Here is a 43,293-nt window from a genome sequence, read left to right on the forward strand (position 1 = left end):
GGTAAAGGTGATCCGGGTAATGCTTTGCGAGTTGTTCCGTATTGCCAGCCACCTGGTGTGGTACGGCACTTTTGCGCAAGACGTGGGGCAGCTCTCGCCAGTGTTTTATATGTTCTCCGACAGGGAAAAAGTATTTGAAATAGTAGAGGCCATCTGCGGTGGACGCATGCACCCAAACTGGTTTCGCATTGGCGGTGTGGCGCAGGACCTACCCATTGGTTGGGAAAAACTCATCCAGAACTTCCTCGATTATTTCCCGAAACGGCTCAAAGAATATGATGGCCTGGTGCTGAAGAACTCACTTTTCAAAGCCCGCACCCAAGGCATCGGCATTTTCACGAAAGAAGAAGCCATAGAATGGGGCGTGACAGGTGCTAACCTGCGGGCCTGCGGTTTTGAGTGGGATTTCCGGAAAAAGCAGCCTTACTCCGGCTACGAAATGTTCGACTTTGATATTCCCACTGCCGCCAACGGCGACTGCTACGACCGGGCACTGGTACGGGTGGCGGAGATGCGCCAGAGCATGCGCATTATTGAGCAGTGCCTGAAAAACATGCCCGAAGGTTCCTACAAAGCAGACCACCCGCTCACCACGCCACCCATCAAAAAAAACACCTTGCAAGATATAGAAACGCTCATTACCCATTTTCTGGGCGTGAGTTGGGGGCCAGTAATACCCTCCGGCGAGGCCATGAGCTGCATCGAAGCAACCAAGGGAGCTAACGGCTACTACCTTACCAGCGATGGCAACACCTCCCCGTACCGGGTCAGGATCCGCACTCCCTCGTTCCCGCACATGCAGATGCTGCCTTACATTACCAGAGGCTACACCGTAGCCGACCTGCTCTCCATACTTGGCGCTATGGATTATGTGCTGGCCGATATTGACAGGTGATTTTTTGATATGGAGATCTTTTGATTTGAAAATTTGGAGATGTGGAGATTTAATGATTTTAAATTATCATGGCGCGAGCGTCCCCGCTCGTAACGACTATTCCGTGGCCTCTGGCCGCTTTTTAAAAGCTAAAGTTCGGCCAGAGGCCTCAAAATAAAAGGCACGAGCGAGGACGCTCGCGCCATAAATAGTCTATCTAACATCTATAATCTAGCATCTAACATCTAAAAAAATGCTGACCACGGAGGAAAAACATCAAATAGAGCACGAAATAAGTCTGGTGCCGACCAGAAAGGCTGCCTGTATTGAAGCCCTGAAGATTGTGCAGCAGAACCGGGGCTGGATATCTGACAGCAGCCTGGCAGAGGTGGCGGAGTTTGTAGACATGTCGCCGGCTGAACTCGATAGCGTGGCCACCTTCTATAACCTGATCTTCAGGAGGCCAGTGGGGAGGCACGTGATCCTGCTCTGCGACAGCATCAGTTGCTATGTGATGGGTTACGAAACTATCCGCGACCACCTCTACAGCACCCTCGGCATAAAATACGGCGAGACGACCGAAGATGGCCGCTTCACCTTACTACCCAACGCCTGCCTCGGCACCTGCGACTGCGCACCAGCCCTCATGATTGACAACGATTTGTACCGGAACCTGACGGTGGAACAATTGGAAGAAATTTTGAACAAATACACCTAAACCCTAAAGAGGCCCGCTATGGAAAAACCTCTTACCCAACACATTGTACCCAGCCGAAAACCGCTCAGCCTAAAAGAGTATGAGGCCGTGGGTGGCTACGCCTCCGTCAGGAAAATACTGCAAGAACTGACGCCAACGGAAGTGCAAAACCTGGTGAAGGACTCCAACCTGCGTGGCCGCGGCGGAGCCGGGTTTAACACAGGCCTGAAGTGGAGTTTCGTGCCTATGGGACCGGACGCGCCCGCTACCAAATACCTCGTGGCAAATGCAGACGAGATGGAGCCTGGCACCTTCAAGGACCGTGTACTGCTGGAAGGCAACCCGCACCAGCTCATTGAAGGCATGATCGTGGCGGCCTATGCTATTCAGGCAAACATCTCTTACGTGTTTTTAAGGTGGGCTTATAAACTCGCCGCCAAAGAAATAACCCGGGCCATAGCAGAAGCTTACGAAGCCGGTTATCTGGGGAAAAATATTCAGGGCTCCGGCTACAATCTGGAAATGCACCTGCACACAGGAGTAGGCAGGTACATGTGCGGTGAGGAAACAGCTCTGCTGAATGCTTTGGAAGGAAAGCGGGCCAACCCACGAGCCAAACCTCCTTTTCCGCAGGTAAGTGGTCTGTATGGCAAACCGACCATTGTGAACAATGTGGAGACACTCTGCTGCCTGCCGCACATCATCAACAATGGAGCTGAGTGGTTTAAAGGCCTGAGCAGAAGTGCCGATGCCGGCACCAAACTCTTCGGCGTGAGCGGCCGCGTAAAAACGCCCGGTTGCTGGGAGTTACCCATGGGCACCACCATCCGCGAAATTCTGGAAGACTATGCCGGAGGCATGCAAGAGGGTTACCTTTTCCGGGGGCTTTTGCCAGGCGGGGCTTCTACAGATTTTCTGGTAGAGGAGCACCTGGACCTCCCCATGGACTATGGCTCCATACAAGCCGCAGGCAGCAGGATGGGAACAGGCACTATGATTATACTCGATGACCAGACCTGCCCCGTCGGGTTCGTCCACAACCTGCAGCACTTCTTTGCGCAGGAGTCCTGCGGCTTCTGCACACCATGCCGCGATGGGCTGCCCTGGGTAGAGCGGCTTCTGCTAGCTATCGATAAAGGCGAAGGTCGACCAGAAGATATGTTGGCGCTTGAATTCCATACAAAATACCTTGGACCCGGTAACACCTTCTGTGCACTGGCACCAGGAGCCATGGAACCTCTGCAGAGCGCTCTGAAATATTTCAGAGAGGATTTTGAGCAGCATATTGTAGAACACCACTGTCCCTGGAGCACCGTATGGCAACCATCTATATAGATAACGTTCCTTATGAAGTAACCGCAGGCAAAAACCTGCTCGAAGCCTGCCTCACCCTGGGCTTCGATTTACCCTATTTCTGCTGGCACCCGGCCATGGGCTCCATTGGCGCCTGCCGCCAGTGCGCCGTAAAAGTGTACCGCGACGAGAACGACAAAACGGGCAAGCTGTTTATGTCGTGCATGGAGCAGGTGCGCGATAATCTGCATATTTCCATTGCCGACATGGAGGCCAAAGAGTTCAGAGCGCACGTAATCGGCTGGCTCATGACCAACCATCCCCACGACTGTGCTGTGTGCGACGAAGGCGGCTCCTGCCACCTGCAGGACATGACCGTGATGACCGGCCACAATTACCGCCAGTACCGCTTCGACAAAAAGACCTACGTAAACCAGTACCTGGGGCCGTTCCTGAACCACGAAATGAACCGCTGCATACAGTGCTACCGCTGCGTACGCTACTATAAAGATTATGCCGGAGGAAAAGACCTTGATGTGTTCGCTGCCCACAACCACCTCTACTTTGGCCGCCACGAAGACGGTGTGCTCGAAAGCGAGTTCAGTGGTAACCTGGCGGAGGTTTGTCCAACGGGTGTTTTCACGGACAAAACCTTAAAGCAGCACTACACCCGCAAATGGGATTTAACTACCGCCCCCTCTGTATGCCACCACTGCAGCCTGGGTTGTAACATAGTGGCCGGAGAGCGTTACGGCTCGTTGCGCAACATTACCAACCGCTACAACGGCGAAGTAAATGGCTATTTCCTCTGCGACAGAGGCCGATTTGGCTATGAATATGTTAACAGTCTAAGCCGGATCCGGAAATCGCTTATACGCACGCAGCTTCCTGAGGCCACCGATAAATACAAAGCTTTACAGGCTGCAGCCAGCGCTATAAAAGCCGGAAGAGTAATTGGGATAGGCTCACCCAGAGCTTCAGTAGAGTCTAATTTTGTACTCAGAACTTTGGTTGGCGAAAACAATTTCCATCATGGGGTGTCGGATGTGGAGCATGACCTGGCGGAGCTGGCCCTGCGAATTTTAAGAACCGGCGCTGCCCGCACCCCCTCCCTGAAAGAAGTTGAAAAAGCCGATGCCGTGTTTATTCTGGGTGAAGACCTGACCAACACGGCTCCTATGCTGGCGCTGGCCGTGCGGCAATCGGTGAGGCAGCAGCCGCTGCTGGAGCAGGTATCGAAAGCGAATATACCTGTGTGGCAGGATGCGGCTGTACGGGCGCTGGTGCAAACCGAAAAAGGGCCGCTCTTTATTGCCGCTTCCACCAACACCAAATTAGACGAGCTGGCCACTGCCACCTTCTTCGATTCGCCAGATGCCATTGCGCGTTTAGGTTTTGCCGTGGCCCATTTTATTCATGAGGAATCTCCAAACGTAAATGGCCTTACCGAACAGGAGGAGGCACTGGCCCAGCAAATCGCCATGACCCTGCTGGCCGCAGAAAATCCGCTTATTATCTCAGGAACCTTTTCTGGCAGCGACCGTGTGCTAAGGGCCAGCGCCAATATCGCTAACGCATTGTGTGCGAAAGAAAAGGCTGCCGGCCTTGTGCTTACCCTACCCGAATGCAATAGCATGGGCCTTGCCATGCTAGGTGGCCATAAACTGGAATCTGCCTTCGAGGCCGTATTAAATGGCTACGCCGATACCATTGTGATTCTGGAGAACGATTTGTATCGGAGAGCTGGAACAGAAAGGGTGAAGCAGCTTTTTGCAGCGGCAAAACAGGTTGTGGTGCTCGACCACCTGCACCATGCCACCACCGAACAGGCTCATATTCTGCTGGCTGCAGGTGCCTTTGCCGAAGCAGACGGTACCTTGGTTAACAACGAAGGCCGGGCACAGCGCTTTTACCAGGTGTACCCTACCACCGAAGATATTCAGGAAAGCTGGCGTTGGCTTTTTGAAATAGGCACTATTGTCGCCCACGACCAGATAATACAGTGGGAAAGTTTTGAAGATCTGCAGAAAGCCATGGCGAAAGAGATTCCTCCGTTGCAGGGGGTACTTGCCACAGCACCACCTGCCGACTTCAGAATGGCCGGCCAGAAAATTCCTCGGGCGCCGCACCGCTTCAGTGGCCGCACCGCCATGTTGGCTAACATTAACGTAAGCGAACCCAAGCCACCCGAAGACCCCGATAACCCCATGACCTATACCATGGAGGGCTACCGAGGGCAACCACCTTCTTCTATGATTCCCTTTTTCTGGGCGCCCGGTTGGAACTCGGCACAGGCCACAAACAAATACCAGCAGGAAGTGGGCGGTCCCCTGCGTGGCGGCGACCCGGGTGTTCGGCTCATAGAACCAGATCCGATACCTGAAGAAATCTTCTCGATGGCTGTTCCGCAAAATTTTCAGCCACTGCCCGACCACCTGTTCATACTCCCGCTCTACCACATTTTCGGATCGGAAGAGCTGAGCGCAAAATCGCCTGCTGTAGCAGAACGCATACCCAAACCGTATGTGGCGATTAATAGCGACGATGCTTTGCGGCTGAAGCTGGAAGAGGGGCAATCGCTGTCTTTCAGCATAGAAGGGATAGCGTATGAGCTGCCTGTAAAATTAAACTCAACCATACCTTCCGGTACCGCAGGTTTGCCCATTGGCTTACCTGCCATTGCTTACACAGAACTACCTGCCTGGGCCATTTTAAACAAACAAATCCAATGGAAGCAGCAGCACCAAACTACTTTCTGATAATTGGTGGTATCCTGTTCGCGTTGCTGAACCTGGCAGCCGGCCTCATCTGGATAGAGCGTCGGATGCTGGCACTCTGGCAGGACCGCTATGGTCCCAACCGGGCAGGCCCATTCGGAATTTTAATTGTGCTGGCTGATTCGCTGAAGCTATTCTTTAAGCAGGACTGGATTCCGCCTTTCGCTGATAAACCTGTGTTTGTACTGGCTCCTGCCATTGTGTTTATAACCGTTCTGATGAGTTTCGTTGTTATACCGTTCTCACCGGAAGTTGTGGTAGTAGACCTGAACATCGGGCTGCTGTTCTTCCTGGCAATGTCGTCGATGGGGGCTTACAGTATAATTCTGGGTGGCTGGGCCTCCAATAACAAATACTCGCTGCTAGGCGCCATGCGTGGCGCTGCCCAGATGATCTCGTACGAAGTATTTATGGGCCTGGCATTGATGGGTGTGGTGCTGCAGGCTGGTTCTTTTAACCTCGGCGACATTGTGGAAGCCCAGCGTGGCCTGTGGTTTTTCATTCCGCAGATCATTGGTTTCTTCATCTTTTTTATAGCCGGTATAGCCGAAACGCACCGCCTGCCCTTCGATATACCAGAGGCAGAAAGTGAGTTGGTGGCAGGTTTCCACTCGGAGTATTCGGGCATGAAATTCGGGATGTTTTTTATCGGGGAGTATATCGGCATTACCCTCATCTCCTGCATGGTAGTCACGCTTTATTTTGGCGGCTGGCTGGGTCCGGATTTTCTGCCACCGATCGTGTGGTTCATCCTGAAGGTGTTCTTTTTCCTGATGATCTTCATCCTGCTCCGCGCCTCCATGCCCCGCCCCCGCTACGACCAGCTAATGGAATACGGCTGGAAAATCCTGCTCCCCCTCACGCTGCTCAACCTGATGGTTACTGCCGGTATCGTGCTGTGGATGGGATGGTGAGTTTGGAATTTTGATTGAGTGATTGAGAGAATGAATGAATGGCTAATTGGGAATAAAGAGCAGGTCAGAAAGACCTCGCTGCTCCTCCGAGCGTCTGAGTAAAGCTTCAATAAAGCCTTGGCTAAAGCTAAATACAATTAGGATATCTATTTATACCCTTGGATGTAAAACAAACAAAAAGCCTTCGGAAGGCCATTTTCTTTAGAATAATTAGGGAAGCCTAGACTCTAGCATCGATATATTACGCAGCGCCTGTTTCAAGAAACCATGTAAAAACAAAACGCTAGCAGGTCTGAAATACGCTGCAAGGTTTAATCTAGCCCTTGACACTAAATAGAGCAAAACACCTTTGGAAGGCAGTTTTCATTTGAATAATTGAAAAGTCTATCATCTAAAATCTAGCATCTAACATCTTAAAAAGGAGCAACTATGTTTAGTTTACTGCGCAGTATGTGGATTACGTTTCTGCATGGGTTTCATAAACGAGATACCATACAGTACCCGGAGGAGAAGGTAAAGCTAACGACCAGGTGGCGCGGCAGAATTGTGCTGACCCGGGACCCGGACATGGGCGAGCGCTGTGTGGGCTGCTACCTGTGTGCCGCCGCCTGCCCCGTAGACTGCATCTCGCTCCAGGCTACCGAAGACGAGAACGGCCGCCGCTATCCGGAGTTTTTCCGCATCAATTTTTCGCGCTGCATCTTCTGTGGCTTCTGCGAAGAGGCCTGCCCCACCACCGCCATCCAACTCATCCCCGACTTTGAAATGGGCGAATATAACCGCCAGAACCTGGTGTATGAGAAAAAGGACCTGTTGATTGACGGGCAGGGCAAGTACCCCGGCTACAACTACTACAAAGTGGCTGGCGTGGCTACCGGCGTGAAAGGAAAAGGCGAAGGTGACCAGGAAAGACCTCCTGTAGATACTAAAAGCTTAATTCCCTAATCCTATGGAAACAACATTTTATATAGCCGGAGCGGTTGCCGTAATCGCCACCATTTTAGTAATTATGAGCTATAACCTGATTCATGCACTGCTGTACCTGGTGGTGTCTTTCCTGGCGGTGGCCGTAGTGTTTTTCACCTTGGGAGCTACGTTTATGGCGGCACTCGAAGTCATTATTTATGCCGGAGCCATTGTGGTGCTTATCATTTTTGTGATCATGATGCTCAACCTCACTTACGAGGATGTGCAGCAAGAGCGGTCCTGGATGAAGCCTTCGGTTTGGATAGGTCCTTCCATCTTATCTTTTGTGTTGCTGGCGGAGTTGGTATATATGGTTGTAGCAACAGAGGCTCCACAAACAACTGGTGCGGCCATAGATGCTAAAGCAGTTGGCCTGGCGCTGTATGGCCCTTATATGCTGGGGGTGCAGCTGTGCGGTATCCTGCTGATGGCAGGCATTGTGGGTGCCTACCACCTGGGCAGGCAGAAGAAGAAAGTGGTACACCGTTTTCTGGAAAGGAGCGCAGCCTCATGAGCAACATCCCCATGGAAGCAGGCTTATTGTTGGCTGGCATTCTCTTTATGCTCGGCATGGTCAGCGTTATGATCAGGCGCAACATCATTTTTATGCTCATTTCGGTAGAGATCATGCTCAATGCGGCAGGCCTGGCTTTTATAGTAGCCGGCAGCCACTGGGCGCAGCCCGACGGACAAATCATGTTCATCTTCATCCTTACTATGGCAGCCGCTGAGGTATCGGTTGGCCTGGCCCTCATCCTGCAGATTTACCACCAACTGAAAACCCTCGACAGCGACGCAGCTAACTTTATGAAAGGATAAACACAATGGCAGCATTCCTCTGGTTAATTCCCGCATTGCCCTTTGCCGGTGCCCTCCTGCTGGTGCTCCTCGGCTCCCGCCTGCCCCGTGCCCTGGTTACCGCCATAGGTGTGGGCAGTGTGGGTATTTCGGCAGCCATCACTTTGCTGCTAGGCTTCGAATATCTATCTGAAAGGCCTGCATTTTACCACCAGGAGCTTTGGAACTGGTTTAACGTGGCAGGTTTTAGTCCTTCAGTTGCTTTTCATTTAGATGCGCTCTCGATGGTGTTTATCTTCGTCATTACGTTCGTCGGATTTCTGATTCATGTATACTCCACCGAGTACATGGCCGATGACCCCGACTACACCCGCTTTTTTGCCTGCATGAACTTGTTTGTAGGCTCCATGCTGGTACTGGTGCTGGCAGATAACATGCTGCTGCTCTACCTGGGCTGGGAAGGTGTGGGTCTCTGCTCTTATCTGCTTATCGGGTTCTGGTACAAAGAGCCAGCCAACGGATATGCTGCCCGCAAGGCATTTTTAATTACCCGCGTTGGCGACACAGCCATGGCTATCGGGTTGTTCATGCTCTTCCAGACTTTCGGCACGCTGCATATTCAAACTATTTCTACCGAAGCAGTGCAGGTATGGGAGGTGGGCACGCAGCTGGCGGTTATTATTGCTTTTCTACTTTTAGGCGGAGCGGTAGGTAAATCGGGGCAGTTGCCACTGCAAACCTGGCTGCCCGATGCCATGGCCGGCCCTACGCCTGTTAGCGCCCTGATACATGCCGCCACCATGGTAACAGCCGGTGTGTACCTGATTGCCCGTATGCATGTGCTCTTCGAACTGGCTCCCGCTGCGCAGATGGCAGTAGCTGTTATTGGAGCCGTTACTTTGCTGCTGGCAGGTTGCGCTGCCCTCACCCAATACGACCTGAAACGGGTACTTGCCTACTCCACCATCAGCCAGATCGGGTACATGTTTCTGGCGCTGGGTGTGGGAGCCTGGTCGGCAGCCGTTTTCCATTTTATGATACATGGGTTCTTTAAAGCCTTGCTGTTTTTATGCGCAGGTGCCATTATTCTGGCGCTGCACCACGAGCAGGACATGCGCCGCATGGGTGGGCTGCAAAAGAAACTACCGGTGGTGTTCTGGACCTTCCTGATCGGGGCTGCCTCTCTGGCCGCTGTTCCGCTGGTATCTGCCGGTTTCTATAGCAAAGATCAGATCCTGTGGCTGCAACTGGCTGGCGAAAATGGTAGTATCTGGCTCTACTTGGCGGCCTTGCTCGGTGCGTTTATCACCTCCGTCTACACTTTCCGGATGGTGTTCCTCACGTTTTATGGCGACAGCAAAACCCATGTGGGGCACCAGCCAACACTGGCCATCCGGTTGCCGCTTATTGTGTTGGCCGTGCTCTCGCTGGCAGGCGGCTTTATTGAATTGCCGCACAACTTCGGGCACGTGGTGCTGTTCTCCGATTTTCTGTCGCCGATTTTGCCTGCGGTGAGTGTGGTGCCCGATTTTAGCAGGTATGAGTGGATGCTGCAATTGCTGGCGGCCACGGTATCGCTTAGCGGTATCTTTATCGCTTACCTCATCTACCTGAAGAAACCGGATCTGAGGGCCAGCATTCATCGCTCCGATACGGCCATGGCGCTGCACCGCTTCTGGCACTCCGGCTGGGGTTTCGATAAGCTGTACGACATGCTGTTGGTGCGGCCTTACGTGTTCCTGGCAAAAATAAATAAACAAGATGTAATCGATAGTTTCTACACCTTTATTGTCCGCCTATCGGAGTTTTTTCACCTGCTATTTGCACGGTCGCAGAATGGCCTGCTGCGCCATTATGTAATGGGTATTGTAGTAGGCGCCATCATGATCTTAACTATAACCATACTCTTATGATACTGCTCTGGCTTATCGTACTGCTGCTGGCTGGCGGAGTGTTGGCCTGGGTGGCGCAACGCTTTCACCCAGCCTCTCCCCGCTGGATTTCGCTGTTTACGCTGCTGGCCGCCCTGCTGCTCACGCTCATGCTATGGTCTAACACAGGCGCCTCCCTTACTGACTCCGCCTGGCTCCTGCGGCTGGAACAACCCTGGGTTCCGCAGTGGGGTGTGGGCTTTAGCCTCGCGCTGGACGGGCTGAGCCTGCTTATGTTGGTGCTTACGTTTTTCCTGGGGCTGCTGGCGGTGCTTATTTCCTGGCGGGAAATTCAACACAAAGTAGGCTTTTTTCATTTTAACCTGCTGTGGGTGCTGGCGGGCATTACAGGCGTTTTCCTGGCCATGGATCTGTTCCTGTTTTACTTTTTCTGGGAGGTAATGCTCATTCCGATGTACTTCCTGATCGGGATCTGGGGGCACGAGAACAGGAGATATGCCGCTTATAAGTTTTTCCTATTTACACAGGCAAGTGGGCTGCTCATGCTGCTGGCCATCCTGGGGCTTTACTTTATGCATGGCAACCAGACAGGCACCTTCACTTTTAATTATTTTGAACTTCTGAATACTGCCCTCACACCCCAGGCTGCGCGCTGGCTTATGTTTGGCTTTCTGGCTGCTTTTCTGGTAAAGCTACCGGTGGTACCTTTTCACTCCTGGCTCCCCGATGCCCACTCTCAGGCTCCAACAGCAGGCAGTGTCATTTTGGCCGGACTCTTATTGAAAACCGGGGCCTATGGCCTGCTGCGTTTCGTGCTGCCGCTTTTCCCAACTGCCACCGTTGAGTTTGCTCCCTACGCTATGCTGCTGGGCGTGATCGGCATAATTTACGGAGCCATTCTCGCTTTCTCCCAAACCGACCTGAAAAGGCTGGTTGCCTACACCAGCGTCAGCCACATGGGTTTTGTAATATTAGGTGTCTTTGCCTTTAACGAGTGGGCGCTGCAGGGCGTGGTGATGCAGATGATTACCCACGGCCTCAGCACAGGCGCCCTGTTCATTCTGGCTGGGTTTCTCTACGAGCGCCTGCACACCCGCGACATCAGGCAGATGGGCGGCTTCTGGGCAACGGCTCCTAAAATGGCGGTGGTGGCGCTTGTGTTTGTGATGGCCTCGCTTGGTTTGCCAGGCTTGGGAAATTTTATAGCTGAATTTCTGACGCTGGTGGGGGCCTGGCAGGCAAACAACTGGCTCACGGTTTTTGCTACCATAGGGCTGGTACTGGCTACAGCCTACTCGTTGCGCATCATGCAGAAAATTTTCCTGGAGAAGAACCTGGAGCAGACCGTGCTGCCGGACATGAACGCCCGCGAAATGCTGATTGCCGCTCCTATGCTGGTGCTGATCCTGTGGCTGGGCCTGTACCCTCAGCCGGTGCTCGACCTGGCTAAACCGGCTATAGAGGCGCAGCTACAAGCCTATAATACGCCTTTGGTACCGGAGCCAGAAGAGCCTTCTATCCAAACAGCGTTTTACCTGCCCGCTACCGATTCTGTTTATTTTCAAAACCTGAACGAAGCTTTTTATGAACGCAAATGACTTTCTCCACCTGATGCCCTTACTTATTCTGACGTTTGGTGCCATTATGAACATGCTGGTTATTTCTGTCTGGCGTAATCATAAAATCATTTATGTGATCACGGCCATGTCTTTTCTGGCTGCGTTTGGGTCTTTGTTTGAGCTGCAGGTGCAGGGAGCATATTCCATTGATCCACTACTGGTGATAGATGGCTTTGCCGTGTTTTATATGGGGCTGGTGCTCCTTACGGCGCTGCTTATAAGCATGCTTTCTTATGCCTATTTTGAGCAGCGTGAAGAGCGGAAGGAAGAGTATTATCTCTTGCTGATTTTGTCTACGCTCGGTGCTTGTGTGTTGGTTATCAGCACCCACTTCGCCTCTTTGTTCCTGGGCCTCGAAATACTGAGTGTAGCACTGTATGCTTTGATCGCGTACCTCCGCAAACGCGAACGTTCCGACGAAGGTGGCATTAAATACCTGATTCTGGCCGCTTTTTCATCAGCTTTTCTCCTGTTTGGAATGGCCCTGGTATATGCCAGCACCGGCACCATGGAATTTGCGGCCGTAGCCATTGCCATAGCCGGTCTTACAGAATTGCCGCTCCTGCTCCTCACTGGCTTCGGGATGATGATCGTAGGCGTTGGGTTTAAGCTGGGTGTGGTACCCTTTCATATGTGGACTCCTGATGTGTACGAAGGTGCCCCTGCCCCTGTCACGGCGTTTATTGCTACTGTTTCAAAAGGTGGGATGATAGGTTTGCTGATCCGTTTTTTTATAGAAGTGGATGGTTTCCGGTACCCTGTGCTGGTGCTCATATTCACTATTATTGCCATTGCCTCTATGTTTACAGGAAACCTGCTGGCGCTACAGCAGCAAAACGTAAAACGCCTGTTGGCTTATTCTTCTATCGCGCATATGGGCTACCTGCTCGTAGCTTTTCTGGCCGGGAACGAGATGGGCGTGCAAGCCGTATCGTTTTACCTGGTGGCTTATTTTATTACCACTGTCGGAGCTTTTGGCATAATAGCCATGCTCTCCGATAAAGTGCGCGATGCCGAGCAACTCAGCGACTTTAAAGGTTTGCTATGGCGCAGACCCTGGACGGCTACCATTTTTATAGCTATGCTGCTGTCTTTGGCTGGTATTCCGCTTACAGGTGGCTTTGTAGGCAAGTTCTACATCCTGGCAGCTGGTGTGCGTACAGAACTTTGGTTATTAGCAGTGTCGCTGGTCATTAACAGTGTGATTGGCCTTTATTATTACATTAAAATCATAGCTGTTATGTTTCAGCCCGCTGAAGAGGCCACCATAATTCCCTACAAATTGCAACCCTCCATTTATGTGGCTAGTATGGGCACGCTCACTCTGCTCACCTTGCTGCTCATCGGCATAGGCGTATACCCCACTGCCCTTCTTCAGTTAATCAGCACTGTCTTAGAAACGTTTCAGGTAGTAGCTTACAGGTAAATTTTAGCCATAGTAAGCTTGGTGCAACTAACTTAACCGAGGCATCTACCCTTGGACACATCCAGCCTAAAAACCGTTGGAAGGCTATTTTCATTTGAATAATTTGGAGAGGCAATAGTGCTTTGCCAAATTATTCTAATGAAAACGGCCTCCAGAAGGTTTTTCATCAGAATTTCGCCAAGGGTCTACCAGGTATGGTTTTTTAGAATGCACTTGGTGTAACACAACCGGAAGACTGCTTTCACTTTACTGCACCACCAGCTTTCTTGTCCAGGTTTTATTGTCTGTTACGACCCTTACACCATAAAGACCTTTCGCCACAGTTTTGAGGTCGAGTTGCAAGTGCTGTGCCTCCTGGAACTCCTGCACCAGAACAGCTCTGCCGGTACTCAGCTCATAGAATGTAACGCGCACCCTTGGGTGAACCTCTTCCAGCGCCAGTTTTACCATGCCACCCGGTGCCACAGGATTAGGATATACCGTAAAAGCTTCTTTATCCTGTATATTGACCTGAGTGGTAGCAGCCAGCATTTCTACAAGTGGTGCGTGTTCGTAGGGCGACAGTCTGTTGCCGCCAATAGGACGTTCTAAACTACCACCAGGCAGTTGCCACCCCACGGCCAGGTTATCGCTGCCGCCACCCTCTTTGTGCAGCGCTTCCATATAATAGCGCCTGCCAGCCTGTAACCGAATGGGCTCTGATTGCTGTGCGTTGTAGCGTGTCCATTGCCTTGCATAGGTCCAGCTTTCTACATGGGCAATTTTCTGCTTTTGGGCTGGGTCATCGGAGGTACTGAGCCAGAGTTCTGCCACATCATCGGCAGCTATCCAGAAGGTATAGTCGCCTGTTTCAGGGGCACGTACATAACCCCGAACTCGCTGGCCGTAATTATTTCCGACGTTAGAAGGGGTTTCAAAGGCCATTAGCTCTCCGACTCGCGTCGGGGTGCTTTCAAGGGGAATTGTAGAGATACTTGGCCCATGCACCTCTGCCCAGAACTCATGCAAAATGGTACCGGTGCCATCGTAAGGCATTAGTCTGTTACCGCCAATGGGGCGCTCTAAACTACCGCCAGGCAGTTGCCAGCCCACGGCCAGGTGGTCGCTGCCGCCACCCTCTTTGTGCAGCGCCTCTATGTAATAGCGTTTGCCTGCTTCCAGTGGTATGACCACAGACTGCTGCGCTTCGTATTTGGTCCACTGCCTCACATTTGTCCAGCGATCTACCTGCGCAATTTTTACTTTCTGAGCAGGATCTTCAGAGGTACTGAGCCAGAGTTCTGCTACATCGTCTGCCGCAATCCAGAAGGTATAGTTACCAGTTTCAGGAGCCCGCACAAACCCTCTGATTCTTTGGCCGTAATTATCGCCGATGTTCGACCTGGCTTCAAACCTTGTTAACTTACTTGTGCTATCGGGTTTGCGATGAAGCGGGATACTGCTCGTGCCTGTTCCGTGTACATTTGTCCAGAGTTCTTGCGAAATAGTGCCGGTGCCATCGTAGGGTGCCAGTCGGTCGCCACCGATGGGCCTTTCCATAGTACCGGAAGGCAGTTGCCAGCCGACTGCCAGGTGATCGCCTCCGCCCTGCTCCTTGTGCAGTGCCTCGATATAGTAGCGCTTACCAGCTTCCAGCATTACCTTTGCTGACTGCTGCGTCTCGTATTTTGTCCATTCGCGTGAGTAAGTCCAGCGATCTACCTGGGCAATTTTTGCTTTCTGTTCCGGATTTTCGGAAGTGCTTAGCCATAGTTCCGCCACATCATCGGCGGCAATCCAAAAAGTATATTCTCCTGATTCCGGGGCTTGTACAAAGCCGCGTACCCGCTGCCCGTAGTTGTCGCCGATATTTGCCGGAGTCTCGAACATAGGTAATTCATCTGCTGTAGTAGGTTTTGTGTGAATGGGAATTGCACTGATAGACGGACCATGCACGTCAGTCCAGAGTTCACGCGTAATGCCACCCGCTCCCACACCCGGTTGCACCTGCACTGTAACCGTAGAAACACCTACAATACCCTTTCTTGGATCTATGGCCTGGGCTGTTATATTATAAGTTCCTGCAGCTAAACTTGTCAGGGTAAAAGTAAAAGGAGCTTCTCTGTCGTCTCCTGCAATTTCGCCGTTTACCAAAAACACGACCATCACCAGGTTAGGGTAAGTCGGATCGTGCGTTGTGGTTACTTCTATAGTAGCAGGAGAAGTAAAGGTGGCGCCGTTGGTTGGTGAGGTAATGGTAATAACCGGCCTTTCGCGCACTTGTACGGTACCCTGCAGTACATATTCACCTACCGAGGCATAATCAGAGTGCTCTCCTGCATCGCTTCTTCTTCCTTCCACCTGCAGGAAATAAGTTCCGGCTGGCAAATTAGTGTTGAGGTAGGCACTCATACCTCTTTCATCTCCAACAGCTATTACCTTGTCTTCAGCATTCTTAACGGTGAGCCGAATTGCCAGATTAGGATGTTCGGAGGTTGGCCTGACCGTTATTGAAGCAATGCCGCCAGGTGTTTCAAACCTAAAAACATCGACATCGGTGCGTGTTGCAATTAGCCCCTTGTTGCCTTCTGATTCTAAATCTCCTTCTGAGGTGAGTAGCAGGCGGCTTGCCGTGCTGTTGCTGTTGCCATGGTCATCGGTGCGGAGTCCGACTCCCGGAAAAGCAGCTATGATGCCCAGGTCATCTTCAAAGTTATTTGCATGAGTATATTCGCCTTTGCTCCATTGCACCACCGGCATAAAAAAACCTGCTCCCATAATGGGTGCCCACCTGTCGTGCCCGTAGTAGTACTCTTCGGGCGGATTGGTTCGGCCATCGTGCAGCAGGTTGAGGGTGTGCCCGACCTCATGAGAACCTGTTTCTCCGGCATATTTACCAAGTAGGGCATTCCAGACCCAGCAGGGCGTTTCGCCATAGGAGGAGCTACCCCAGTTAAAGGAACCAATATAGGCTACCCCACCCCAACCCGGAAAAAAGTAATTTGTCGGTGTAAAAATAACGCGCATACGCCGGTTTGGGGCTGTTTTATTGAACACGGCTTCATCTGTCGTCACGTTCAGCTCGAAGGGTTTAAAATCTTCTGCCATTATTTTCCAGGCCTCTACCATTTCCGTTACTGCCAGGTCAGATGGTGCCGCTTCTATGGTTTCTCCTCTGGTAAAACTATCGTTCCAGATGGTGTTTTTTACTGTATGGCCGTCAAAATCTAGAAATATGACAGAACGGGCTCCGGGCAGGCTCTCGAGCACAGGAATATTGCCTGCTCCTTTAGTAGCCTCTGCTTTAACAGGACCCGCACTTTCAGGTACTTTCGGAAAGCCCATGCAAAGGACCGAATCAATTTTTTCTTCCTGCAGGTACACCAACTGCTGGTCTGTGGCCACATACCTGAAATACTTTTTCTGGTCTACCAGCAGAATAGAGCCCGACACCTCGTTTGCCCCTATTTTAAGGTGGAACTGGCTATTCTGAATTGCCTCTATCTCGCCATAAAAGGTTTCTGAAACAGCATCTTCTCTGCTCGATTGCACGTTTATGACAAGTGGCTCCTGCCCCGGCAGGCGATGCCTGATCTGGTTATTGCTGCCCGACCTGGACCTGGCAGTAGCCTGTGCTGCTTTAGATTTGTACGCCGCCTTCACCTCGGAAATGGTGCCTATCAACAAGCCTGCATCTGATTGCGAAAAACCCGGAGAGGCACTTCCGAAAATTAACATTAGCAGGAAGAAAAAAAGGTAAGCCTGTTTCATATAAAAGGGATTTTAGATTTAGTATTAAGCTGAATTGTAGCTGTTTTACACCAGCACACTCGTCACAAATGCAAAAGGCAAAACATCCTACTCAGGATGATGCTACTCCTGGTTGATTTAAAAATTTAGAAAATGACATCATGGAAAGAATTATAAAATGACATCATGGAAAGAATTAATACAGGCGATTTGAGAAGCACATCCCTTTTGAATTTAATTAAAAAGTTATATTCCAAAATACATTACTTCTAATACCCTTTATTTAATATGTCGATTCTAAGAATAAGTTTCAAATATGTTATAGATATGGGTAAACGTACATTAATAGTTAGGCAAAGTGGTGGTAGCTGGTTTTATAATGGAGGCAGCAGGTAGTAGATAACCTATGCTAAGAATGGAGCAGGCAGACCCTTGGCGCTAAAAGTCATTTTTCTTGTTGGAAGGCCATTTTAATCTGAATAATTTAACTTGCAGCCGCAAAGACCTGGTACGGCTCAGCCCGCCACTACTATTGTTTATTACACCTGGTGTTAAAAGGTTCACCTGGCAAGTACTGCTGCCAAGGCCTTTGCAAAAGACTTTAACAGCAGGTAAAGCAACTATTTTAAAGCAAGGCCGTTGCTCAAAGATAACGGCCCGGGCTGTTTTTTAAGATTAACTTAACGCTTACACTATATGAAAAAATATCTACTGGCCGGCTTTTTAGCCGGTAATATGTTCCTGCTCCACTCATGCGCCACCAACCCTGTTACAGGCAAACGTGACGTTATGTTTATGTCAGAAAATCAGGAAATTGCTATGGGCCAGGAAACCGACCCACAGGTTGTGGCGCAGTTCGGCCTGTACGAAGACCCTGCCATGCAGCGGTTTATAAACGAGAAGGGGCAACAGATGGCAGCCGTTTCGCACCGCAGCCACCTAAAGTACGAGTTTAAAGTTGTTGACTCACCGGTAATAAATGCCTTTGCCGTGCCCGGAGGGTATGTATATTTTACCAGAGGCATTATGGCGCACTTCAACAACGAAGCACAATTTGCAGGTGTACTTGGCCACGAAATCGGGCATATTACGGCCCGCCACTCTGCCAAGCAGCAAAGTAAAAGCATACTGGCCCAGGCCGGTCTGATCGTAGGCATGGTGGTTTCGCCTCAGTTTGCACAGTTTGGTGAAACCGCCTCGCAGGGCCTGGGTCTTCTGTTCCTGAAATTCGGCAGAGACGATGAGCGGGAATCAGATAAATTAGGGGTGCAGTACTCTACTCAAATTGGATACGATGCCAAAGAGATGGCCGATTTTTTCACCACGCTGCAACGCCAGCAGGAAGGAAGCGGCCAGGCAATACCCGATTTCCTGTCGACGCACCCGAACCCCGGCGACCGCTACAACACCGTAAACCAACTGGCTGCTGAAGAAAAGCAGAAGCAGAACCAGACAAACCTGCAGGTAAACCGAAACAGCTACCTGAAACTGATAGATGGCCTGGTGTATGGCGAAGACCCGAAACAGGGCTTTGTAGAAAACCAGGTATTTTACCACCCCGTGCTGAAGTTTCAGTTCCCCATACCTGCTGCCTGGGGCTATATGAACTCGCCACAGCAAGTCCAGATGGCACCAAAAGATGGGAAAGCCATGATGATGCTCACGCTGGCCCCTGGCAAAACCCTGGAGGAAGCAGGTCAGCAGGTACTGAAAAACTACCAGCTCGAACTCGTGGAGTCGAAGCAGGTAACAGTTAACAGCTTGCCTGCACTGGCTATGGTGGCAGACCAGAAACAGGAACAGGGAGTGATCAGGACCCTAACCTACCTGATTCAGTTTGGCGGCAACATTTACCACATCATGGGGATTTCGGCTGCTAACGATTTCAACAACTATGCGCCGCAGTTTACCAGCACCATGCAGAACTTTAAAGAACTGACAGACCAGGCCAAGCTGAACAAAAAACCAGATCGTGTCCGCATTAAAACAGTGGCACAGGCATCAACGCTCTCGCAGGCACTGCGCTCCTTCAACATGCCCGACAGTAAATTTAATGAACTGGCCATTTTAAACGGTATGCAACTTACTGATAAGTTAGAGAAAGGAACACTCATAAAAGTGGTGGAGCAGTAACCCTACCTTAAGAACAGTAAAAAACGATAAGATTAGCAGCTACTGAAAAAGAGTAGCTGTAACGAGTAAAAGAGAAAGGCGCAGGAACATCAGTCCTGTGCCTTTCTCTTTTATACCTGCTTTTTTTATATGCAAAGTATTCTCTTCGTCTCTGTCTCCAAGTTCTGTCCTCTTACAAAACTTTTTGTCGCAGCTACAGGGGAACTAGGAACAAGCAAGCAAAATATGTCGGGTAAACCCTTGGCAGCAATTTGATGAAAATCCTTCTGGAGGCTGTTTTTATTCGAATAATTTAAAAGCTGATACTAGAACAGGTAAATTTATCAGACAAAGCTTCCATGTTTTTACTTCCCACTTAACTTCCTTCTGCGAGTTAGAATATATCACCGGAAAGCCATATCCTATCACTTTGTTGGAGCCCCAGCTACAGAGCCAGAACCTGCTGCCAGATTTCCTCATTAACCGGTATCCCCTCCTGCTCATTCTGCTGCCGTTTGGCAAGTGTACCTTCACCTGGGTATCGAATGTTTGTGCCTGCCTGTTCGGGCTGGCTGCTCCTTGCATAGCTTATAATTTCTTCGCTGATGCCGTGGTCCAGGTTATCGGCGTTTATGCACAGAAACAGCTGCGATACGCCAGCCTCTGATCCGGCTCCTGTAATTTGTGCTACGGTTCGGCCACCACTGAGCGAGGCCACCAGTACATCGATCATCAGCGACAAGCCTGCTCCTTTCCAGAAACCAACCGGCACCGGACGGCCACTATCCCGGATGGCGGCCGGGTCGTGGGTTAAGTTTACTGCTGTGTCGTAGCCTCCAGCTACTGGCAGCTGCGTGCCATTCAGTTCATGCTCCTGCAGCTTTCCGTAAGAAAACTGCGACATGGCCATGTCCAGTACCAGATGGCCGTCGGGGCGGGGCGCAGCCAGCACCAGCGGGTTGTTGCCCAGGCGAGCTTCGGTGCCACCCCAAGGCGGCATATTGGCGATGGTGTTGGTGGCGCAAATGGCAACACAACCTGCCTCAGCTGCCTGCCAGCCGTAAGTGCCTCCACGCATCCAGTGGTTCGTGTTCCGGACAGCCACTGCGCCTAAACCATTTTGTTTTGCCAACGCAATAGCCCGTTCCATAGCACGTGTGGCTGTGTACATGCCAGGGGCTAAATTTCCGTCCCAGCGTTCCAAAGCGCCGTTTTGCTCCAGGCATTCTGGTTCGGCCTGCGGCTTAACCAGGCCATCCTTCACCATTTGCACGAACACCGGAAACCGATTAAGGCCATGCGAATAAACACCGTCGCGGCTGTTTTCAGCAAATATACGGGCACAAAGGCTGGCGCGGGCCTCGTTAAACCCAAGCGATAGCAAAACCTTTTTAAACTGTGCCTGAAGTTCTTTATAGGTAACTTTCATACATTATTGATTTTAAAATCCTGCCCATACTGCTTGTGGCCTTTTATACCACCTGTAAAAAGTATTTATACGCGGGCGATAACCCTTGACACATAATCTGGTCTTTTACCTTTGGAAGGGCATTTTCATTTGAATAATTTAAAGAGAGCCTCCCTATAAGTGCGCAGGCAAGTCCTGTTTTAAACTTTAACCCAGACCGAGTATCTTCAACTGGCCGAGTAGAATGCTATTTTATCTATAGAAATTAAATTACAAACTTTTTATTTGAAATAAGCCTTGAAATCTTACGAAAATTTGAAAACAATATATCGTTTATTGTATTAAATGCTTAAAAAAAGGCTATTATTGCAAAAAATCTCAATTTATGGATGCTTCTGCCAATACTACGTTACAAATCTACAACAAGCAGGTAGGTCTTAAATTTCAGCTCTACAACAGCCTTTTCACTGCGCTACCTTTTCACAGAGTAGAAAAAACAGGTGTTCTGCTTTCTGTTTTCCTTATTCATTGCGAAGAAGGCTTCAGCAAGAAGCAAAGCCCGAGCGAAGTTATTACCTCGTTTGTAAAGCAGTATACCACCTACGAAACAGAACAGGAAATGCTTGACCTGCTGTTCCGTTTTGTGCAGTATGCCGAGCGGCAGGTGGTATTGTTCGATGCCCTCGAGGATGCAGCTTACCGCGACATTCACGATATGAACGGCATCGGCACTATTAAGCACCTGGAGTCGGAGGTACTGCATACCAGTTCGCAGGAAAAGCTGGCAGCGAAGCTGAAAGACTTTTCGGTGAGGTTGGTATTAACGGCGCACCCCACTCAGTTTTACCCTAGTGAAGTTCTGGGCATTATAAACGACCTTTCGAAAGCGCTGTTAAACGACAATACCTCGCAGGTTAACAGTTACCTGCGGCAGTTGGGCAAAACGCCTTTCTTCAAAAACGAAAAACCAACGCCCTACGACGAAGCCATGAACCTGATCTGGTTCCTGGAAAACGTTTTTTACCAATCGGCAGGCAAAATAATGTCGTACCTCCATAGCCAGTTTCCGAAGGAAGTAGACAGTAATAATCCGCTTATACATTTAGGTTTCTGGCCTGGTGGCGACCGCGATGGCAACCCTTTTGTGAACGCGCCTACTACCCTTAAAGTAGCTGATGCCCTACGCGGAGCCATTATTAAATCTTATTACCTGGATGTACGCCGCCTGAAGCGCAGGCTCACGTTTAAAGGTATTTCTAATGTGCTGGTGGCCTTGGAAGAGAGGCTGTACAACAACCTGTTCGTGCCAGGCTACAACCTCGACCTGAGCAAAGAAGAGGTACTGCACACGCTGCAGCACATCCGGGCCAAGCTTATAAACGAGCACAACAGCCTGTTCCTGAACATGGTCGACAACCTGATTCATAAGGTGGAGCTGTTCGGACTGTTCTTCGCCTCGCTTGACATCAGGCAAGACAGCAGCATCCACTCTGAAGTGTTAAAAGCTATTGCAGAAACAACTTCTGCCCTGCCGCGCAATTACGACGACCTGGCCGACGACGAAAAATTAGAGGCCCTGCTGAAGATAAAAGCCACCGTGCCTCCATATGTACTCGACAACGACCTGCACCAGGATACGCTGGAAACAATGAAGGCCATTAAAAACATACAGCTCCACAACGGCGAGAATGGTTGCCACCGGTATATTATCAGCCACAGCACTAAACCCCTCGACATAATGGAGGTTTATGGTTTGTTTATGCTCAGCGGCTGGAAACCGGAAGAACTGAACGTAGATATTGTGCCGTTGTTTGAGACCATTGACGACCTGAAGCATGCCGGTGCCGTTATGAAAGCCCTGTATGAGCATGAGGTATACAGCAAACACCTGAAACGCCGCAACAACATCCAGACAATTATGCTGGGCTTTTCGGATGGCACAAAAGATGGCGGCTACCTGATGGCGAACTGGAGCATTTACAAAGCCAAAGAAGAGCTAAGTTACCTATCGCAGCAATACGATGTGCAGGTGGTGTTCTTTGATGGCCGTGGTGGGCCTCCTGCCAGAGGTGGTGGCAGAACACACCAGTTCTATGCTTCTATGGGTCGTAATATTTCGAATAAGGAAATACAGCTTACCATACAAGGGCAAACCATTAGTTCTAACTTCGGAACTCCTGATGCTGCACAATTTAACATCGAACAGTTAATGCACGCCGGTATCAGCAATGCGCTTTTCCATACAAAAGAAACTACCTTAACCGAGGAAGAGGAAGACCTGCTGATGCGCTTGTCGGATGAAAGTTTTAAGACGTACAGCACCCTGAAGAACCATCCGGACTTTCTGGAGTACCTGCTGTATGCCAGCCCCTTGCGCTACTACGCCGAAGCTAACATAGGCAGCCGTCCGTCTAAGCGCAAGCCAGGCAAAATGAACCTCAACGACCTGCGGGCTGTGCCTTATGTAGGTTCCTGGAGCCAGCTGAAGCAGAACCTGCCTGGCTACTACGGTGTAGGAACTGCCCTGGAGAAACTGGAAGCAGAAGGCAAATGGGAAGAGATAAAGGCGATGTACAAGCACTCCCTGTTCTTTAAAACACTTATGGATAACTGCGAGATGGCCATGACGAAATGCTTCTTCCCATTAACGGCTTACCTGGCGAACCACCCTAAATACGGGGAGCTGTGGAACATGATTTACGAGGAATATGAGCGCACCAGAGGCTGCCTGTTACGCATGGCTGGCACTGAAACACTGATGGAAGACAAACCTGTAAATCAGCTTTCGATACAGATGCGCCAGCGCATTGAGTTGCCTTTACTGACCATACAACAGTTTGCACTAACCAAAATACGTGAAACAGAGGAGCAGAAACTGGAGCTGCCCAGCAAGGACAAGTATGAAAAACTGGTGATGCGTTGCTCCTTCGGTATTATTAACGCCGAACGAAATTCAGCTTAAGACAGTGTTTTCTGCTTAAGCACCACGTTACCTGGTAAGACTTCAGGTATTTTGAAGTTATAAAAGAGCAGTTAATGACGAATTTTTCAGCCTGGCCTGGTGAAGCACCTCATGCTACACCAGGCCGGGCTTTTTAGATATAGGACCTGCATGCGGTGCAGTAGCAGCAGGCAATACTTCCTGCGCGTCGAACTCGAGTGTGAATTCTGTTCCTTTGCCTTCTTCGCTTTCCACGCTTATTTTACCGCCCAATATCTCAACCTGCGTTTTCACCATAAACAAACCCATGCCCTTACCTTCGGTATGGAAGTGGAACCGCTTGTACAGGCCGAAAATTTTATCGTTGTACCTGGCCAGGTTAATGCCCAGACCATTGTCGCTGAACACCAGTTGTACCTTGTCTTGAATAAGTTTTCCGGTTATCTGGATGTGCGGTGGCGCATCTTGCCGGCGGTACTTAATGCTGTTAGATACCAGATTGTAAAAGATACTATAGAGGTAACTTTTTAAGGTATAAAATTGGTCAAGTCCGTTAAAATGGGTAGTTATAACGGCTTTCTCCACCATAATCCGGTTCGCCAGCACCGTTTCTATATCCTGCACCAGTTCTGATAGCGACACATCTTCTTTCGCTTCTTTAATTTCCTGCCTTATCTGCAAAATGTTGTTCAAATCCAGAATAACTTCGTCAAGTTTCAACACCGATACCCGGACGCCTTTCAGGCATTCCGCAAAGCGCTCTGTGGTCGGGCTCAACTTATCCATCAGGTTGGTAAGGCCCAGAATGTTTACAACCGGTGCCCTTAGGTTATGGGATATGATGTAGTTAAACTGCTGTAGATCTTTGTTTCGCTGAATAAGGTCGGCTGTAACTTTGTCTTTCTCCTGCTGCGACAGAACACGTTCGGTAATGTCATGGGCAATTCCATTCCAGCGAATCACCTTATTGTCCTGGTCCAGAAATACGTCGTACTGAATAAACAGGTGCCGCTCCAGCCCATCTTTCCGAACGATCCGGCATTCAAAAGATGAACCATGGGTTTGCTGCGCAAGTTGCCTGCTGATAGCAGCAACGGCAGACCTGTCGTCTGGGTGCACCAGGTTATAAAATGCACTTACTGATGGCGTTGTCTCGGCAGCAGTAGTTCCCAAAATTCTGAAGGTTTCCTCAGACCAGACAGTTTCGCCGGTCTTGAAATTATGTTCCCAGCTACCCAGATGTGCCAGCGCCTGCGCCTCCTTTAAGCGGTTAGAGCTCATTTCGAGTTCGTGCATGGCTTGCAATAAAGCAGAGTCGCCTTTCTTCTTATCTGTTATATCCCACCTGATAGAGAGAAACTGGTAAGGCACTCCTTTCTCATCCAGAAAAGGAACAATGGTGGTGTCTGTCCAGTAAATAGAGCCGTCTTTGGCCTGGTTTCGGATCTCTCCTTTCCAGATAATGCCTTGCTGCTTTGCCAGTTCGATCTTTTTTATAACATCATCAGCATTAATAGCCGGACTTACAGTTAGGTGCCTCTGCCCTATTAGCTCCTGGCGGCTGTACCCCGAAATTTTAATAAAGTTATCGTTTACGTACCTTAGCCTCCGATCCTGATCTGTTATGGCCACGATAGAAGATTGGTCGAGGGCAAACTTGTAATCTGATATTTCTTTGGTTCTTTCCAGTACCTTTTGTTCGAGGGTGGCATTCAGGCGCTTAATAGTTGCTTCAGCTAATTTAGAAGCCGAAATATCTACGAAGGCACCAACCATACAGTCTTTGCCGTTTAACTGCAGCAATTCGCCATGAATCAGAATATAGCACAACTCCCCGCTCCTTTTGCGTACCTGCAGCTCCTTGTTGGCACCGCCTCCTATTATTTTAACGCCTGCCAGCAACGAGACATAGGCTTCCTCGTCATCCCAAAGTTGTAGACTGGCCGTAGTTTTCCCTACCACTTCCTGGCGGGTAAAGCCAAAGAAACTCAGGAAGTTCTCGTTCACATCCAACAACCTATCTTGTGTTACCTCACATATATAGAAGTTAACGGGGCTCTTGTAAAATAAGGTAGAGAAGAGCAACTCGCTTTCCTTCAGCTTCTCTTCGGCAAGTTTTTTATCTGTTACATCGATGTAAGAGAGCAACAAGTAAAGCTTGCCTCCCAGGTTAATTTTATCGACACTAAAGCTTAGGTATTTTTCGCTATCGTTTATGTTCAGTTTAATTTCGTAGTCTTTTATCTGCTCATTTTCAGATAAAATCCTTTCCATATTTAGCTGATCTTCAGGGGCGGCTTTAACAGCAAAGTCTTCAGGTCTCCTGCCTATTACGCCCTCCTTCCGGTTGTTGAAAAAACGGAGCGAAGCCTCGTTTACGTCTACTACTGTACCCAGGTCAACATCGATTAGTGTTAACATGGTGGCACTTTTATAAAAAAGGGTCGAAAACAGCTCCTGGTTCTCATCGAGCGTTTGCTCCGCCTTTTTCCGGGTAAAAAGAGAGCGCTTTATCTGGAAAAAATTAAACAGGAATAAAAAGAACATCCCCATCGAAAAAACAAGAAATACCCGGAACGCCCGATCGATTTCTTTTTGCCTGGCCAGGTCGGTGGCAGCAAAATTCTGCCGTTCCAGTTCTTCAATGCTGTTAATGTACTTTTCAGCCTGTTGCAGCAACTCCGATTTTTGCTCGAGCCACAGAGAATCCGCTCTTGGCTGGGTGGCTTCTCCTAGAGTTGGCATACCACGCTGTACCGCTTCTACATAGTCTTCGGCATACGCAAGCACCTGCTGAATATAGGCTCGCTCCAGGCTATCGGTTACACCGTTTCCGTGGAGCTGCCGTAGCAGGTTCGGAAAGTCATCAAGCGCCTCGGTATAACCAGCCAGGTGGGAACTGCCACCGGTGAGGAGGTAATTGTTCTGGCTTTCGTTTATGTTGTGTAAGTTATTATTGAGGTTGCCTACAGCTCTAAGTACGCGCAGTGTCACGATCTCAGAATCTGAACGCAGGTAAGCTTGCTTTAAATCGATAAACGACTTCAGGGCAAAAAATGCAATGCAAAGAAACGAGACTAAAAAAACCAAAAGAATGGTATGCTGTGTTTTATCTACTTTAATCATTAAATGGTTTTCATCTGGTAAAAATCGGGTTTCATTTCAACAACAAACCCGGCTGGGCTTATCGTGAAACTAAGTGGCTGGGTGATATAAGGTAAACGGAATTAGCAAAACAAATAGAAAGCTCAGGAAAAATGCTGGCTCCTACCTGTTTCTTTACCGGTAGAGATGAGTAGTTCCAATTGTTGTCAGGCACCGTACGAGTTGGCAAGGCAGTAAAGTACCGTGTAGATAGATATTTATGGACCATTGTTGTACCGGACTACCAGTTAATGCCTCACTTCCACGCTACTCCAAAAAGCGACAGATATGTGACAGCATTAACTGAAAATTTCAGTACAAATTAAGTTGTAAAATTACTTTATCTATTTATCCGAATATACTTAAATATATGATATGGTCACATTATTTTGGACAAAAAGTACAAAAAAATTCTTAGGTAAATACATATATGTTGCTACAGTTCCTGATAGGCAAAATTTTCTATGAATTAAGGCTGCCATAGCGTTAGTTCCTACCTATTTATTGCTCTTGCTTACAGGTGCAATTTTTCAGACTGGAAGAATCATGTATAGTACAATTAAAGTTGCTACTGAACCAGTTACGGCGCACAGGCAGGAATGCCTGCCGCACTGTTAAAATAATTAGCAGGGTTTTAGACACTAATCTTTAACTTTGCAGCCTTCATCAAGTACATGGCACTTCTTTTATCAGGAAGTGGTTTAAACGTAATATAACTTAACAGACATGAAAAAATTATTTGCACACGTCGCAATGCTTGCTGCACTTTCTTTAAGCGCTTGTTCAGAAAACAAAACCGAAACAACAGATGCTCATGGGTCGCTCCAGGATGCTGCTGCAGGTGCTATTGTAGTAGAATCACCATCTTTTAGCTCTGTTCCGGACCCTGTTAAAACCCAAATTGCATCGTTGCTCAGCGAGTACCTGAAGCTGAAAGATGCGCTCGTTGAAGAGAGTGCACAGAATGCCAAAGCTGCCGCTGCCAACATGGTAGAACTAACGAACTCGATGCCAGTGGCGACTTTAACAGGCGAACAAAAGGAGTATGCCGAACAAAGAACTGCCAACATTCAGGAAAAAGCATCGGCCATAGCGGCTACCACCGACCTGGGTGCACAACGCCAGCAACTGGAGGAGTTATCGGAGGCTACGTTTGCCCTTACCAAAGCCTTTGGTGCTGCTGACTCAGACTTATATTACCAGCATTGCCCGATGGCGTTTAACGATAAAGGTGCCTATTGGCTGAGCTCAGAAAAAGAGATCCGTAACCCGTACTATGGTAAAAGCATGCTCAAGTGCGGCACTAACGAAGAAGTTTTCACTAATTAAAATATGGTCACACAGGTTCCAAAGCTTTGCTTCAGCCGGTGTTGATCAAAATAATGAAAGCAAAATGCACGGCTGGCTGGCTGTGCATTTTTGCTTTGAGCTGGTGCAGCATGTGTGGAGGCCTCAAAAGAGTGGCAAAAACGTCTGGCAGCTAGAATATTCCCATTAATTTCCGTTCTTTTGCTTTCTTGTTTTTACCTGTAAGGTCTGCTTTAGTTACTGTTGCATTCTAGTGCAGCTGCTCCAGACTTGGCTCCTTTTTATTTTTAATGTATATGAAAGTTGTTACCATAGTAGGTTTAGGACTTATAGGTGGCTCTATTGCCAAAGACCTGCGCAAAGCCGATCCTGCGCTCACGTTTATCGGCGTAGACAAAAACGCTGAAAATGACAGGCTCGCTCTCCAGCTAAACCTGGTCGATTCGGTGTTGCCACTTAAAGAAGCTGTTGCTGCCTCCGATCTCATTTTTCTGGCGATTCCGGTTACGGCTATCCGGCAGCTGCTCCCCCACCTGCTCGACATTATGCCATCTCAAGCTGTTTTAATTGACCTCGGCTCTACCAAAAGCCAGCTTTGCAAGGCTGTGGAAGAACACCCCAACAGGCAGCAGTTTGTAGCCGCTCACCCTATTGCCGGTACCGAAAACTCGGGTCCTGCCGCTGCCCTGGAAGGTTTGTATCAGGGCAAGATGAACATAATCTGCGAACGCGAAAAGTCGTCGGAGGAGGCACTGGCCACAGCATTGCAGGTGTTCGACACGCTGGGCATGAACACCATTTTTATGCAGCCCGAAGACCACGACAAGCAGGTGGCCTATATTTCACATCTTTCGCACGTGAGCTCATTTCTGCTCGGCCTTACCGTGCTCGACGCTGAAAAAGACGAAAAGAACATTTTCACGCTGGCTGGCTCTGGTTTTGCCTCCACTGTCCGGTTAGCCAAAAGCTCCCCTGATATGTGGGCTCCTATTTTCGAGCAGAACTCGCAGTTCCTGAGCCAGGCCCTGAGCGAATACATTTTTTACCTGCAGCGTTTCCAGCAGTACCTCCAAAACAACGACCAGGAAAAACTGTATGACATGATGAAGCAGGCCAACAAAATACGGCCGGTACTCGATGGCATTACCCAGGCAGCTGAAGCTCCTGCTAAATAATCAGGCATAATTATTCTAATGGATTTGCCCTTCCGAAGCCTTTTTAGCTTTTAGGTGTCAAGGGTCAGCGCGCTTAGTTTGGGCTGAACTTAAGTACCGATGAAAGCGAGGAGCAGCTACGTATTGTGGTGAATGACTTTGCCGAGTTTTGAGAGAGATTGCCTGCGGTGTTTCTTATATAGGCACGATGTTGTGCAGCTACTAAAATCAAACCATAGAGTAGTATCGGAAAAATGACCTTGCGTCAGTGGTCGCTTCCAAATTATTCAAATAAAAACAGCCTCCAGAAGGTTTTACATCCAAATTTTGTCAAGGGTATACCTGACATGCTTTAGTAGAATAACCTAAGCAAGGCTGCTCCTGGCTATTAATTGTTAGCTGGGAGCAGCAGCCATTTTTCTGACACATAACCACAATCTATCCTTAAAATTAGATTTTTTTTGACTAACGTAGAATAAGCACATTATCTGAAAACTGCCTCTACAGATCATAACAATAGCTATGGGAGAAACATGCCATATATGATGGAATCATGGGGGATAACTTTAAAGATTTGCGAGTAAAATCAAATCTAGTTCAGGTTACTTTATATTTTAATCACTTTATAGTATATTCGATAATCTAATTCAGCTTATCCATATTTATTACATATTAGCAGAATACACTTCCGTTAATGCCAAAGTTGGCATCGATCTAATAATAGACTAATGAAAAAAAGAACCTTAATCGTTTTAATCTTGATCTTGAAGGTAGCAGTTTCAATAGCACAAGAAAATTATATTGATAAGTTTGAAGGATTACAAAACAAAAAGGTAATTGCCGTAGGTGAATCTGCTCACGGAGTTAAAGAATTTGCAGAATGGAACATTAATCTTTTTAAGGAACTTGTGAGAAATGGAGTTGCTCAGACTTTTATGCTTGAGAATGATTTTTCGAATACAAAACAACTCAATAGATATATTTCTGAATCGACTTATTCTTCTGTCTTGGATTCTTTGATGAATGAAAACCTTAACAACATATGGCAAACCAAGAAGATGAAAGAGTTTCTTGAATGGGCAAAGGATTATAATGCAGGCAAGGAAGAAAACGAAAAGATCAAGTTGATAGGTTTTGATTCTCAGAAAGGTAATTACGCGATAAAGGAGATTTTGAAATTCATAGACAGTAATTATCCTGAATTTAGAAACGAATTGTCAGGCAAAGGATTGGAATTGCTTTCTCAAATAAAGCATAATAAAAATTACAATATAAAAAAGCTTTCGAAAGATGAACAACAGTTAATGAAAAGTACATTAGATAACTTAAATGTACTGTTCACGCACAAGATCGACGCTAATGAAAGTATTCAAATTGATGTATTAGCACTAAATCATGCCTGGGAATATGAAAATGCAAACCCTTTGAATTTCACTGTAATTCGAGACAGAAACATGGCAACCCTTTTTAAAGAGGCAACTAAAAACGAAACAAAGCCAGTTTTCATGTGGGCTCATAATGGGCATATAAATAAATCAAATACATCTTTTTACAAACCCATAGGATTCCACCTATTCAAGGAGTATGGAACAGAATATCTCGCAATTGGATTAGATTTCAAAGAGATAAAGGATAGCAAAAACAACGTAGCAATAAAAGACAGTAATTGGCTGGCAAACAAAATTGAATTTGACAATAATGATATTCAGATAATAAAAACGAAAGGAATTGGTACGTATGTAATCAGGGAAGCTAGTTTTAGCCTACAAAAAAAAATGAAGTTGAAGAATGACAATGAATTTGATTATATAGTATACTTTAGAGAATTAAAAAAATAATGGCAGCAACAGCTACCTTAATTTAGCGTTTCAAAGGAATGTAATTTTACATAAAAGAGTTTTTAAGCCCTTTGTCTATTTCACCAATTCCTGTATAAACTCTTTCACCTCTTCCAAAAACCAAATAGCCCCAGCACCTTCTACAGATGCCGGGGCTACTCATTTTTGTCACTTCTGACATTCGGTGTTAACTGCTGAAAGGCAAAGCAATTATTCTAATGGAAATGGCCTTCAGAAGGAAAATTGACCGAAAAGCGCCAAGGGTATTATCGTTAATGCGTGCCTACATTAACGATATCGGCGAACACACCGGCTGCCGTAACCTCGGCTCCTGCTCCGGGGCCTTTTACAACCAGTGGCCTTTCCTTGTAACGCTCCGTGGTGAAGGAAATGATATTATCGCTGCCCGATAGCACAAAGAACGGGTGGCTTTCATCTACCATTTGCAGTGTAATTTCTGCTTTGCCATCTTCTAACTTACCAATAAACCGGAGGGCACGGCCGCTTTCCTCTGCCTGCTCCTTCAGCTTATTAAAGTAATCATCGGCTTTTTGCAGTTCCTCGTAAAACTCCGGCACCGACTGCGCATGCATGCACGATTCAGGCAAAATGTTCTCGATCTGCACATCACCAGCCTCTAAAGCATAACCAGCATCGCGGGCCAGTATCAGCATTTTACGCATAAAGTCGGTGCCGTTCAGGTCGTCGCGCGGGTCTGGTTCGGTATAGCCTTTCTCCTGCGCCATCTTCACCACATCGTGGAAGGTAACATCGCCTTTAAAGTGGTTAAAGATAAACGAGATGGTTCCGGAGAGTACCGCTTCAATCTTCAGCACGCGGTCGCCGCTCATCATCAGGTCCTGGAGGGTGCGTACAATCGGGAGCCCGGCTCCTACGTTGGTTTCATAGAAAAAGTCTACACCATGCGTATGTGCGGTATCTTTAAACAGGCGGTACTGGCTGTAAGACGAAGAGTTGCCAATTTTATTTGAAGTTACAATAGACACGTTTGAGCTGAAAATCTCTTCGTAATACGTAATAGGTTTCGGGCTGGCGGTGTTGTCTACAAACACGCAGTTCGGCAGGTTCAGCGACTGCATTTCTGAGATGAACAAGCCCAGGTCGGCCGGTTTGCCCTGCTCATTGAGCTGCTGCTGCCAGCTTTCCAGTGTTATGCCATCGAGGTCGAAGAGCATTTTGCGGCTATTTGATACACCGATTACTTTTACCTGAATGCCGTTGTGTTTCTGCAAAAATTCGCGGTGGTCGAGCAACTGGCGGAACAGCGTTTTGCCAATGTTGCCCGTGCCGAGGCAGAACACGTTCAATGTCTTTTTCAGGTCGGTAAAAAAGGCATCGTGCACGGCATTCAGCGCCTTGGCCAGGTCCTGCTGCGAAATGATAACCGAGATGTTGTGCTCCGAAGAACCCTGGGCAATGGCGCGCACGTTCACCCCGTTCCGGCCAAGCGCAGAGAACAGCTTACCCGAAATGCCTGGTGTCTGTTTCATGTTCTCGCCTACAATTGCCAGCACCGAAAGCCCTTCTTCAATCTCCGGTTTCTCCAGCTTCTCGGCCTGCAGCTCCAGCTCAAATTCCCGCTCAATCAGTTTTTTGGCTCGCGGAGCATCTTCTGGTTTAATGGCAAAAGTAATGCTGTGCTCCGATGAACTTTGCGTAATCATGATCACACTGATCTGCTCGTGCGCCAGCAGCGAGAACAGTTTACCGCTAAAACCGGCTCTGCCAACCATGCCGCTCCCTTGCAGGTTTATCACGCTGATTTTGTTGATCGACGAGATGCCTTTTATCGGGAGGTCGGAGGTGCCGCCGCTGTGGCTGATAACAGTGCCAGCAAGCTCCGGATTCAATGTATTTTTAATAATGATCGGAATCTTCTTCAGAAAAGCCGGAATCATGGTGGGCGGGTAAATTACCTTTGCCCCGAAAAATGACATTTCCATGGCCTCGTTGTAAGAGAGGTCGCTAAGGGTAAAGGCTTTTTTCACCCACTTCGGGTCGGCAGTCATCATACCGTTAACGCCTGTCCAGATCTGGATTTCCTGGCAATTAAGTGCCGCTCCTACAATGGCTGCCGTGTAGTCGCTGCCACCTCGGCCCAGGGTTGTGATCTGGCGTTGCATGTCGCTGGCCACAAAGCCTGTAATAAACAGCAGTTTGTCTTTGTGGCTGTGGTAGAAGGTGCTCACCAGCTGGTCAGTCAATTCTGTATCTACGCGGGCATTGCCAAAGTTGCTGTCGGTTTTAATCAGGTCCGACGACTCCACAAACAGGGCTTCCGGAAAAAACTGCGACGCAATTTTGCTGATAAGTAGTGTAGAGCATTTTTCGCCATAGCTGATAACCAGGTCGTGCGCTCTTGGGGTACACTCTTTCAGGCTGCGGATAGCGCTAAGCAGTTGGTCTACTTCGCTGAAATATTCCTCCAGTTGGGCCTGCACCGGCTCCTGAAGCTGGTTGGGCAGCATTTCCGTTACAATAGCACTGTGTCGTTCCTTCAGTTTTGCCATCGATGCCTCATAATCTTCTCCTGCCGCTGCGTCCTGGGTCATTTTCAGGAGTAAATTCGTAATGCCGCTCATCGCCGACAGTACCACCACAGGCTTCTCTCCAGACTGTATTTCCTGCCTGATGATGCTGAGTAAGTTTAAGATACCTTCAGATGATCCTACTGAAGTGCCTCCGAATTTTAATACCTTCATATAGTTTGTGATAAAAAAAACGCCTTCCTGTTCAGGGAAGGCGCTTACCGGTTATTTTTCTAGATTTAAACCAAATAATCTCCTTCCCCATGCATTGTACCAATGATGGTGCTAATAATAGAGATGATGATGGTTGTACCTGTTGCTTTCATTTATTGATGACCAAGTTATATATTAAATTTTTAATTCAAGCAAAAATCAACTCATTTTTTAAAAAATTGCAGCTAATTCTCACTTCTAAGAACCAAAATCATAAGTCAGCCTGTAAATTTGGATGAACGTTTATCTCTGGCTTTAGTGCTTGGCCAGACGCTCGTATGTCTGAAAGACGCTGCGAGGTTATCCGGGCTATCTTAAATCAGGCATTTAACATTTTTACCATTTAGCAATTTAACAATCAACAACCAAATTATTCGAATGAAAATGCCCTTCAGAAGGTTTTCAGGCATTATGGATCCAAGGGTTTAGCACCTACCTTTGCACCTGATCTGAATTTATTGATTACATGAACCAACCTACTACCTGGAGCGAAATAGAAGTGGCGGAGGTGCGGCAGAAATCGAAGCTGGTTTCGAGCAGAAGCATACAACCATTAAAGATTCTGAACCCCGGCTCCCACTACAGCAGCTGCCATGTAGTGCTCTCGAGTTACGGCGGTGGCATGGTGGCAGGCGACAAAATATGGCTTAAGGTAAGGTGCGGTGCTAATGCCAGGCTCTTCCTGAACACACAAGCAAATACAAAGATATTCAAGTCTCTGGCCGGCGAAACAACTGAGCAGCTACTACAAGGCGACCTGGCAGAAAACGCACTGGCAGTGGTGTTCCCGGACCCGGTGGTGCTGCAGGAAGCCAGCCGGTACAGGCAGGTACAGCATTGGCACCTGCAGCCCGGTGCACTGCTGTTCTTAGTCGATTGGTTTCATTCCGGCCGCATGGATCTGGGCGAACAATTTGCCTTTACTGCTTTGGCCTCTGAACTTAAAGTGTGGTTAAATAGAAAACTACTTATTTTAGATCGATTTTCTTTTCGCCCTGAAGAACACATAGCCACATCGCCAGCCAATTTTAATCACTACCATACCATTTTCTCAGCCTACCTGATTGGTACGCCTGCCAATAGCCGCTTCGAGCAACTGGCAAATCAGCTCCTGCAACTAAAAATGCAGGAGGCCACAGGGCTGCACTTCAACATACCTGCCAACGATTTTGTTGTAACGGTAACGAGGGTAAAGGAGGAAGTAGTGCTACTGCGTGCGATAGCCAAAACTCGTATCGACCTGCTGCCGCTCTGCGATAAACTGATGCAGGAACTGGCCTCAGCAGATTACCTTGGCTATAACCCGGTTCGACGTAAGTTCTAAGTACCACCATACCATAATAAGCAGCAGGTAAAAATACTGCTCCCTTAGGTTACTTTCAGGCACGTCCGTATGCTGAGGTTACGCTATTACCAGTGTATCAGCGACAAATGCATGCAGAAAATATTGTTGTATGACACCCATAAGGCCCCTGTTGCTCCCGCTGCAACTGTTCCTCATGCTAACAGCACAGCTGGCTCCAGCTTATAAAGACAGCAGAACGAGAAGATGCTGCTGAAAGTAATTGGGAATACCAGCTTAAAATGAGAGATTTGCGAAATATCAGCTAGACAGAAAATGAAGGTATTAAAATTCGGGGGGAAATCGCTTGGTAACGGAGAACCTGTTAAAAGCGCGATCGACATCATCCAAAAAGAGCAGAGCACCGAGGCGGTGGCCCTGGTTATTTCGGCGCGCGGCCAAAGCACAGACCTGCTGCTGGCACTTTATGCCAAGGCAGTGGCTGGCGCAGATGTCACACCCGACCTCGAAAACTTTTTTGCCTATCAATACATAAAAGGCCTGAACCTCGACCTGAGCAGCTACCAGACAGAACTTCAGCAACTGCTAGAGGCGCTACAGCTCCTGGGCGTTACCAACAACAGAATTAAAGACCGTGTGGTAGCGTTTGGCGAAGTGATAAGTGCGCTAACAGTTACAGAACTACTCCGGCAGCAAGGGCTGGATGCGGTGTTTGCCGATGCCCGCCAGCTGCTTGTTGGCCGCTGTGTGGCAAACGATGTGGCCGTAGATTTCGCGCTTTCAAAAGAGAAAACTACTCGCTTTTTCAGCGCCTTGGCTCCACAGCAAATCCCTGTTATTACCGGTTTTATTGCCTCAGACCCGGAAGGCAAAACGATTACACTTGGCAGAAACGGCAGTAACTACACCGCCACCCTCATCGCCAGTTTTATTCAGGCAACAGAGGTACAGAACTGGACCGATATAGACGGTGTTTACACCGCCAGCCCGAAATATGTAAAAAATGCCCAGAAAATTCCGCACCTGAGCTACCGCGAGGCAAACGAACTGGCCAACTTTGGTGCCCGTATATTGCATGCCAAAACCATTCTGCCCCTGGTAGAGAGTGGTATTCCGCTGAAGATTTTCAGCAGCTTTGCCTATGGCCGCGAAGGAACCCTGATAGATGAAAAAGGCTCCGGCAAAGGCATTAAAGCTGTTTCAACCATAGAAGATGTATCGTTGGTTAGCATAGAAGGTCGTGGCCTGCTAGGCAAGGTAGGCATTGATGCCCGCATATTCAGTGCCCTGAGCAGCAACAGCATCAGCGTACGGCTTATTTCTCAGGCATCATCTGAAAGAGGCATCGGATTTATTGTAAACAAAGAAGATGCGCAGCTTACCGAGCAGGTACTGACAAAAGAATTCAGCGAAGAGCTGGGGCACCAGGATATTTCCCGCATCCAGGTGAATAACAACATGGCCATTATCGCGATTGTGGGGCGGCATAACTATTCACTGGAGAAAGCTATTTACGGCTTACGCAGAAACAAAATCTGGCTGCACCTGATCAGCAACAGCATTAACGGCGAGCACATTTCGCTGGTAGTTGATAACCAGGACCTGAAAAAAGCGGTGAACGTGGTACATAACCAGGTGTTTGGTGCCATGAAAACCTTGAACCTGTTCGCTTTTGGCAAAGGAACCGTGGGTGGCAAACTCCTTGACCAGCTTGTAAGAACTGGCGATGACGTAATCCGGCGCCGAAACCTGATGATCAGAATAGTAGGTGTGGCCGATTCTAAGAAAATGATCTTCAGCGAAGATGGTTTTACTCACAACTGGCGCGAAGAATTAGCCGCCAGCCAGCAAGCCACCGACTTCGGCAACATTATTAATCTGCTGAAAACTTCTGGCCTGGAGAATATTGTTATAGCCGACAATACTTCGTCGCAGGAGCTTACGGAGCAATACCCGGTTATCGTTAACAGCGGTTTCGATATAGTGGCTTCCAACAAAAAAGCAAATTCTATTTCATACGCTTTTTACGAAGGCCTGCGCAACGACCTGAAGAAGAGAGGTAAGCTGTTCTTCTATGAAACAAACGTGGGAGCAGGTTTACCGCTGATCGATACCATCAAGCACCTGCACAACTCATCCGACAAAATAGAACGTATTCGCGGCGTTTTCAGCGGCTCGTTGAGCTATATTTTCAATAAGTTCTCAGTGGAGGGCAAAAGTTTTTCGACCATTTTAACGGAAGCAAAAGAAAAAGGCTACACAGAACCGGATGCCCGCGAAGACCTTTGTGGCCTGGATGTTGCCCGTAAACTTATTATACTAGCCCGTGAGGTTGGTTTGCAGACGGAGCTGGAAGATGTGGAAGTGGAAAGCCTGGTGCCCCCTTCACTGGCTGCCATTGGTCCTTTTGAAGAGTTTATGGCACAAGCCGAAACACTGGATGCGTATTTTGCCACTATAAAAGCCTCTTTAAATGAGGATGAGGTGCTGCGCTATGTTGGCGATTTAATGGTAGCCGAAAACAAGCTAACGGTGTCGCTGGTAAAGGCAAGCAAAAATTCTCCTTTAGGCAATATCCAGAATGCCGATTCGCTTTTCGAAATTTATACGGAAAGCTACGAAACCCAACCCATTATTATACAAGGAGCAGGTGCCGGCGCAGAAGTTACTGCCCGGGGCGTTTATTCCGATTTGATCCGGATTGGCGGGCACTACTAGAGCTGGTAGTTCCAAACCCTTTTTTATCTGTTGGAAGCTTCTTAATTTCATTCTGCCGGATTTAGACTGAATTTTTAAAAAAAAATCGGTTTCCAGAGCAAAAGATTGCTGCAGTTGCTGCTGATAAAATGTTTCGTTGTTAACAAAACGCTCACAGGTCCTGGAGACGCTGTAAAGTTTTTGTGCTGCTACCGTCTGTCTTCCCGCACCGACAGGAGGGCTTTTTCTTTGGCGGCTTTAATGTGGTTAATGATCACATCGAGGTTATAGCCATCTACAGCACGGGCAAAGACAAAAGGGCCTTCGCCGCGCATTTTCTTCGAGTCTCTTTCCATAACGCCTAAGTCGGCGCGAACCATGGCAGCAATATCTATTTTGTTGATGACGAGCAAATCAGCTTGTGTAATACCGGGGCCGCCTTTTCGCGGAATCTTATCGCCCCCGGAAACATCGATCACATAAATAGAATAATCTACCAGTTCCCGGCTGAAGTGAGCGGCCAGGTTATCGCCTCCGCTTTCCACAAACAGGAAATCCAGCTTGTAGTCGAACTTTTTCATCAGCCCCTCCAGCGCATCCATGTTCAACGATATGTCTTCGCGTATGGCGGCATGCGGACAGCCACCTGTCTCCACCCCCACAATTCTGTCTTCGCTTAACGCCGATTCCCGGATCAGAAATTCAGCATCTTCTCTTGTAAAAATGTCGTTGGTAACCACCCCCAGTTCAAATTCATTGCGCAGCCGTTCGCACAGCGCCTTGAGCAGGGCAGTTTTGCCTGTACCTACCGGCCCGCCTATGCCTACGGTAAAAGCACGTTTCCGGAAGTTGCGGTAAGAGGGTAGCTTCCGCGTATCTCGTTCGGTATAATCGCCGGGAGTTTCATAGAACTCATGCGAATGCCCGTGCAGTAAAAGCGCTAGTTTATCTACAAATGCCATAGTCTTAGGACACAGGACACAGGACGTAAGACACAGGACTTTTTAAAACAACTAATAAACCTCTATTCATGGCGTGAGCGTTATCCCTCGTAGCTGCTATTCCACGGCCACTGGCCGGCATGCTCTCTATTGGGACCAGAGGCCTCAAAATAGTATACACGAGCGAAGACGCTCGCGCCATGGGAATATTTTAGAAGATTAAACATCTTGTATCCTGTGACTTAGGTCTTGTGTCTTAATTTAATTTTGAAAAAGTTTAGAATAAATATCTTCATGAAACAACTGTGCACTATCCAGCAGAAAAGCTGACCGTATTGCCTCGTGGTGTGTCTTCTCCGACTGCCCTTCCAGCAGGTTCTCGAAAATGGAATAGAAATCGTGCTGCAGTTTATGGCCTTCCATCGGTCCGATAAAACCTAACCGGATGGCAGCGCTTACCTGGTCGCGGAGAGCCATGTGCAAGTACATAGTCTGCACCTCCTTTAACTCAAAACCTGCCCGCTTCAGGCATAGCGCAAATACCAGCACAAAGTGGAGCGGCAGCTGCTGTGTTGTAAACCAAACTGCTAATGCACCTAGGCCAGCCTCCGGGTAAAACGACTCCAGCAGCTTCAGCCAGTTCTTACCTTGCACCACACTTGCTTTATAAATGGTCGGCACCAGCATCATGGCATCATACTCCTCGGCTATTATACGTAGTGGCTCCTGCAAATCCGGTGCTTCTAATTTCATGCAGGAATTTATGAACGGCAGCTCCATACTCACCACTTGCTGAAGGTACGAATACAGGTAGTTGCGTAAGCCGAACAAGTTCTTCACCAGCCCGAACGTTATGCTGCTCTCTAAACCATACGAGTAAGCAAAAGAGCCAGTCGGGATAGACGAATCGACCAGGTGCAGCAGGCGAGCGTACTTCATGGGTTGGTTGTTGGTTGTTCTTTGTTGATTGTTGAATTTGTTCGCAGTTCCTTACAAAACAAAGATGGTTACCTCAATTATAACTCTTAACTCTTAACTTTTAACTTAATGAAGCTCTTAACTTATTAAAACAGATTGTAAAGCTGGGCCAATGGTAGTTTGGTAGCTGGTTCGCAGGTGAGGTGCACGTCGTCTACGGTTACTTTGTAAGTTTCAGGGTCTACTTGAATGTTGGGCAGATAATCGTTTAGGGCCATATCTTTTTTACTTACGCTGCGGCAGTTCTTCACCGCTACCACCTGCTTCTGCAAACCATATTTCTCTTTTACATACGCCACCGATGCCTGCGACACAAACACCATAGATGTTCTACCGATTGCAGATCCTAAGGAACCGAACATGGGCCTGGAGAAAAACGGTTGTGGTGTAGGTATAGACGCATTGGCATCGCCCATCTGCGACTGTACAATAATGCCGCCTTTGATTACCATTTCAGGACGTGACCCAAAAAAAGCAGGCCTCCACAGCACTAGGTCTGCCAGTTTGCCTAGCTCTACCGAACCAATTTCTTCCGAAAAGCCATGAGCCCTGGCCGGATTGATAGTGTATTTGGCGATGTAGCGTTTTGCCCGGAAGTTATCGGAGTCTTTGTCTTCGGGTAGCAGGCCGCGCTGCTGTTTCATTTTATGGGCTGTTTGCCAGGTTCGGGTTATCACTTCTCCTACCCTACCCATTGCCTGCGAGTCTGATGAAATAATGGACAAAGCGCCCATATCGTGCAGAATATCTTCTGCGGCTATCGTCTCTCCTCTAATCCGGCTTTCGGCAAAGGCTACGTCCTCGGGTATATTTTTATCGAGGTGGTGGCAGACCATCAGCATGTCCAGGTGCTCATCTATGGTGTTAACTGTAAACGGACGGGTAGGATTCGTTGAGGATGGTATGACATTCGGCTCTCCGCAGATTTTAATAATATCCGGTGCGTGGCCTCCTCCTGCTCCTTCGGTGTGGTAAGCGTGGATAGTGCGGCCTTTAAAAGCGGCTGTTGATGTTTCTACAAAACCACTTTCGTTCAGGGTATCGGTATGGATGCAGACCTGCACATCGTATTGTTCTGCAATGCTGAGGCACTGGTCTATGGCAGCGGGTGTGGTACCCCAGTCTTCGTGTAGTTTAAAGCCAAGCGCTCCGGCCTCCACTTGCTCCACCAGCCCCTCCGGCTTAGAAGAATTACCTTTGCCCAGGAACCCAAAATTGAGCGGATAGGCCTCCGTAGCTTGCAGCATCATGCTAATGTAAAACTCACCAGGGGTACAGGTGGTGGCGTTTGTGCCTGCTGCAGGGCCTGTGCCCCCTCCTACCATCGTCGTTACCCCCGAAGCCAGCGCCTCCTGTATCTGCTGCGGACAAATAAAATGGATGTGGCAATCGATACCTCCTGCTGTTAAAATCAATCCTTCGCCAGCCACTACTTCTGTTGTAACCCCAACCACCAAATTTAAGTCGATACCAGGCATGAGGTGCGGATTGCCGCCTTTGCCAATACCACTGATGCGCCCATTCTTCACACCGATATCTGCTTTATAAATGCCAGTATAATCTATAACTAAGGCATTGGTAATGATCAGGTCCAAGGCATCGGCCTGTGAAATGCCTGCTGCCTGCCCCATGCCATCGCGCAATACCTTGCCTCCGCCAAACTTACATTCTTCGCCATAGATGCTGTAATCCTTCTCCACTTCCACCACCAGGTCTGTATCGCCTAACCTCACTTTATCGCCTACGGTGGGGCCATACATATCGGCGTAAGCGCGTCGGTCAATTTTAAAGCTCATAGATTTTAATTTTGAATGAGTGGATGAGTGGATGAGTGGATGGGTAATTTTGATGGAATGATTGAGTGAATAGTTGGACTTTGCTCCATCAGCTTCTTTTAAATGAAATACTTCATAGATGTTTATTATTAATGCTGCTAAAATAATTTCTAATTTTTAATTAAGCGAAGCATTAGCTGTTCAGAAACCCTTCTTTCGCTACTTTTTGCATGGCTGCTGCTTTGGTGGTATCAGTCAGTTCTCCATCAATAAGGTTGTTGCCGCCAAACACTTTTCGGTCTCCGGCAAGTGCTACCAGTTGCACCTGCTTCCGTTCGCCAGGTTCAAATCGGACTGCTGTACCTGCCGGTATGTTGAGCCGGTAGCCAAAGGCTTTTTCCCGGTCGAACTGCAGTTTGGCGTTCGTCTCAAAAAACGGATAATGAGAGCCCACCTGCACCGGCCGGTCGCCCATGTTGGTTACCTCCAGCTCCACCACCTCGCGACCTTCGTTCAAGGTCAGCTCCGCCTCCTGCAGCAGGTATTCGCCTGGTACGGCATTAATAAAGTTATCTGGCAGGTCGGTCTGTTCTTTTCTGGTGAGGCCGGAGCCGTAGAGGGCAAGCTCTGGTGTTCCTTTTTCACGGCAGACCGGGTGGTGCACCGTTACCAGTTTGGTGCCATCCGGAAAGGTTCCTTCTACCTGCACCTCGTGCAGCATATCGGCTACGCCCTCCATTACATCCTGCAGCCCCAGAAGCTGTTTGCCTTTGTTCATGAGCGTCGCCACACTTTCACCATCTCGAATAAACTCCAGCAGCTGCGTGGCAATTAGCGCCACTGTCTCCGGGTAATTCAACTTCAGGCCACGGGCGTAGCGTTTTTGGGCTACAATACCCGCATTGTGCAGCACCAGTTTATCGATGTCTTTTGGCGAAAGATGCATAGTACGTTTATTTAATGTTGTGAGAAGGAGGCGCTAGAGCAAGGTGTTTTCGTAAATCATCCAGCTGCCATACCCGATGCAGATCAGCGACGAGAGCACAATGGCAGCAGACCGGATGCTCCGGTTAATTTTCATGCGTTGCGTAAATGGAATACCTAACAAACAGGCTGCTATAAACATACCCATTATAGACCCGATGCCGAACACCAGCAGGTAGCCGACACCCAAAAAGGGGTTACTAACCTCGCTCATAACCGAACCTACCAGTATACCACTTCCGGCCAGCCCATGTACCAGCCCTACCGTGTAGGCAAAGCTTTGGTTGTAGCGCGGTGCCGGCACACGTGCGTAGTTGCTCTTGTTCGTTAAGCGGCTAACTCCCATAACTACCAGCACCAGACCCACCAAGGCCTCCAGGTAACCCGAATTAAAAAGAGTGACGCGGCTCAGAATAATAATGGCACCAATAATGACGATGGTGGTTGTATGCCCAAGTCCCCAGAATATGCCATCTTTGGCAGCTAATAAAAGGCTATCGCGCTTAGAAACAATATTGCTCACGGCAATTAGGTGGTCTGCTTCAAAAGCATGCCCCATACCTACTAGTGCAGCAAAAAAAACAGGAAGTAAAGACTCCAAAATATACGTTCCTTTTTGTGTAAATGAAATATACCTAATCTTCCATAAAGAAAGCAATTTGGCTCCTTATATTTTGGTGCTACCTCAAAAAATATGTTATTCCTAACCATACCCCCTCCTCCTACTAAGGCAGTAGCTGCAATAAACACTTTCTTTATAAGCCAACCCCCTACATCTTTAGCACCTGGTTTTGGCAACTGCAATAATTCTAATAAAAATACCCTTCCAAAGCTATTTCTCTAAAAACAGGTCAAGGGTCAGGGGTATTCTTTTTTGTGTTGAGGCTTTTCATTTTATTGAATTAGGCACTTGTTTAATGGCTAAGAAAGCTGTAAATTGATTGAAATAGAGCTATTTACATG

Annotated in this window: 27 protein-coding genes; 18 read left to right on the forward strand and 9 right to left on the reverse strand. The window is 48.4% G+C overall.

Features of this window, described 5'->3' with window-relative positions:
- From FVR03_RS14035 to FVR03_RS14085, 11 genes are all read left to right on the forward strand, one after another.
- On the forward strand, positions 1–895 hold an 895-nt coding region (locus FVR03_RS14035; protein WP_147922392.1), incomplete at its 5' end, for an NADH-quinone oxidoreductase subunit D.
- Positions 896–1,127: 232 nt separating this feature from the next.
- Positions 1,128–1,592: an NADH-quinone oxidoreductase subunit NuoE gene (gene nuoE, locus FVR03_RS14040; RefSeq protein ID WP_147922393.1), complete on the forward strand. Its 465-nt coding sequence runs from the start codon at positions 1,128–1,130 to the stop codon at positions 1,590–1,592.
- A gap of 18 nt (positions 1,593–1,610) precedes the next feature.
- Positions 1,611–2,906, forward strand: coding sequence for an NADH-quinone oxidoreductase subunit NuoF (gene nuoF / locus FVR03_RS14045; RefSeq protein WP_147922394.1), 1,296 nt, complete (start codon positions 1,611–1,613; stop codon positions 2,904–2,906).
- On the forward strand, positions 2,888–5,623 hold the full coding sequence (nuoG, locus tag FVR03_RS14050; RefSeq protein WP_147922395.1) for an NADH-quinone oxidoreductase subunit NuoG: 2,736 nt from the start codon (positions 2,888–2,890) through the stop codon (positions 5,621–5,623). The genes nuoF and nuoG overlap by 19 nt, the downstream gene beginning before the upstream one ends.
- The gene (gene nuoH / locus FVR03_RS14055) at positions 5,593–6,555 is read left to right on the forward strand and encodes an NADH-quinone oxidoreductase subunit NuoH (RefSeq protein WP_147922396.1); all 963 of its coding nucleotides are present in this window, start codon (positions 5,593–5,595) and stop codon (positions 6,553–6,555) included. Before nuoG ends, nuoH begins: the two co-directional genes overlap by 31 nt.
- 429 nt (positions 6,556–6,984) lie before the next feature.
- Positions 6,985–7,500 (forward strand): NADH-quinone oxidoreductase subunit NuoI, encoded by a 516-nt coding sequence (nuoI, locus tag FVR03_RS14060; RefSeq protein ID WP_147922397.1) that lies wholly within the window; start codon positions 6,985–6,987, stop codon positions 7,498–7,500.
- 4 nt (positions 7,501–7,504) lie between these two features.
- Positions 7,505–8,035, forward strand: a complete 531-nt coding sequence (nuoJ, locus tag FVR03_RS14065) for an NADH-quinone oxidoreductase subunit J (protein WP_147922398.1) — start codon at positions 7,505–7,507, stop codon at positions 8,033–8,035.
- Complete coding sequence (nuoK, locus tag FVR03_RS14070; protein ID WP_147922399.1) at positions 8,032–8,340, forward strand: NADH-quinone oxidoreductase subunit NuoK; 309 nt, start codon at positions 8,032–8,034, stop codon at positions 8,338–8,340. Before nuoJ ends, nuoK begins: the two co-directional genes overlap by 4 nt.
- A gap of 5 nt (positions 8,341–8,345) precedes the next feature.
- Positions 8,346–10,232, forward strand: a complete 1,887-nt coding sequence (nuoL, locus tag FVR03_RS14075) for an NADH-quinone oxidoreductase subunit L (protein ID WP_147922400.1) — start codon at positions 8,346–8,348, stop codon at positions 10,230–10,232.
- The gene (nuoM, locus tag FVR03_RS14080; protein ID WP_147922401.1) at positions 10,229–11,809 is read left to right on the forward strand and encodes an NADH-quinone oxidoreductase subunit M; all 1,581 of its coding nucleotides are present in this window, start codon (positions 10,229–10,231) and stop codon (positions 11,807–11,809) included. Before nuoL ends, nuoM begins: the two co-directional genes overlap by 4 nt.
- Positions 11,796–13,256, forward strand: a complete 1,461-nt coding sequence (locus FVR03_RS14085; protein WP_147922402.1) for an NADH-quinone oxidoreductase subunit N — start codon at positions 11,796–11,798, stop codon at positions 13,254–13,256. The genes nuoM and FVR03_RS14085 overlap by 14 nt, the downstream gene beginning before the upstream one ends.
- A gap of 246 nt (positions 13,257–13,502) precedes the next feature.
- On the opposite strand, the gene FVR03_RS14090 is transcribed toward FVR03_RS14085, so the two are convergent.
- Entirely contained in the window at positions 13,503–17,006 is a 3,504-nt protein-coding gene (locus FVR03_RS14090; RefSeq protein WP_147922403.1) for a PA14 domain-containing protein, read from the reverse strand.
- 675 nt (positions 17,007–17,681) lie between these two features.
- Here FVR03_RS14090 and FVR03_RS14095 point away from each other — a divergent pair.
- Positions 17,682–19,118 carry a M48 family metalloprotease gene (locus FVR03_RS14095; RefSeq protein ID WP_147922404.1) on the forward strand — a complete coding sequence of 479 codons (1,437 nt, stop codon included), beginning with the start codon at positions 17,682–17,684 and terminating at the stop codon, positions 19,116–19,118.
- 424 nt (positions 19,119–19,542) lie between these two features.
- On the opposite strand, the gene yiaK is transcribed toward FVR03_RS14095, so the two are convergent.
- Entirely contained in the window at positions 19,543–20,526 is a 984-nt protein-coding gene (gene yiaK, locus FVR03_RS14100; RefSeq protein ID WP_147922405.1) for a 3-dehydro-L-gulonate 2-dehydrogenase, read from the reverse strand.
- A gap of 364 nt (positions 20,527–20,890) precedes the next feature.
- On the opposite strand from yiaK, the gene FVR03_RS14105 reads away from it, so the two are divergent.
- Complete coding sequence (locus FVR03_RS14105) at positions 20,891–23,467, forward strand: phosphoenolpyruvate carboxylase (RefSeq protein WP_147922406.1); 2,577 nt, start codon at positions 20,891–20,893, stop codon at positions 23,465–23,467.
- Between the two features lie 114 nt (positions 23,468–23,581).
- Here the strand turns inward: FVR03_RS14105 and FVR03_RS14110 are convergent, their stop codons facing one another.
- Complete coding sequence (locus FVR03_RS14110; RefSeq protein ID WP_147922407.1) at positions 23,582–26,572, reverse strand: PAS domain S-box protein; 2,991 nt, start codon at positions 26,570–26,572, stop codon at positions 23,582–23,584.
- A 744-nt stretch (positions 26,573–27,316) separates the two neighbouring features.
- Here FVR03_RS14110 and FVR03_RS14115 point away from each other — a divergent pair.
- From FVR03_RS14115 to FVR03_RS14125, 3 genes are all read left to right on the forward strand, one after another.
- Positions 27,317–27,919, forward strand: coding sequence for a DUF3347 domain-containing protein (locus FVR03_RS14115; protein ID WP_147922408.1), 603 nt, complete (start codon positions 27,317–27,319; stop codon positions 27,917–27,919).
- A 275-nt stretch (positions 27,920–28,194) separates the two neighbouring features.
- A complete protein-coding gene (locus tag FVR03_RS14120; RefSeq protein WP_147922409.1) occupies positions 28,195–29,073 on the forward strand; it encodes a prephenate dehydrogenase in 879 nt (292 codons plus the stop codon).
- Positions 29,074–29,780: 707 nt separating this feature from the next.
- Entirely contained in the window at positions 29,781–30,890 is a 1,110-nt protein-coding gene (locus FVR03_RS14125; protein ID WP_147922410.1) for an erythromycin esterase family protein, read from the forward strand.
- A 272-nt stretch (positions 30,891–31,162) separates the two neighbouring features.
- On the opposite strand, the gene thrA (FVR03_RS14130) is transcribed toward FVR03_RS14125, so the two are convergent.
- A complete protein-coding gene (thrA, locus tag FVR03_RS14130) occupies positions 31,163–33,613 on the reverse strand; it encodes a bifunctional aspartate kinase/homoserine dehydrogenase I (protein WP_147922411.1) in 2,451 nt (816 codons plus the stop codon).
- A gap of 505 nt (positions 33,614–34,118) precedes the next feature.
- Here thrA (FVR03_RS14130) and FVR03_RS14135 point away from each other — a divergent pair.
- Positions 34,119–34,976, forward strand: coding sequence for an urease accessory protein UreD (locus FVR03_RS14135; RefSeq protein WP_147922412.1), 858 nt, complete (start codon positions 34,119–34,121; stop codon positions 34,974–34,976).
- A 294-nt stretch (positions 34,977–35,270) separates the two neighbouring features.
- Positions 35,271–37,673: a bifunctional aspartate kinase/homoserine dehydrogenase I gene (gene thrA / locus FVR03_RS14140; RefSeq protein ID WP_147922413.1), complete on the forward strand. Its 2,403-nt coding sequence runs from the start codon at positions 35,271–35,273 to the stop codon at positions 37,671–37,673.
- 188 nt (positions 37,674–37,861) lie between these two features.
- On the opposite strand, the gene ureG is transcribed toward thrA (FVR03_RS14140), so the two are convergent.
- The 5 genes from ureG to FVR03_RS14165 all read right to left on the reverse strand — a co-directional run bounded on the left by ureG (position 37,862) and on the right by FVR03_RS14165 (position 42,931).
- On the reverse strand, positions 37,862–38,614 hold the full coding sequence (ureG, locus tag FVR03_RS14145) for an urease accessory protein UreG (RefSeq protein WP_147922414.1): 753 nt from the start codon (positions 38,612–38,614) through the stop codon (positions 37,862–37,864).
- A 240-nt stretch (positions 38,615–38,854) separates the two neighbouring features.
- Positions 38,855–39,532 (reverse strand): urease accessory protein UreF, encoded by a 678-nt coding sequence (locus FVR03_RS14150; RefSeq protein WP_147922415.1) that lies wholly within the window; start codon positions 39,530–39,532, stop codon positions 38,855–38,857.
- A gap of 125 nt (positions 39,533–39,657) precedes the next feature.
- Positions 39,658–41,367 carry an urease subunit alpha gene (gene ureC, locus FVR03_RS14155; protein ID WP_147922416.1) on the reverse strand — a complete coding sequence of 570 codons (1,710 nt, stop codon included), beginning with the start codon at positions 41,365–41,367 and terminating at the stop codon, positions 39,658–39,660.
- A 172-nt stretch (positions 41,368–41,539) separates the two neighbouring features.
- Positions 41,540–42,292 (reverse strand): urease subunit beta, encoded by a 753-nt coding sequence (locus FVR03_RS14160; RefSeq protein WP_147922417.1) that lies wholly within the window; start codon positions 42,290–42,292, stop codon positions 41,540–41,542.
- A 33-nt stretch (positions 42,293–42,325) separates the two neighbouring features.
- Positions 42,326–42,931 carry an urease accessory protein gene (locus FVR03_RS14165; protein ID WP_147922418.1) on the reverse strand — a complete coding sequence of 202 codons (606 nt, stop codon included), beginning with the start codon at positions 42,929–42,931 and terminating at the stop codon, positions 42,326–42,328.
- Positions 42,932–43,293: the final 362 nt, after the last annotated feature.

Source organism: Pontibacter qinzhouensis (genome assembly GCF_008017455.1).
GTDB classification, from domain to species: Bacteria; Bacteroidota; Bacteroidia; order Cytophagales; family Hymenobacteraceae; genus Pontibacter; species Pontibacter qinzhouensis.

Bases quoted from the DNA above. Each gene is read 5' to 3' on its own strand.
- nuoE (WP_147922393.1), top strand. From the start codon at position 1,128: ATGCTGACCACGGAGGAAAAACATCAAATAGAGCACGAAATAAGTCTG.
- yiaK (WP_147922405.1), bottom strand. From the start codon at position 20,526: ATGAAAGTTACCTATAAAGAACTTCAGGCACAGTTTAAAAAGGTTTTG.
- nuoM (WP_147922401.1), top strand. From the start codon at position 10,229: ATGATACTGCTCTGGCTTATCGTACTGCTGCTGGCTGGCGGAGTGTTG.
- thrA (WP_147922413.1), top strand. From the start codon at position 35,271: ATGAAGGTATTAAAATTCGGGGGGAAATCGCTTGGTAACGGAGAACCT.
- nuoI (WP_147922397.1), top strand. From the start codon at position 6,985: ATGTTTAGTTTACTGCGCAGTATGTGGATTACGTTTCTGCATGGGTTT.
- FVR03_RS14135 (WP_147922412.1), top strand. From the start codon at position 34,119: ATGAACCAACCTACTACCTGGAGCGAAATAGAAGTGGCGGAGGTGCGG.
- FVR03_RS14125 (WP_147922410.1), top strand. From the start codon at position 29,781: ATGAAAAAAAGAACCTTAATCGTTTTAATCTTGATCTTGAAGGTAGCA.
- ureG (WP_147922414.1), bottom strand. From the start codon at position 38,614: ATGGCATTTGTAGATAAACTAGCGCTTTTACTGCACGGGCATTCGCAT.
- FVR03_RS14085 (WP_147922402.1), top strand. From the start codon at position 11,796: ATGAACGCAAATGACTTTCTCCACCTGATGCCCTTACTTATTCTGACG.
- FVR03_RS14110 (WP_147922407.1), bottom strand. From the start codon at position 26,572: ATGATTAAAGTAGATAAAACACAGCATACCATTCTTTTGGTTTTTTTA.
- FVR03_RS14150 (WP_147922415.1), bottom strand. From the start codon at position 39,532: ATGAAGTACGCTCGCCTGCTGCACCTGGTCGATTCGTCTATCCCGACT.
- FVR03_RS14105 (WP_147922406.1), top strand. From the start codon at position 20,891: ATGGATGCTTCTGCCAATACTACGTTACAAATCTACAACAAGCAGGTA.
- nuoF (WP_147922394.1), top strand. From the start codon at position 1,611: ATGGAAAAACCTCTTACCCAACACATTGTACCCAGCCGAAAACCGCTC.
- FVR03_RS14160 (WP_147922417.1), bottom strand. From the start codon at position 42,292: ATGCATCTTTCGCCAAAAGACATCGATAAACTGGTGCTGCACAATGCG.
- nuoG (WP_147922395.1), top strand. From the start codon at position 2,888: ATGGCAACCATCTATATAGATAACGTTCCTTATGAAGTAACCGCAGGC.
- nuoK (WP_147922399.1), top strand. From the start codon at position 8,032: ATGAGCAACATCCCCATGGAAGCAGGCTTATTGTTGGCTGGCATTCTC.
- FVR03_RS14095 (WP_147922404.1), top strand. From the start codon at position 17,682: ATGAAAAAATATCTACTGGCCGGCTTTTTAGCCGGTAATATGTTCCTG.
- nuoH (WP_147922396.1), top strand. From the start codon at position 5,593: ATGGAAGCAGCAGCACCAAACTACTTTCTGATAATTGGTGGTATCCTG.
- nuoL (WP_147922400.1), top strand. From the start codon at position 8,346: ATGGCAGCATTCCTCTGGTTAATTCCCGCATTGCCCTTTGCCGGTGCC.
- nuoJ (WP_147922398.1), top strand. From the start codon at position 7,505: ATGGAAACAACATTTTATATAGCCGGAGCGGTTGCCGTAATCGCCACC.
- FVR03_RS14115 (WP_147922408.1), top strand. From the start codon at position 27,317: ATGAAAAAATTATTTGCACACGTCGCAATGCTTGCTGCACTTTCTTTA.
- ureC (WP_147922416.1), bottom strand. From the start codon at position 41,367: ATGAGCTTTAAAATTGACCGACGCGCTTACGCCGATATGTATGGCCCC.
- FVR03_RS14120 (WP_147922409.1), top strand. From the start codon at position 28,195: ATGAAAGTTGTTACCATAGTAGGTTTAGGACTTATAGGTGGCTCTATT.
- thrA (WP_147922411.1), bottom strand. From the start codon at position 33,613: ATGAAGGTATTAAAATTCGGAGGCACTTCAGTAGGATCATCTGAAGGT.
- FVR03_RS14090 (WP_147922403.1), bottom strand. From the start codon at position 17,006: ATGAAACAGGCTTACCTTTTTTTCTTCCTGCTAATGTTAATTTTCGGA.